Annotated in this window: 46 protein-coding genes and 3 pseudogenes (2 of these 49 cut by a window edge); 9 read left to right on the forward strand and 40 right to left on the reverse strand. The window is 66.3% G+C overall.

Translation table 11 applies throughout. The features are described 5' to 3' along the window. The 4 genes from glyA to HWX25_RS20925 form a co-directional block, all read right to left on the reverse strand. On the reverse strand, positions 1-969 hold the 5' portion of the coding sequence (gene glyA, locus HWX25_RS20910) for a serine hydroxymethyltransferase (RefSeq protein ID WP_175910189.1). It extends 324 nt beyond the left edge of the window; only the first 969 of its 1293 coding nucleotides appear in the window; its start codon is at positions 967-969; its stop codon lies off the left edge, out of view. Between the two features lie 167 nt (positions 970-1136). After that, positions 1137-2018, reverse strand: a complete 882-nt coding sequence (locus tag HWX25_RS20915; protein WP_175910190.1) for a glycine betaine ABC transporter substrate-binding protein — start codon at positions 2016-2018, stop codon at positions 1137-1139. 153 nt (positions 2019-2171) lie between these two features. Next, the gene (locus tag HWX25_RS20920) at positions 2172-3059 is read right to left on the reverse strand and encodes a proline/glycine betaine ABC transporter permease (protein ID WP_175910191.1); all 888 of its coding nucleotides are present in this window, start codon (positions 3057-3059) and stop codon (positions 2172-2174) included. Further along, positions 3056-4345: a glycine betaine/L-proline ABC transporter ATP-binding protein gene (locus HWX25_RS20925; RefSeq protein ID WP_175910306.1), complete on the reverse strand. Its 1290-nt coding sequence runs from the start codon at positions 4343-4345 to the stop codon at positions 3056-3058. Before HWX25_RS20925 ends, HWX25_RS20920 begins: the two co-directional genes overlap by 4 nt. A 544-nt stretch (positions 4346-4889) precedes the next feature. Here HWX25_RS20925 and HWX25_RS20930 point away from each other — a divergent pair. After that, positions 4890-5219: pseudogene (locus HWX25_RS20930) on the forward strand (TetR/AcrR family transcriptional regulator); the annotation flags it as partial. Positions 5220-5283: 64 nt separating this feature from the next. Here HWX25_RS20930 and HWX25_RS20935 read toward each other — a convergent pair. Genes HWX25_RS20935 through HWX25_RS20955 form a run of 5 tightly spaced genes read right to left on the reverse strand, consistent with a single transcriptional unit; the run spans position 5284 to position 11306 of the window. Next, positions 5284-6138 (reverse strand): 3-hydroxybutyryl-CoA dehydrogenase, encoded by an 855-nt coding sequence (locus HWX25_RS20935; protein WP_175910192.1) that lies wholly within the window; start codon positions 6136-6138, stop codon positions 5284-5286. Between the two features lie 38 nt (positions 6139-6176). After that, positions 6177-7370 (reverse strand): beta-ketothiolase BktB, encoded by a 1194-nt coding sequence (gene bktB / locus HWX25_RS20940; RefSeq protein WP_175910195.1) that lies wholly within the window; start codon positions 7368-7370, stop codon positions 6177-6179. Positions 7371-7419: 49 nt separating this feature from the next. Next, on the reverse strand, positions 7420-9093 hold the full coding sequence (locus tag HWX25_RS20945) for an electron transfer flavoprotein-ubiquinone oxidoreductase (RefSeq protein ID WP_175910197.1): 1674 nt from the start codon (positions 9091-9093) through the stop codon (positions 7420-7422). A 34-nt stretch (positions 9094-9127) separates the two neighbouring features. Beyond that, positions 9128-10918, reverse strand: a complete 1791-nt coding sequence (locus HWX25_RS20950; protein ID WP_175910199.1) for an acyl-CoA dehydrogenase — start codon at positions 10916-10918, stop codon at positions 9128-9130. Then, positions 10908-11306, reverse strand: coding sequence for a hypothetical protein (locus HWX25_RS20955; protein ID WP_175910201.1), 399 nt, complete (start codon positions 11304-11306; stop codon positions 10908-10910). Before HWX25_RS20955 ends, HWX25_RS20950 begins: the two co-directional genes overlap by 11 nt. A 54-nt stretch (positions 11307-11360) precedes the next feature. On the opposite strand from HWX25_RS20955, the gene HWX25_RS20960 reads away from it, so the two are divergent. From HWX25_RS20960 to HWX25_RS20980, 5 genes and pseudogenes are all read left to right on the forward strand, one after another. Beyond that, a complete protein-coding gene (locus tag HWX25_RS20960; RefSeq protein ID WP_175910203.1) occupies positions 11361-11951 on the forward strand; it encodes a dimethylsulfonioproprionate lyase family protein in 591 nt (196 codons plus the stop codon). Between the two features lie 359 nt (positions 11952-12310). Further along, positions 12311-13912 (forward strand): Re/Si-specific NAD(P)(+) transhydrogenase subunit alpha, encoded by a 1602-nt coding sequence (locus HWX25_RS20965; RefSeq protein WP_175910205.1) that lies wholly within the window; start codon positions 12311-12313, stop codon positions 13910-13912. A gap of 13 nt (positions 13913-13925) precedes the next feature. Next, positions 13926-15341 (forward strand): Re/Si-specific NAD(P)(+) transhydrogenase subunit beta, encoded by a 1416-nt coding sequence (gene pntB, locus HWX25_RS20970; RefSeq protein ID WP_175910207.1) that lies wholly within the window; start codon positions 13926-13928, stop codon positions 15339-15341. 270 nt (positions 15342-15611) lie between these two features. Then, the gene (locus HWX25_RS20975; RefSeq protein WP_175910209.1) at positions 15612-16673 is read left to right on the forward strand and encodes an NAD-dependent epimerase/dehydratase family protein; all 1062 of its coding nucleotides are present in this window, start codon (positions 15612-15614) and stop codon (positions 16671-16673) included. 145 nt (positions 16674-16818) lie between these two features. Next, positions 16819-17079 (forward strand): annotated as a pseudogene (locus HWX25_RS20980) (helix-turn-helix transcriptional regulator); the annotation flags it as partial. A 157-nt stretch (positions 17080-17236) separates the two neighbouring features. Here the strand turns inward: HWX25_RS20980 and HWX25_RS20985 are convergent. Beyond that, positions 17237-18397: an AraC family transcriptional regulator gene (locus tag HWX25_RS20985; RefSeq protein WP_175910211.1), complete on the reverse strand. Its 1161-nt coding sequence runs from the start codon at positions 18395-18397 to the stop codon at positions 17237-17239. Then, a complete protein-coding gene (locus tag HWX25_RS20990) occupies positions 18397-20031 on the reverse strand; it encodes an AMP-binding protein (protein ID WP_175910213.1) in 1635 nt (544 codons plus the stop codon). The genes HWX25_RS20985 and HWX25_RS20990 overlap by 1 nt, the downstream gene beginning before the upstream one ends. 320 nt (positions 20032-20351) lie before the next feature. On the opposite strand from HWX25_RS20990, the gene HWX25_RS20995 reads away from it, so the two are divergent. Beyond that, entirely contained in the window at positions 20352-21452 is a 1101-nt protein-coding gene (locus HWX25_RS20995; RefSeq protein WP_175910215.1) for an AraC family transcriptional regulator, read from the forward strand. A 197-nt stretch (positions 21453-21649) separates the two neighbouring features. On the opposite strand, the gene HWX25_RS21000 is transcribed toward HWX25_RS20995, so the two are convergent. The 7 genes and pseudogenes from HWX25_RS21000 to HWX25_RS21030 all read right to left on the reverse strand — a co-directional run bounded on the left by HWX25_RS21000 (position 21650) and on the right by HWX25_RS21030 (position 29266). Next, complete coding sequence (locus tag HWX25_RS21000; RefSeq protein ID WP_208456482.1) at positions 21650-23107, reverse strand: aldehyde dehydrogenase family protein; 1458 nt, start codon at positions 23105-23107, stop codon at positions 21650-21652. 19 nt (positions 23108-23126) lie between these two features. Continuing rightward, positions 23127-24788 carry a GMC oxidoreductase gene (locus HWX25_RS21005; protein ID WP_175910217.1) on the reverse strand — a complete coding sequence of 554 codons (1662 nt, stop codon included), beginning with the start codon at positions 24786-24788 and terminating at the stop codon, positions 23127-23129. A gap of 152 nt (positions 24789-24940) precedes the next feature. Next, positions 24941-25882 carry a LysR family transcriptional regulator gene (locus HWX25_RS21010; protein ID WP_175910219.1) on the reverse strand — a complete coding sequence of 314 codons (942 nt, stop codon included), beginning with the start codon at positions 25880-25882 and terminating at the stop codon, positions 24941-24943. 102 nt (positions 25883-25984) lie between these two features. Continuing rightward, entirely contained in the window at positions 25985-26998 is a 1014-nt protein-coding gene (locus tag HWX25_RS21015) for an alpha/beta hydrolase (protein ID WP_244138786.1), read from the reverse strand. Positions 26999-27098: 100 nt separating this feature from the next. Then, positions 27099-27713 (reverse strand): nitroreductase family protein, encoded by a 615-nt coding sequence (locus HWX25_RS21020; protein WP_175910312.1) that lies wholly within the window; start codon positions 27711-27713, stop codon positions 27099-27101. 210 nt (positions 27714-27923) lie between these two features. Further along, a pseudogene (locus tag HWX25_RS33480) lies at positions 27924-28217 on the reverse strand (DoxX family protein); the annotation flags it as partial. A gap of 62 nt (positions 28218-28279) precedes the next feature. Beyond that, positions 28280-29266, reverse strand: coding sequence for a zinc-binding dehydrogenase (locus HWX25_RS21030; RefSeq protein WP_175910221.1), 987 nt, complete (start codon positions 29264-29266; stop codon positions 28280-28282). 127 nt (positions 29267-29393) lie between these two features. Between HWX25_RS21030 and HWX25_RS21035 the strand changes: the two genes are divergently transcribed. Beyond that, positions 29394-30308, forward strand: coding sequence for a LysR family transcriptional regulator (locus HWX25_RS21035; protein ID WP_175910223.1), 915 nt, complete (start codon positions 29394-29396; stop codon positions 30306-30308). 120 nt (positions 30309-30428) lie between these two features. Here HWX25_RS21035 and HWX25_RS21040 read toward each other — a convergent pair whose 3' ends face one another. From HWX25_RS21040 to HWX25_RS21115, 16 genes are all read right to left on the reverse strand, one after another. After that, positions 30429-31922, reverse strand: a complete 1494-nt coding sequence (locus tag HWX25_RS21040) for a HAMP domain-containing sensor histidine kinase (RefSeq protein ID WP_175910225.1) — start codon at positions 31920-31922, stop codon at positions 30429-30431. Then, on the reverse strand, positions 31922-32641 hold the full coding sequence (locus HWX25_RS21045; protein ID WP_059525868.1) for a response regulator transcription factor: 720 nt from the start codon (positions 32639-32641) through the stop codon (positions 31922-31924). Before HWX25_RS21045 ends, HWX25_RS21040 begins: the two co-directional genes overlap by 1 nt. 294 nt (positions 32642-32935) lie before the next feature. After that, a complete protein-coding gene (locus HWX25_RS21050) occupies positions 32936-33556 on the reverse strand; it encodes a hypothetical protein (RefSeq protein ID WP_244135279.1) in 621 nt (206 codons plus the stop codon). A gap of 63 nt (positions 33557-33619) precedes the next feature. Further along, on the reverse strand, positions 33620-34669 hold the full coding sequence (locus tag HWX25_RS21055) for a patatin-like phospholipase family protein (RefSeq protein ID WP_059817219.1): 1050 nt from the start codon (positions 34667-34669) through the stop codon (positions 33620-33622). 92 nt (positions 34670-34761) lie between these two features. Next, the gene (locus HWX25_RS21060; protein WP_175910226.1) at positions 34762-38217 is read right to left on the reverse strand and encodes an adenylate/guanylate cyclase domain-containing protein; all 3456 of its coding nucleotides are present in this window, start codon (positions 38215-38217) and stop codon (positions 34762-34764) included. 128 nt (positions 38218-38345) lie between these two features. Further along, on the reverse strand, positions 38346-39101 hold the full coding sequence (gene hutC / locus HWX25_RS21065) for a histidine utilization repressor (RefSeq protein ID WP_059525795.1): 756 nt from the start codon (positions 39099-39101) through the stop codon (positions 38346-38348). Positions 39102-39151: 50 nt separating this feature from the next. Beyond that, positions 39152-40645, reverse strand: coding sequence for a histidine ammonia-lyase (gene hutH / locus HWX25_RS21070; protein ID WP_175910229.1), 1494 nt, complete (start codon positions 40643-40645; stop codon positions 39152-39154). A 7-nt stretch (positions 40646-40652) separates the two neighbouring features. Then, the gene (locus HWX25_RS21075; RefSeq protein ID WP_175910231.1) at positions 40653-41444 is read right to left on the reverse strand and encodes an ATP-binding cassette domain-containing protein; all 792 of its coding nucleotides are present in this window, start codon (positions 41442-41444) and stop codon (positions 40653-40655) included. A gap of 28 nt (positions 41445-41472) precedes the next feature. Further along, positions 41473-42219 (reverse strand): ABC transporter permease subunit, encoded by a 747-nt coding sequence (locus tag HWX25_RS21080; RefSeq protein WP_175910233.1) that lies wholly within the window; start codon positions 42217-42219, stop codon positions 41473-41475. A gap of 12 nt (positions 42220-42231) precedes the next feature. Further along, positions 42232-42954, reverse strand: coding sequence for an ABC transporter permease subunit (locus tag HWX25_RS21085; RefSeq protein ID WP_175910235.1), 723 nt, complete (start codon positions 42952-42954; stop codon positions 42232-42234). A gap of 92 nt (positions 42955-43046) precedes the next feature. Beyond that, positions 43047-43907, reverse strand: a complete 861-nt coding sequence (locus tag HWX25_RS21090; protein WP_175910316.1) for a transporter substrate-binding domain-containing protein — start codon at positions 43905-43907, stop codon at positions 43047-43049. 295 nt (positions 43908-44202) lie between these two features. Next, on the reverse strand, positions 44203-45744 hold the full coding sequence (locus tag HWX25_RS21095) for an altronate dehydratase family protein (RefSeq protein ID WP_175910237.1): 1542 nt from the start codon (positions 45742-45744) through the stop codon (positions 44203-44205). Positions 45745-45815: 71 nt separating this feature from the next. After that, a complete protein-coding gene (locus HWX25_RS21100; protein ID WP_175910239.1) occupies positions 45816-47153 on the reverse strand; it encodes an MFS transporter in 1338 nt (445 codons plus the stop codon). A 40-nt stretch (positions 47154-47193) separates the two neighbouring features. Then, positions 47194-48501 (reverse strand): enolase C-terminal domain-like protein, encoded by a 1308-nt coding sequence (locus HWX25_RS21105; RefSeq protein ID WP_175910241.1) that lies wholly within the window; start codon positions 48499-48501, stop codon positions 47194-47196. Between the two features lie 64 nt (positions 48502-48565). Continuing rightward, a complete protein-coding gene (locus HWX25_RS21110) occupies positions 48566-49678 on the reverse strand; it encodes a mannitol dehydrogenase family protein (protein WP_175910243.1) in 1113 nt (370 codons plus the stop codon). A gap of 17 nt (positions 49679-49695) precedes the next feature. After that, a complete protein-coding gene (locus HWX25_RS21115; protein WP_175910245.1) occupies positions 49696-50718 on the reverse strand; it encodes a zinc-binding alcohol dehydrogenase family protein in 1023 nt (340 codons plus the stop codon). Between the two features lie 378 nt (positions 50719-51096). Between HWX25_RS21115 and HWX25_RS21120 the strand changes: the two genes are divergently transcribed. Further along, on the forward strand, positions 51097-51798 hold the full coding sequence (locus tag HWX25_RS21120) for a FadR/GntR family transcriptional regulator (protein WP_175910247.1): 702 nt from the start codon (positions 51097-51099) through the stop codon (positions 51796-51798). A 159-nt stretch (positions 51799-51957) separates the two neighbouring features. On the opposite strand, the gene HWX25_RS21125 is transcribed toward HWX25_RS21120, so the two are convergent. From HWX25_RS21125 to uca, 6 genes are all read right to left on the reverse strand, one after another. Continuing rightward, entirely contained in the window at positions 51958-52476 is a 519-nt protein-coding gene (locus tag HWX25_RS21125; protein WP_175910249.1) for an AidA/PixA family protein, read from the reverse strand. A 64-nt stretch (positions 52477-52540) separates the two neighbouring features. Beyond that, positions 52541-53044 (reverse strand): inclusion body family protein, encoded by a 504-nt coding sequence (locus tag HWX25_RS21130; RefSeq protein ID WP_059525772.1) that lies wholly within the window; start codon positions 53042-53044, stop codon positions 52541-52543. Between the two features lie 606 nt (positions 53045-53650). Next, positions 53651-54559, reverse strand: a complete 909-nt coding sequence (locus HWX25_RS21135; protein ID WP_175910251.1) for an ABC transporter ATP-binding protein — start codon at positions 54557-54559, stop codon at positions 53651-53653. Between the two features lie 45 nt (positions 54560-54604). Beyond that, entirely contained in the window at positions 54605-55579 is a 975-nt protein-coding gene (locus HWX25_RS21140) for an ABC transporter permease (RefSeq protein WP_175910253.1), read from the reverse strand. Between the two features lie 64 nt (positions 55580-55643). Continuing rightward, on the reverse strand, positions 55644-57515 hold the full coding sequence (atzF, locus tag HWX25_RS21145) for an allophanate hydrolase (RefSeq protein WP_175910255.1): 1872 nt from the start codon (positions 57513-57515) through the stop codon (positions 55644-55646). Further along, positions 57512-57671: the end of an urea carboxylase gene (uca, locus tag HWX25_RS21150; RefSeq protein ID WP_175910257.1), read on the reverse strand. The gene runs 3437 nt beyond the window's last position; 160 of the gene's 3597 nt are visible here — the last part of the coding sequence; its start codon lies off the right edge, out of view; the stop codon is at positions 57512-57514. Before uca ends, atzF begins: the two co-directional genes overlap by 4 nt.

Raw genomic sequence — 57671 nt, forward strand, 5'->3', positions numbered from 1 at the left:
GACCAGCAGCAGGTGGTTGTCGGTGCCGCCCGTGATGAGCGTCAGACCGCCGGCCGCCAGCACGTGCGCGAGCGCCTGTGCGTTGCGCAGCATCTGGTCGATATAGCGGGTGAACTCTGGACGAAGCGCTTCCGCGAAGGCCACCGCCTTGCCGGCGACGACATGCATCAACGGGCCGCCCTGCAAGCCCGGAAACACCGCCGAATCGATCTGCTTCGCGACCTCGGCGTGGTTCGTCAGGATGAAGCCACCGCGCGGGCCGCGCAGCGTCTTGTGCGTGGTGGACGTCACCACGTCGGCGAACGGCACCGGGTTCTGATGCCGGCCCGCCGCGACAATGCCGGCGATGTGCGCCATGTCGACCATCAGCTTCGCGTCGACGCTGTCGGCGATCTCGCGAAACGCGGCGAAGTCGAGCGCGCGCGGATACGCGGAGTAACCGGCGATGATCAGTTTCGGGCGATTACGCTCGGCGAGCCGCCGCACGTCGTCGTAATCGATGCGCAGCGTGTCGGGGTTCACGCCGTACTGGACCGCGTTGAACCACTTCCCCGACAGCGTGGGCCGCGCGCCGTGCGTAAGGCCGCCCGCATCGAGCGACATGCCCATCACCGTGTCGCCGGGCTTGACGAGCGCGAGCATCACCGCGCCGTTGGCCTGCGCGCCCGAATGCGGCTGGACGTTCGCATGCGTGGCGTCGAACAGCGCGCACGCGCGATCGATCGCAAGCGCCTCGATCCGGTCGACATGGTCGCAACCGCCGGAGTACCGCCGCGACGGATAGCCTTCCGCGTACTTGTTCGTCAGTACGGTGCCCTGTGCTTCCAGCACCGCCGACGACGCGATGTTTTCGGACGCGATCAGTTCGATCTGGCTCTGCTGGCGACGCAGTTCGAGTGCGATTTCCGACGCGATCACCGGATCCCGACTCTGAAGCGTTTCGGAAAAAAAGCGGGCGTTCTCGTTCACTTGCTGACTCCGCGACGCGATTCGTGACGTGCTGCGTGGATTGCGTGTACCGCACACTGCGAGGCCGGCGCCCTCGTCGCGGCCCCGGCCATCGACTTCGGTCGGTAAGACCGGCCGGTTCGCGCGGACGACGCCGATCGCGCCGTCCGCGCCGCTTGGGCGCGGCTTTACTGCTGCAGCCATGCCTTCAGCTTCTCCGGGTGTGCATCGACGAACTTCTTCGCGGCCGTCGCGTAGTCGTTTGTGCTGTTGCCTTCGAACTCGATGGCTTCGACGTCGGCCAGCGTCAGCTTCAGGTGCTTGAAGAACACGTCGGCGCGCGGAAACTTGCCGGCGAACTTCTTCGATGCGAACGCGTGGATCTGCTCTTCACCGCCCAGCGTGCCCTTCGGATCCTTCAGGTAACGCATCTGCCATTTCTGGAACAACCAGTGCGGGCTCCACACTGTCGCGACGATCCACTGCTTCGACTGGTACGCACGTGACACGCTCGCCAGCATGCCGGCTTCGCTCGACGCCTGGAGGTTGTAGCCGTCCAGGTTGTACGCCTTGATGGTCTTCTCGGATGCCTGCATCAGACCGCCGCCCGGCTCGATGCCCTGGACCGTGCCGTTCAGCTTGCTCTTGACTTCCGGCTTGCTCAGGTCGGCGATCGACGACAGCTCCGACTCCGGAACGTAGGTCGGCACCGCCCAGCCGTTCCTGCCGCCGGTATAGATGATGCCGACGTCGTCCAGGTCGTTCTTGTACTTCGCGTAGTACGTCCCGTGCGTGACCGGCAGCCAGCCGCCGACCATGATGTCGAGATCCCCGCGGGCGACGCCCTGGTACTGAATGCCGATGTCGGCCTGGACGAACTGCACCGGTTGCTTGAGTTGCGTTTCCAGCACGTACTTAGCGACGTTGGCCACCGCGAGCACGTCAGCCCAGTTGGTCACCGCGATCTTGACCGGCTCGGCCGCCGACGCCGCTCCTACACCTGCGCCGCAGGCAACCACCGTCGATACCGCAAGTTTCGCCAGAAGCGACTTGAACGTATGGGTATTCATCTAGCACTCCTTGTTAATCACGCGAGTCTTTCAAATGTGAGGAACGCCTTTGGTCGGCGTTTCTGGTCTCCACGCACTGCTACACCGGTTCCGCCGCGGCACCGTGGCCGCGGCGCTTCATCGTCCGTCAACCGCCTTCGACTGCCTGGTTCGTCAGGTACGTGCCGCGCCACGCGGGCCGGCCTTGCCGGCACGCGCGATCGGCTTCTTCACCTTCTTCTTCGCCTTCACGCCGAAGCTCTCCGTCAAGCGATCCAGCACGATCGCGAGCAGCACGACGCCCAGCCCGCCTTCGAAGCCGATTCCGATGTCGAGACGCTGGATGCCGCTCAGCACGTATTCGCCGAGGCCGCCCGCGCCGATCATCGACGCGACCACCACCATCGACAGTGCCATCATGATCGTCTGGTTCACTCCGGCCATGATCGACGGCAGTGCATTCGGCAGCTGGATCTTCCACAGGAGCTGCCAGTCGGTGCTCCCGAACGAGCGGCCTGCTTCGATCAGTTCCTCGCGGACCTGCCGGATCCCAAGAGTCGTCAGCCGCACGACGGGCGGCATCGCGAACACGATCGTGGCGATCACCGCCGGCACGCGTCCGAGCCCGAACAGGATCACGGCCGGAATCAGGTACACGAACGCGGGCATCGTCTGCATGAAGTCGAGCAGCGAGCGCAGAATCATGCCGATCCGGTTGTTGCGCGCACCCCAGATCCCCAGCGGGACGCCGATCACGAGGCTGAAGAAGGTCGCCGCGGTGACGAGCGCGAGCGTCGAGACCGTCTGTGCCCACAAGCCCATGTAATGGATGACGAGCAGCGCGAAGCCGACGAAGATCGAGAACACGATGCCGCGGCGCCACAGCGCGAGCCCCACCATGATCACGACCATCGCGATGAACGGCACGGCGGCGAGACCGTCTTCCAGCAGCTTCACGACCGCGTCGAGCCCCGCCGAGAAGGTGTCGAACCCGACACGGAAATGCAGAAACAGAAAGTTGACGAAGTCTTCCGCGAACTTCCCGATCACCGACGAATTCATGCCGCCCTCCGTTGCATCATCTGCTTGAGTATCGTCCGGCAGGACACGACGCCCGCCAGTTGTCCCGCTGCATCCGTCACCGGCACGTCGTGCTGCTGGGTGAGCGCGATCGACGCGAGCCGATGCAGGTCCGTGTCGATCGACACCGTGTTGAAGTCCGGCAGGAATGCCTCGCGAATCGGCCTGGCACCGGACCGATGCAGCGTGGCGGCCGTCACGCAGCCCAGGTAATGGCCAGCCTCGTCGCACACGTAGCCGCACTCGGCGCCGCTGTCGATCAGCTGGTTCAGGTAGCGGTCGGACGGTGTACCCACGTCGCACCGAAGCAGTCCGCGCTCGACCTTCGTCATCATGCTGGATGCCTTCAGGAAGCGAGACACGTCGACGTTGCGGAAGAAGTCCTGCACGTAGGCGTCAGCCGGCGTCTGGATCAGTTCGGCCGGCGTGCCGACCTGGATCAGGCAGCCGTCCTTCATGATGCCGATTCGGCCGCCGATCTTCACCGCTTCCTCGATATCGTGGGAGATGAACACGATCGTGCGTTGCTCTTCCTTCTGCAGGCGCAGCAGTTCGTTCTGCATTTCGAAGCGAATCAGCGGATCGAGCGCGGAGAATGCCTCGTCCATCAGCAGCACCGAAGGATTCACCGCCAGCGCACGGGCGAGGCCCACGCGCTGCTGCATGCCGCCGGACAACTCGCTCGGCAGCAGCTTTTCGTATGACCCGAGGCCGACGCGCTCCAGTGCGGCGCGCGCGACCTCGTAGCGCTGCGCCTTCTTGATGCCGGCGACTTCGAGCCCATATGCGATGTTGTCGATCACGGTTCGGTTCGGCAGCAGTGCGAAAGACTGGAACACCATCGCCATCTTATGGCGTCGAACGTCGCGCAGTTCCGGTGTCGACATCGGTGCGATGTCTCGGCCTTCGAGCACCACCTGCCCGGACGTCGGCTCGATCAGCCGGTTGAGCAGACGAACCAGCGTCGATTTCCCGGAGCCCGACAGCCCCATGATCACGAAGATCTCGCCGGCCCGCACACTCAGGCTCACGTCGTTGACCGCCACCATGTTGCCGGTTTCGGCGAAGATCTCGTTGCGCCCGACGCCACGCTTCATCAGCTCGATCGCACGCTCGGGCCTCGGACCGAAAATCTTCGACAGGTGCTTGACGGTCAGGATATCGGTACCGGTCGCGACACCCGACCGGGCGATCGACGGCGCACCGTCGGTGGAGATTGCTCCGGGGGGAAGTACGTCGCCCGGTGCAAACGTCAGATTTGGGGCCATTCTGTCATCCCGACTAACTGGTAACGGAAACCGCGAACTTCGCACGTGTCGCCATCGATTGCCCGCTTGCTGCAGAGATTCGATGCCGCTCTCGCGTGGTTGACGGCGCTGATTCAGTGATTGCAGCGTATCAATCCAATTTCGTCGCTCCAGATACATTTTCTGTGCGCTTTTCCATACCTTTGGTAATGCATCGAAGATGGGCAAAATCGCGCGCATGGTGCAGATCTGCGCAAACGACGCGAAAGCCAATGCCGGCGGGGCCGCGCGGGATTCGACGGGAATCGCGGCCATGTGGCGCGCGCAGCACGTGAAACGGCTCGCTAGGGGAAAATCCGGACGGGAAGACTTAAGGGAAACTACCGAGGAGACGGGGATTGGACTGCGCAAATGGCCGTCGAACCGGCTCTCGGACGAAGAGGGCCGGCTTTCGACGAAGGTTGTCACTACCGCACCGCAATCCCCGCGATGAACGGCATTCAAGCCCCCGCCGATGCCACCGTGTGCACGTGATTCCTTTCCGGACAAGGCGTCCGTGATCGGCACGCTCGCGCGCATCACGGACAGCTATTACCGGATGTTCGTCGACGAGCCGCTGATGCGCGACATCTGGCGCGCGACGCAGGCCGACCGTGCGCTGCGGGCGCTCGACCGGGCCGACGGGGCGTTCCTGGCCGGGCTGCTCGCCGATGCGCCGGCCGATGTGACGCCCAGCACCACGCGCATGCAACGTGGCGCGTTCGCGGAGTTGATGATGATCCAGATCGCCGCGGCCGTGCGCCATGCGATCACGTTGCAACCGAAGGCAGCATGGCAGTTGCTCGCGATATTCAAGCGGACGTTGCCGCAGAATCTGGCGGTGCTCGACGCGTAAGCGTGCCGTGCAAAGCAAACGGCCGCCCGAAGGCGGCCGCGTGAAGAGGCTATTGAGACGCCGCTTACTTACTGTAGTCGTACACCCCGCGCCCCGTCTTGCGCCCCAGCCGCCCCGCCGACACCATCTCGCGCAGCAGCGGGCACGCACGGTATTTCGTGTCGCCGAAGTCCTTCAGGAACACGTCCATCACCGCGAGACACACGTCGAGCCCGACGAGGTCCGCCAGCGCGAGCGGCCCGATCGGATGGTTCGCGCCGAGCTTCATCCCCGCGTCGATCTCCTCGGCCGACGCGATGCCTTCGGCCAGCACGAAGAACGCTTCGTTGATCATCGGCACGAGGATCCGGTTCACGACGAAGCCCGGCGCATTGCGCACGCCGATCGGTGACTTGTCGAAACGCTCGGTCAGCGCGCGCACGGCGGACGCGGTCGCGTCGCTCGTCTGCAGCCCTCGGATGATCTCGACGAGCGGCATCAGCGGCACCGGGTTGAAGAAGTGCATGCCGACGAAGCGCGACGGATCGGCGAGCAACGCCGCGAGCGCGGTAATCGAGATCGACGACGTGTTGGTCGCGATGATCGCGTCGGGTCGCGCGACAGACTCGATCTGCTTCAGGATGCGGCTCTTCAGCTCGACGTTTTCGGTCGCGGCTTCGATCACGATGTCGACCGCGGCAAGCTTCGCGTAATCGGTCGACGTCGTGATGCGCGCGAGCGCGGCATCGCGTGCGGCGGCGGCGAGCTTCTCTTTCGACACGAGCCGCTCGAGGCTGCCCTTCAGTGCGGCGACACCCTTGTCGAGTGCCGCATCGCTGACGTCGATCATCACGACGTTCAGTCCTGCAACGGCGGTGGTCTGCGCAATGCCGTTGCCCATGGTTCCGGCGCCCACGACGCCGACGGTTTCGATGGCCATGACGATTCCTGTGTATTCGGATGCTGAGCGGTCGATTATCAGATGTTCTCGAAGATCGCCGCAATCCCCTGGCCGCCGCCGATACACATCGTCACGAGCGCGTAACGCCCGCCGATGCGCTTCAGCTCGTACAGCGCCTTGACCGTGATCAACGCGCCCGTCGCGCCGATCGGGTGACCGAGCGAAATGCCCGAGCCGTTCGGGTTGACCTTGGCCGGATCGAGGCCGAGCTCCTGCGTGACCGCGCATGCCTGCGCGGCGAATGCTTCGTTCGCCTCGATCACGTCGAGATCGGTGATCTTCAGGCCTGCGCGCTCGAGCGCCTTCTGCGTGGCCGGCACCGGGCCGATGCCCATGTACGCCGGATCGACGCCCGCATGCGCGTATGCGACCAAACGCGCGAGCGGCTTCACGCCTTGCGCGCGCGCGGCGTCCGCGCTCATCATCAGCACCGCGGCGGCCGCATCGTTGATCCCCGACGCGTTGCCGGCCGTCACCGTGCCGTCCTCCTTCACGAACACCGGCTTCAGCTTCGTGAAATCGTCCGGGCCGGCGTCGTGACGCACGTGCTCGTCGGTGTCGAACGCGACTTCGCCCTTCTTCGTGCGGATCGAGATCGGCAGGATCTGGTCCTTGAAGCGGCCTTCCGCGATCGCGCGCGCCGCGCGACGATGCGATTCGAGCGCGAGCGCATCCTGCGCGTCACGCGAAATGCCGTACTTGCGTGCGACGTTCTCGGCCGTCACGCCCATGTGGATCGTCTGGAACGGGTCGTGCAGCGCGCCGAGCATCATGTCGACGAGCTTCGCATCGCCCATGCGCTGGCCGAAGCGCGCGGCCGGCACGGTGTACGGCGCGCGGCTCATGTTCTCCGAGCCGCCGCCGATCGCGACGTCGGCATCGCCTAGCATGATCGTTTGCGCGGCCGACACGATCGCCTGCAGGCCCGAGCCGCACAGGCGGTTCACGGTCAGCGCCGGCGTGTGCTGCGCGACACCGCCGTTGATCGCCGCGACGCGCGCGAGATACATGTCCTTCGGCTCGGTGTTCACGACGTGGCCGAACACGACATGTCCGACCGCGTCACCCGAAACGTTCGCACGCGACAGCACTTCGCTCACGACCTTCGCACCGAGATCGGTCGGCGAGAAATCCTTCAGGCTCCCGCCGAAATCGCCGATCGCGGTACGGACACCGCTCACCACCACGACTTCCTTCGCTGCATTGCTCATCGTTTCACTCCGGTTCGTTCGCGCCTGCGGGCGCGGGGATGCGTTTGCGTTACATGTTCGGGTAATTCGGCCCGCCGCCGCCTTCCGGCGTGACCCACACGATGTTCTGCGTCGGGTCCTTGATGTCGCAGGTCTTGCAGTGCACGCAGTTCTGCGCGTTGATCACCAGCCGGTCGCTGCCGTCGTCGTTCTTCACGAACTCGTACACCGCCGCCGGGCAGAAGCGTCCCTCCGGCCCCGCGTACGTGCGCAGGTTCACGTTCACCGGCACGTTCGCATCCTTCAGCGTCAGGTGCGCCGGCTGGTTCTCCTCGTGGTTCGTGTTCGAGATGAACACCGACGACAGCCGGTCGAACGTCAGCTTGCCGTCCGGCTTCGGATACTCGATCGGCGTGCATTGCGACGCCGGCTTCAGCATCTCGTGGTCCGCATGCTTGTGGTGCAGCGTCCACGGCACGTTGCCGCCCATCACCTTCTGCTCGAGCCCGACCATCAGCGTGCCCAGGTACAGCCCCTTGGCCATCCACTGCTTGAAGTTGCGCGCGCGGTACAACTCCGTATGCAGCCACGACTGCTTGAAGGCGTCCGGATACGCGTTGAGCTCGTCGCTCTGGCGGCCGGCCTGCAGCGCGTCGAATGCGGCGTCCGCCGCCAGCATGCCGGTCTTGATCGCCGCGTGGCTGCCCTTGATCCGCGATGCGTTCAGGAAGCCCGCGTCGTCGCCGATCAGCGCGCCGCCCGGGAACACCGTCTTCGGCAGCGACAGCAGGCCGCCGGCCGTGATCGCCCGCGCGCCGTACGACACGCGCTTGCCGCCTTCGAGAAACGCGCGGATCGACGGATGCGTCTTGTAGCGCTGGAATTCTTCGAACGGCGACAGGTACGGGTTCGTGTAGCCCAGGCCCACCACGAAGCCGACCACGACCTGATTGTTGTCCATGTGATACAGGAACGAGCCGCCGTAGGTGTCCGACTTCAGCGGCCAGCCGGCCGTGTGGATCACGAGACCCGGCTTGTGCTTCGCGGGATCGATTTCCCACAGTTCCTTGATCCCGATCCCGTACGCCTGCGGATCGGCGTTCGCGTCGAGCTTGAACTTCGAGATCAGTTGACGGCCGAGGTGGCCGCGGCAGCCTTCGGCGAACAGCGTGTACTTCGCGTGCAGCTCCATGCCGAGCTGGAAGTTCTCGGTCGGCTCGCCGTCCTTGCCCACGCCCATGTTGCCAGTGGCGACGCCCTTCACCGAGCCGTCGTCGTTGTAGAGAATCTCGGCAGCGGGGAAGCCGGGGAAGATCTCGACGCCCAAGGCTTCCGCCTGCGCGCCGAGCCAGCGGGTGACGTTGCCCAGCGAGATCACGTAGTTGCCGTGGTTCTTGAAGTTGTCGGGCAGCGCCCAGTTGGGCGTCGTGACGGCGCTCTTCTCGGACAGGAACAGGAAGCGGTCTTCCGTCACCTCGACGTTCAAGGGCGCGCCCTGTTCCTTCCAGTCGGGGAACAGTTCGGTGATCGCGCGCGGGTCCATCACCGCGCCCGACAGGATGTGCGCGCCGATCTCGGAACCCTTCTCGAGCACGCACACGCCGATCTCGGTGCCTTTCTCGGCGGCCAGCTGCTTGAGCCGGATCGCCGCCGACAGCCCGGCGGGGCCGCCGCCGACGATCACGACGTCGTATTCCATCGATTCGCGCGGGCCGTATTGCGCGAGCAAGTCCTGTGTGGTCAAAATCCTGTCTCCTCCTGCGCCCCGACCGTTACGGTCAGAACTGGTCTTCCGTCAACGCGAGCACGCTCTCGTTGCCCTTCGCGCCGACGATCGACGCTTCGAGCCCGCCTGCCTGCACGAGGACGTGTTCCGCAAAGCATTGTGCGATCGCGATCTTCGCATCGAAGAACGCCGTGTCGCTCGCGCGATTCGCGTGCGCCGCCAGCAGCGCGCGCGCCATCTGCCATCCGCACAGCACCACGCCCGCCAGCTTCAGGTACGGCACGCTGCCCGCGAACACCGCGTTCGGGTCCTGCTTCACGTTCGCGACCACGTAGTCCACCACCGTCGACAGCGAGCGAGCGCCCTTCTCGAGCTGCGCCTTCATCGACGCGGCCGCCGCACCGTCCACCTTGCCGAGCGCCGCGACGGTGTCGCCGATCTCCGCGATCAGCGCCTTCGCCACCGCACCGCCGTCGCGCATCGTCTTGCGGCCGACCAGGTCGTTCGCCTGGATCGCGGTCGTGCCTTCGTAGATCGCGAGAATCCGCGCATCGCGGTAGTACTGCGCGGCGCCGGTTTCCTCGATGAAGCCCATCCCGCCGTGCACCTGCACGCCGAGGCTCGCCACGTCGTTCACCATCTCCGTGCTCCAGCCCTTCACGACCGGCACCAGATATTCGTAGATTGCCTGATGACGCGTGCGTGTCGCCTCGTCCGAATGGCGGTGGGCAATGTCGCTGTGCGCCGCTGCGACATACGCGAGCGTCCGTGCGCCCTCGGTCAGCGCACGCATCGTGCCGAGCATGCGGCGCACGTCCGGATGATGAATGATCGTCACCGACTGCCTGGCCGACCCGTCGACCGGGCGGCTCTGCACACGCTCCTTCGCGAATGCCGCGGCCTTCTGGTATGCGCGGTCGGCCACGCCGATCCCCTGCATCCCGACGCCAAAGCGCGCGGCGTTCATCATGATGAACATGTATTCGAGACCGCGATTCTCCTCGCCGACCAGGTAGCCGATCGCGCCGCCGTGGTCGCCATACTGCAGCACCGCCGTCGGGCTCGCCTTGATCCCGAGCTTGTGCTCGATCGACACGCAGTGCACGTCGTTGCGCGCGCCGAGCGAGCCGTCTTCGTTGACCAGGAACTTCGGCACGATGAACAGCGAAATACCCTTGACGCCTTCCGGCGCGTTCGGCGTGCGCGCCAACACCAGGTGGACGATGTTGTCCGCCATGTCGTGCTCGCCCCACGTGATGAAGATCTTGGTGCCGAATACCTTGTACGTGCCGTCGCCCTGCGGCTCGGCGCGCGAGCGCACCAGCGCCAGGTCGGAGCCGGCCTGCGGTTCGGTCAAGTTCATCGTGCCGGTCCATTCGCCCGAGATCAGCTTCGGTACATAACGCTGCTTCTGTTCGTCGGTGCCGGCCGTCAGCAGCGCCTCGATCGCGCCGTCGGTGAGCAGCGGGCACAGCGCGAACGACAGGTTCGACGCGTTCAGCATCTCGATGCACGGCGTTGCGATCAGCTTCGGCAGCCCCTGGCCGTCGTATTCGGCCGGATGCTGCAAGCCTTGCCAGCCGCCTTCGACGAACTGGCGGAACGCGGCGCCGAAGCCGGGCGTCGCCGTCACGACACCGTCCTTCCAGCTGCTCGGGTTGCGGTCGCCCTCGACGTTCAGCGGCGCCAGCACTTCACCGCAGAATTTCGCGGATTCGTCGAGCACGGCCTGCGCGGTGTCGTAGCCGGCTTCCTCGAAGCCGGGCAACTGCGCGACGGTGTCGATGCCCGCGAGTTCCTTCAGCACGAACAGCATGTCCTTGACAGGGGCGTTATAGCTCATGGTCGATGTTCCAAATCAGGCGGTGAATGAGGCGCGCGGCCCGGGCGGCTGCGGCAAAACCGGCCAGCGCCAGGCGACGTCGTGGCCCATCGTAATGCCGCGCCGGCGGTTTTCCATTGTCATATCCGGCCCACATGGTGACAAAACCGGCCACGCGATGTGCGAGGCGATGGCGGAAACGGGCGTCCGGGCGGCGGGTTCGGATGCCGATTTCGGCACAAGCGACGCGCAATCGGCGTGCCAGCCGGACGGGCTGGCCGGCGAAGCCGAAGACCGTGGGTTGATGACGGAAAGTCGCCGAAGGTGCCTCCGGCCGGACGGAAGTCGCGGCGCGCGCATGGCGGCCGGTGCCAAATCGTCTGTCCTTTTTCGCTGTCCGGGGCGGCATGTTTCTGCGTAGACTTTCTCATCAGGCCAAGCGAGCACGGGAGCAGAGACCAGGATGAGTGAACGCCCGAAAGACATCGCGGATTTCGTCCGGGTCGCCGGCGATCTGTTCGAGTCGGACAAGCTTCCACCCGCCGCGCGCGCATTCGCGCCGCAAGTGTTCGCACGGCTGCAGACCCCGTCGGACAACGGAACGCGGCTCGCGGTGCAATACCCCGCATGCGAATGGCTCGACCCGGCGCTCGAGTCGGTCGCGCGCGTGAGCCCGACGTTCGCCACTGTCGCACGGCTGATCAAGTCGCTCGAACCCGTGATCGGATGGTCGCGTCGCACGTCGGGCAAGGACGGCAGCCCGAACTACGTCGACGGGCACGTGAACGGGATGATCTGCGGGCCCGGCGGCGCGGAAAGCCGCGACGACATCCAGCTCGGCTTCTCGTTGATGATGCCCGACGTCAGATATCCGGATCACGGTCACGCACCGGAGGAAGCGTACGTGCTCATGACCGCCGGTGAATTCCGGCAACAAAACGGCGCGTGGTTCGATCCCGGGATCGGCGGCGGCATCCACAATGCGCCTGGCGCACTGCATGCAATGCGGTCCGGCAACGCGCCGTTCCTCGCGATATGGTGTCTGCTGAATTGATCTGACGGATGCGCCTGCGACACGTAGCGAGCCACTGCCCTACCGGTCGGTCGGAATCGCCAATGGGGAGCCGGCCATGGGAACCCGCGCAGGAAGCCGGTTATGGGAAGTCCATGCGATATCGCCCGCGCGTGGATAAAACGCAACAGAACATCGGAAGACGCGTTCGACGCATTTGTGCCCTCGATAGCCCCGTCGTTATGCGGCATACTCTATCGACATTCAGCGAACGGTCGTTCTATTCTTGACGCAGACCCTCGCACGCGCCACTAAACACGCACATGATTCTGGTACCTTGACGCACCGGCCCGCGCGCTTCGCGATGGCCACCACCGATCTATCACCCATCTTTCAACACTATGACATTACAGATTGGGATTCCTCTGGAGACAGCCACTCAGGAACGGCGCGTTGCGACCGTCCCCGAAGTGGTCGAGAAACTGATCAAGCTGGGTTTTACGGTGGCCGTCCAAAGCGGCGCCGGGGCCGGCGCGAACTTTGACGACGACGCGTACCGCGCGGCAGGTGCGAGCATCGCCGCCAGCGCCGCCGAGCTCTGGTCCGGCAGCGACATCGTGTTCAAGGTCCGCCCGCCGAGCGCCGACGAAGTCGCGCTGATGCGCGAGGGCGGCACGCTGATCGGCTTCGTGTGGCCCGCGCAGAACCCCGAGCTGATGCAGCAACTGGCCGCGAAGCGCGCCACGGTGCTGGCGATCGATTCGCTGCCGCGCACGCTGTCGCGCGCGCAGAAGATGGACGCGCTCACGTCGATGGCCGGCATCAGTGGCTATCGCGCGGTGATCGAGGCCGCGCATGCGTTCGGCCGCTTCCTGAACGGCCAGGTCACGGCAGCCGGCAAGATCCCGCCGGCCAAGGTATTCATCGCCGGCGCCGGTGTCGCCGGTCTGGCCGCGATCGGCACGGCCGCGAGTCTCGGCGCGATCGTGCGCGCGAACGACACGCGCGCCGAGGTGGCCGACCAGGTCAAGTCGCTGGGCGGCGAGTTCGTCAAGGTCGACTACGAAGAGGAAGGCTCGGGCGGCGGCGGCTACGCGAAGGTGATGAGCGAAGGCTTCCAGCAGGCGCAGCGCGCGATGTACGCGCAGCAGGCGAAGGACGCCGACATCATCATCACCACCGCGCTGATCCCCGGCAAGCCGGCGCCGAAGCTCATCACCGCCGAGATGGTGCAGTCGATGAAGCCCGGCAGCGTGATCGTCGACATGGCCGCCGAGCAAGGCGGCAACTGCGAGCTCACGGTGCCCGGCGAGGCGGTCGTGCGCCATGGCGTGACGATCGTCGGCTATACCGATCTCGCATCGCGCCTGTCGCGGCAGTCGTCCACGCTGTATGCAACGAACCTGCTGCGCGTGATCGAGGAGCTGTGCAAGGCCAAGGACGGCACGATCAACGTCGACTTCGACGACGATGCGATCCGCGGCCTCACCGTGATCAAGGAAGGCAACGTCACCTGGCCGCCGCCGCCGATCAAGCAGGCGGCCGTCGCGCCCAAGCCCCCGGCAGCCGCACCCGCGGCGGCCGCGCCGGCGAAGTCGAAAGGCCACGGCCACAGCGGCGAGCCGATGTCGGCCAAGGCGCTCGCGATCGTGTTCGCGATCGGCGCGCTGGGGTTCCTGCTGGTCGGCCAGTTCGCGCCGTCCAGCTTCCTGACGCACTTCACTGTGTTCGTGCTCGCGTGCTTCGTCGGCTACATGGTGATCTGGAACGTCACGCCGTCGCTGCACACGCCGCTGATGAGCGTGACCAACGCGATCTCGTCGATCATCGCGATCGGCGCGCTCGTGCAGGTCGCGCCGCCGCTGGGCGAGCTGGCCAACGCCGGCGACCGTCCGTCCGGGCTGATCCTGGGCCTGGCAGTGGGCGCGCTCACGCTCACGGCCGTCAACATGTTCGGCGGCTTCGCGGTCACGCGGCGCATGCTGGCGATGTTCCGCAAATAAGGGGACGACAACAATGACTGCAAACCTGACTACCGTCTCCTATATCGGCGCCGCGATCCTGTTCATCCTCAGCCTCGGCGGCCTCGCCAACCCTGAAACCGCGCGCCGCGGCAACCTGCTCGGCATGATCGGCATGCTGATCGCCGTGCTGGCCACCGTCGCCGGCCCGCGCGTGTCGGCCGCGGGCATTCCGTACGTGATCGCCGCGCTGGTCGTCGGCGGCGCGATCGGCCTGTACGCCGCGAAGAAAGTGCAGATGACGCAGATGCCGGAACTGGTCGCGCTGATGCACAGCCTGGTCGGCTTCGCGGCCTGCCTGGTCGGTTTCGCGAGCTACATCGACACGTCGCTGCAGTTCACCGGTGCCGAGAAAGCGATCCACGAGGTCGAGATTTATGTCGGCATCCTGATCGGTGCGGTGACCTTCGCGGGCTCGATCATCGCGTTCGGAAAGCTGTCGGGCAAGATCGGCGGCAAGCCGCTGCTGCTGCCGGCACGGCACTGGATGAACCTCGCCGCGCTGCTGATCGTGATCTACTACGGCCGCGCGTTCCTGCACGCGGAAACGATCCAGGACGGCATGCTGCCGCTCGCCGTGATGACGGTGATCTCGCTGCTGTTCGGCGTGCACATGGTGATGGCGATCGGCGGCGCGGACATGCCGGTCGTGGTGTCGATGCTCAACAGCTATTCGGGGTGGGCCGCGGCGGCCACCGGCTTCATGCTCGGCAACGACCTGCTGATCGTGATCGGCGCGCTGGTGGGCTCGTCCGGTGCGATCCTGTCGTACATCATGTGCCGCGCGATGAACCGCAACTTCATCAGCGTGATCGCAGGCGGCTTCGGCAGCGGCGCGGGCGCACCGGCGGCAGCCGGCGGCGGCGCGGCACAGCCGGCCGGCGAGGCGGTCGCGGTGAGCGCGGCGGAGACGGCCGAGCTGCTGCGCGAGGCGAAGCGCGTGATCATCGTACCCGGCTATGGGATGGCCGTCGCACAGGCCCAGCACACGGTGTTCGAACTGACGAAGCTGCTGCGCGAAAAGGGCGTCGACGTGCGTTTCGCGATCCACCCGGTCGCGGGCCGCATGCCGGGGCACATGAACGTGCTGCTGGCCGAAGCGAAGGTGCCGTACGACATCGTGCTGGAAATGGACGAGATCAACGGCGACTTCCCCGAGGCCGACGTGTCGATGGTGATCGGCGCGAACGACATCGTGAACCCGGCGGCGCAGGACGACCCGTCGAGCCCGATCGCCGGCATGCCGGTGCTGGAAGTGTGGAAGGCGAAGACGTCGATCGTGATGAAGCGCAGCATGGCTTCGGGCTATGCGGGCGTCGACAATCCGCTGTTCTACAAGGACAACAACCGCATGTTGTTCGGCGATGCGAAGTCGATGCTCAATGAAATCTTCGGTGCACTGAAAGCCTGAGTACGGCCACGCGCGCGGAGCGGGCAGCACGCCGCTCCGGCGCTGCGTGGCCTTGACCTGCCCTGAGGATGTCGGGACCGAACGCATCGTCCCTGCCCGACATCCCTCCCGCCTCCCTTGGCACCTTCTCCCCCTTCCGTAGTCCGCCGTACCACCCTCGCCCGACGACGCATGCCTGGCGCACATTGCATGGCGATCGGCGCGCATTGCGAGTTACCCGGCGACGAAAAAGCGGCATCATGTTCACCATCTTCCGTAACGGAACCCATGATGATCAATATCGATACCGACCTGCCGGTGATGGTGACCGGTGCGACCGGCTACGTCGCGGGCTGGCTCGTGCAACGGTTGCTCGAAGCCGGCCTGACGGTGCATGCGGCCGTCCGCAATCCCGACGACCCGGGCAAGCTCGAGCATCTGCAGCGGATCGCGGCCGGCAAGCCCGGCACGATCCGCTATTTCCGCGCCGACCTGCTTGAACCGGGATCGTATGCGGAAGCCATGGCCGGGTGCGGGATCGTGTTCCATACCGCGTCACCGTTCACCGTCACCGTTCGTGATCCTCAGAAAGAACTGGTCGATCCGGCGCTGCTCGGCACGCGCAACGTGCTCGAGACGGTGAACCGCACGCCGTCGGTCCGGCGCGTCGTGCTGACCAGCAGCTGCGCCGCGATCTACGGCGACAACGCCGATCTCGACGCGACGCCGAACGGCGTGTTCACCGAGGCGATCTGGAATACCAGTTCGTCGCTCGCGCACCAGCCGTACTCGTATTCGAAGACGGTGGCCGAACGCGAGGCGTGGCAGATCGCCCGCGCGCAGCAGCGCTGGGATCTCGTGACCATCAATCCGTCGCTCGTCATCGGGCCGGGCATCAATCCGTACGCGACCTCGGAAAGCTTCGAGATCGTACGGCAGATGGGCAACGGCACGATGAAAATGGGCGTGCCCGACCTCGGCATGGGCGCGGTCGATGTCCGGGAGGTCGCCGACGCGCACGTGCGGGCCGCATTCCTGCCCGACGCGAACGGCCGCTACATCGTGTCGGGTCACAACACAAGCCTGCCGGCGATGGCTGCGACGCTGCTCGAACGGTACGGTGCCGACTATCCGATTCCGCGGCGCACCCTGCCGAAGTGGCTTGTCTGGCTGGTCGGTCCGCTGGCGAACAAGAGCGTGACGCGCCGCGTCGTCGCGCGCAACGTCGGGCTGCCGTGGCGCGCCGACAATAGTCGCAGCCGCAACGAACTCGGGATACGCTACCGTCCGCTCGCCGAGTCGATGAACGACTTCTTTCAGCAGCTGATCGATACCGGACAACTGAAGCGATGAACCGCTTCGTGATTTCACCGGGCTTGCAGGTCGCGCTGGTCGACCTCGGCGTGCGCTTCGACGCGTTGCTGCGACGCGCACGGTTGCCCGCCGATTTCTTCACGCGTGCGAAGCGCGAGCTGACGACCGCCGAGTATCTCCGCATGTGGGGCTGGTTCCCGGCGGCGTCGGCACGGTCGACGATGTCGCGCGCACGCTCGCGATCAGCACGCGCACGCTGCAGCGGCGACTTGGCGACGAAGGCACCCGCTTCAAGGCGATCCTCGCGGAAGTGCGCGAGCGGCTCGCACGGCATTACCTCGATCACTCCGACCTGCCCTACAACCAGATCGCGTTCCTGCTCGGCTATCAGGATCCGAATTCGTTCTTCCGCGCGTTCAACGAGTGGACCGGCATGACGCCCGATGCCGCGCGTTCGCGGGCCGTGCATCGAGGGTCGTGTCGACACGACGACGACGTGCGCCCGATAGGAAGCGCAGGGCCGCGTGACGACGGGAGCCGTCCATTGGAGCGCACGAAGGATGCCGATTATGGGAACGGGTTCGAATGCACCGCGCGGCGCGCTACGCGCGCCGCCGGTAAGTCCCCGGCGTGCTGCCCGTCCAGTGGCGGAACGCGCGATGGAACGCGCTCGGATCGTCGAAGCCGATATCGGCGCCGATCGCCGCGATCGTGTCGAGCGTATCGGTGAGCCGCTGGATCGCGATGTCGCGCCGCAGTTCATCCTTGAGGGCCTGGAACGTCGTGCCTTCCGAGGCCAGGTGGCGGCTCAGCGTGCGCACCGAACAATGCAGATGCTCCGCCGCCTGGTCGATCACCGGCAGGTCGGGCAGCGCCGCCGACAGGTATTGCCGCACGCGATGGCATACGAGCTGTTCGCTGAACGATTCGAAGATCCAGTCGCCGGGCGCGCGCGCGAGGAACTTGCGCAGGTTGCGCTTGCTTTGCCGGATCGGCGCGTCGAGGTAGTCGGCGCTGAAGCGCATCAACGTGCGTTCGCAGTCGAACTGCACGGAGCCGGTGAAGAAGTACAGATGCTCGACCGCATGGCGCGGACGCGGGCACGCGAACTCGATCTTCAGCAACGGGATCTTCTGCCCGATCAGCCAGGAACACACACCGTGCACGAGCTTGAGCATCAATTCCTGGCCGAGCGCGCCGATCGGGCCGACGACCGGGTTCGGCCGCAGCAGCACCTGCGCGACCAGACCGTCGCGCTTCGATTCGACGAAGAAGTCGTCGAGCAGGATATGGAAGAACTGGCCGAAACGATGCAGCGCCGTTTCGAGGTTGCGCGCATCGAGCAGGCTCAGGCACAGGTACTTCAGCGTGCCGCCGCGCAGCGGGCGCGAGAAGATGCCGGGCATCTCGTCGTCGAGGTCGATCGCGAGCGTGCGGTACAGCGTCGAGAACTGCTCTTCCGTCACGCGCGCATGCGGCTCGCCGAGCAACTCGAGCGGAATGCCGGCCCCGCGCAGGTAGCGCTCGACCACGTCGCGCTGCGCGCCCGCACTCGCCAGGAACCCGTTGACGAGCGAGATCGGCACCGTCGCGCTCGGCGACGGCAGCGCACGCCCGGGCTGGGCGGAAGGTGAATCTGAGCCGGTCATCGCGTCCCCGTCGGTCGAACCGCTCGCATTGTACTTGAGCGGCCCGGACCGGGCTTTCGGGGCTTTCGGCGTGCCGGCCCGCGCGCCGTCGGGCGCGCGGCGCTTCGGCGCCATCAGTCGGCGCGGCTGAGTTCCCGGCGCAGGATCTTGCCGACCGTCGACTTCGGCAGCCGATCGACCAGGCGGATCAGCTTCGGCACCTTGTAGGCCACGAGGTTCGCGCGGCAGTGCGCGACGATCTCCGCTTCGGTGACGGCCGCATCCGGCGCAAGCACCACGAACAGCTTGACCGCCTCGCCCGTGCGCTCGTCCGGCACGCCGATGCACGCGCATTCGGCCACGCCCGCCAGCGACGTGGCGGCGGCTTCCACCTCGTTCGGGTACACGTTGAAGCCGGACACGATGATCATGTCCTTCTTGCGGTCGACGATCTTCAGGAAGCCGGCCGCGTCGAACACGCCGATGTCGCCGGTGCGGAAGTAGCCGTCCGCGGTGAACGCAGCTGCATTCGCGTCCGGCTTGCGCCAGTAGCCACCCATCACCTGCGGGCCTTGCACGCAGATCTCGCCCGCTTCGCCGATCCCGACCTCGCGATCCTGGTCGTCCAGCAGCTTCACGTCGGTCGACGGCAGCGGCAGGCCCGTCGTGCCGGTGAACGCATCGATCGACTGCGGGTTGAACGTGACAACCGGCGACGTTTCCGACAGCCCGTACCCTTCGCGGATGAAGTTGCCCGTCACCGCCTTCCAGCGCGCGGAGATCACCTCGATCACCGCCGCGCCGCCGCCTGCCGACAGCTTCAGCCGCGACCAGTCCACTTCCTTCAGCCGCGGATGGCCCGCGAGTCCCGCATACAGCGTGTTGACGCCGACGAACACGGACGGTCGCGCGGCCTTCAGCACGTCGATGAAGCCGTCCATGTCGCGCGGGTTCGCGACGAGCCAGTTCTCCGCGCCGATCGCGAAGTAGGACAGGAAGTTCACCGTCAGCGCGAAGATGTGATACAGCGGGATCGCCGTGACGACGACCTCCTCGCCCGGCTCACGCGCGGCGGGCACGATCGCCGCGAACTGCTCGATGTTCGCGACGAGGTTGCGGTGCGACAGCGCGGCACCCTTCGACAGCCCGGTCGTGCCTCCCGTGTACTGCAGCAGCAGCAGATCGGCGCCGCCGAGCGCGACCGGCTCGAAGGCGAGCGATTCGCCGGCGGCGATCGCGTCCGCGAGCGGAATCGAGCCGGGCGGCAGCGCGTCGCACGCGCCGGCCGGCGCATCGACGGCGCCAAGATCGCCGCGCCCGACGCTCAGCACGGTTCGCATGCGCGTCTTGCCGACCACGTCGGCGAACGTGCCCATCGATCCGCCGCACACCACCGCCACTTCGACACCCGCGTCGTTGAGCTGATGCTCGAGCTCGTGCGCGGTGTAGAACGGGTTCACGTTGACCTGGATCGCGCCGATCCGCGCGACCGCGACGAACACAACCGGAAACGCGAGCACGTTGGGCAGCATCACGGCCACGCGGTCGCCCTTGCGCACGCCCACGACCTGCTGCAGGTATGCGGCGAGCGCGGCCGACAGGCGGTCGACGTCGGCGTAGGTCAGCGTGCTGCCGAATGCACGGAACGCGGGGCGATCGGCAAAGCGGCGCATCGCTTCGTCCAGCAGCGCGGTTACGGAAGGATGGCGATCGGCATCGATCTCGGCGGGGATCGATGCGTACGACCCGATCCAGTGTCTCTTCGTCATGTCCTGCTCCTCGGGGGACGGCGCCAGGCAGCGCCGTTCGCACGGCGGCCCGCGCACCGGATGCGCATGGGCCGTCGCCTGAGCGGCGAATATCGCCCGCCAACGGTGCTTTGAAAATGATCCGGGCGGTCGAAAAGATGATCGAAACGGACACGCGGGCGCGCGGCGCGCCGCCAGCCGCGGCTTGCGCTCGCGCGTCGGTTTGCCGTTGTCGGGCCGTGCAAGCCCGTGCGAATCAGGGTGAACCCTATGGCGTGCCCGCGCATTCCGGCGCAAAATCGCGAACCCGGAACGATATCGAATCGGACGCAGAACCAGTCATGCCGCGCAGTGCGCTCTTGACCCCAACGGCCGCCGGCGCCGCCCCGCTGCCGGACGCCCCGCTCGCTCACGCGTTGCGCGAGAAGCGCTTCTCGCCCGCCAAGCTGGCCGTGCTCGTCGGCGTCGCCCAGGAACTCGGCCTCGACCCGGCCGCCGTGCTCGACGGCACCGGCCTGTCGCCGGACGCCGTCGCCGACCCGTTTACGCTCACGTCGCAACTGCAGTTCCTGACCGCCGCGCGCAACGCGATCGGCCGCTATGACGGCACCGATCTCGGCGTGCGCGTCGGCCGCCGGCTGCATGCGTCGAGCTACGGAATGTACGGCTACGCGATGCTGTGTTCGGAATCGCTCGCGCATGCGTTCGATTCGGCAGTCAAATATCACCAGCTCGCGAACGGGATGCTCGCGATCCGCTGGGTCGAACAGGGCGACACCGCGTCGTGGCTGTTCCCGGATCCGCACGAAGCCGCGCTGCCCGAGCCGGACCTGCCCCTCTACCGCTTCCTGATCGACATGCAATTCGCGCTGCACGTGACGATCATCAAGGACGTGATGGGCGCGTGGTGCGTGCCGGCCCGCGCGCAGTTCGCGCAGCCACGACCGCCGCATGCGGCGCTGCTGTCCGATGCGCTCGAGTGTCCGATCGCGTTCGACCAGCCGCACCATGTGTTGAGCTACCCGGCCGCGTGGCTCACGCGCGCGCCGCAGCTCGCGAACCCGATCACCGCCGCGCAGGTGTCGTCGCACTGCGCGCGCCTGCTCGACGAATTGCGCAGCCAGGCCGGCGTCACGCGGCGCGTTTACCAGGAACTCACGCGCACGCCCGGACAATTCCCGGACATCGACGCGATCGCCGACATCCTGTGCATGACGTCGCGCACGCTGCGCCGCAAGCTCGACGCCGAAGGCACGTCGTACAGCGAGTTGCTCACGAGCGTGCGCAAGGCGCTCGCGATCGACTACCTGAGCACCACCACGCTCAGCACCGAAGACATCGCGCTGACGCTCGGCTTCAGCGACGCGGTGGGATTCCGCCACGCGTTCAAGCGCTGGACCGGCACGACGCCGAGCGACGTGCGGCGCAAGCGCGGCGGGTAGACGCTACGCACAAGCGAGCGCGTAGCGCCGCTCCAGCGCGACCTCGCCGTGCATAGGCGTGTGCCGCGTCCGCATCGATGATGCGGGGCATCGGCGTCCTTCATATAGGTCTGTCCGTTTCGCGCGGCTTCGTCGGATGCGTTCCACTGCGCGTTGTTGGCTCCGTCGTCAGGTGTTCCTCGAGAACGATCTGCCGTTCATCGCGACACCCCCGTGCTGAGCGTGATGTGCTTGTATTCGATGAAGTCGTCGATGGCCGCGGCACCGTTGAGACGTCCGAGACCGGACTGGCGGTAGCCGCCTTCCTCGAATTCGTCGTAGACCTTCGCCCAGTCGTTGATCCAGACCGTGCCGGCCTGCAGCGCGCGCGCAACGCGCATCGAACGCTGTCCGTCGCGCGTCCACACCGCGGCGGCAAGGCCGTATTCGCTGTCGTTGGCCAGCGCAATCGCTTCGTCTTCCGTATCGAATACCTGCACCGTCATGACCGGACCGAACGTCTCCTGCTGCACGATGTCGAGCTTCGGGTCGTCGACTTCGAGCAGCGTCGGGCGATAGAACGCGCCTCGCGCGAGTTCGCCGTCGGTCGCGGGGCCGCCCCGCAGCAGCACTTTCGCGCCCGCCGCGATCGCCTGCTCGACGGTACGGTCGACGCGCGCGACATTCGCTTGGTCGATAAGCGGCCCCATGTCGCTGCGCGGGTCCGCCGCCGGCCCCACGCGCACCGTCTCCAGACGCGCGATCAGACGCGTGCGCACCGCGTCCGCGACGTTGCGCTGCACGAGCAGGCGCGAACCCGTCATGCAGAACTGCCCGGCGAACACGGTCAGCGATTTTTCAAAGACGGGCAGCGCGGCGTCCAGATCGACATCGTCAAACACGACGTGCGGTGTCTTGCCGCCGAGTTCGAGGCCGAAGCGCTTCAGGCGCGACGCACCGGCGGCCGAGATCGCACGGCCGGTCGCCGTCGAACCCGTGAAGCTGATGACGGGCACGTCCGGAGACGCGACCAGGTATTTCGCGCCGTCCGCACCGGATTCGCTGAACACGTTGACGATCCCGCGCGGCAGCGACGGCGCTTCGGACATCACGCTGGCGACGAGCGCGTTGGTTTGCGCGGTCTGCCCCGGCATCTTGACGACGGCGGTCGCGCCGGCCGCGAGCGCGGGCGCGAGCGAGCGCACCATCAGCACGACCGGCGAATTCCACGGCACGATGATGCCGGCCACGCCCATGGGCTCGCGCAACACGAGCGACACGACGTCCGGGCGCGGCGTGCCGCCGTGCGCACGCTCGGCGCGCGCGAGCGCCGCGTAGTAGCGCAGCTTCGACGGTACCATCTCGACTTCGAAGCGCGCTTCGGGCTTGATCTTGCCGTTTTCGAGCGACAGCTGGTCGATCAGCGCATCGGTGTGCCGTTCGAACGCAAGCGCGAGTTCCTCGAGCACTTTCGCGCGCAGCGCCGCATCGTGTTTCCAGCACGTGCGATCGAACGCGCGCGACGCAGCGGCGACGGCCGCGTGCGCTTCGGCTTCGCCGCCGTCGGCGTAGCGGCCAATCACGGTGCCGGTTGCCGGATCGAACGAATCGCGATGCGCGGGCGAATCGACCCATTCGCCGTCGATCCAATGCAATGCATGAGAAGTGATGGTCATCTGGTGCTCCGGTTCGGGTTCAGGCGTATCGATGCGCGATGTGCTCGGCGGCCGCGATCGTGGTGATGTTGGTGGCGACGGAAATCGCATCCGGGAAAATCGACGCGTCGACGACGCGCAGGTTGCGTACGCCGTGCACGCGGCCATCGAGGTCGACGACTGCGTGCGGATCGCCGGCTGCGCCCATCGGCGCGGTCGACGTCGGGTGGTGGTAGGTGTCGACGGTCGATTTGACGGACGCAAGGATCTGCTCGTCCGTCGCCGCGCCGGGGCCGGGATTCAGCTCGGAATGAACGAGGTCCGACAGCGGCGCGGTGCGGCCGATGCGTCGCGCGAGCCGGATGCCGTCGAGCAGGCGCGTGCGATCCTGCTGTTCGGCGAGAAAATTCAGGTCGATGACGGGCGCGTCGTCGGGCTTGCGGCTCGCGAGCTTCAGGCTGCCGACCGACAACGGTCGCGTCAACGCAACCGCGAGCACGAACCCGACCTTGGTCGGACTCTGGTCGTGCGGAAACAGGTGGGTCGCCGTGACGTGCAGGTCGAGGTCGCCGTTTTGCGCGGACGCGCTGTGCGTCCACAGAAATGCGCCGATCACCGGCGATGGGTCGCCGATCCGGTCGGGGCGCGCCGCATAGGCGTTGTAGTAGAACGGGTGATCCTTCAGGCGCTGCCCGACCGGCAGGTTCGCGATCTCGGGGATCGACAGCGCGCGCAGATCCGCCCCCGGCCCGACGCCGGATCGCAGCAGAATCGCGGCGCTGCCATAGCTGCCCGCGCTCAGGATCACTTCGTTCGCGTGGATTTCCTCGCCGTTCGCGAGCTTGACGCCGATTGCCCGGTCGCGGTCGAAAAGCACACGGTCGACCAGCGCGCCGCCGCGAATCTGCAGGTTCTTGCGCGCACGCACGTCGTTGGTCAGATACGCGATGCCCGTGTTGACGCGCACGCCGTTGACAATATTCATCGCATACGGGCCGACACCGTCCGCGTCCGGGCCGTCGAAATCGTCGATGACACGGTACCCGTTCGCGACCGTCGCGTCGACGAACGCGCGCTGCATCGGCGTGATGTCCTCGCGGGTCAGTTGACGCACGGACAGCGGGCCGGCGTGACCATGCAGTGCCGCGCTGCCGCTATCGCGGCTTTCGAGCCGCCGGAACGACGGCAGCATGTCCGCATACGACCAGCCGGGCAGATTCCAGTTCTTCAGGTCCTGCTCGCGCGCGCGGATCGCCACCGCGCCGTTGATCGCGGAGCTGCCGCCCAGCACCTTGCCGCGCAGCGCCCGGATCGGATGATCGATGTAGCCGGCTTGCGTGCGGTAGCCCCACTCGTGACCGGGGTCGCCGCCGACGATGTCGCTGCTCGCGATCACGTGCGGGTAGTCCCATGCGGCGTAGTTGTGGCCGGCCTCGAGCAGCAGCACGTTGCGGCTCGCCCTTTCGCTCAGGCGCGCGGCCATCACGGCGCCCGCCGAGCCGCCGCCGACGATCAATACGTCGATCGTGCGCTTGCCGTTTCCGGCACGCCGTTGTGGCGACGCGTCGGACTGCGTGTCGGCGGCGGGCGCCGCGATCGCTTCGCCGCCCAGCAGCGAGCCGACGGCGAGCGCCGCCGAGTGAGCGAGGGTCTGCGCGAGCATCGTGCGGCGTGCTGGGTATTGCGGGGTATCGTCGTTCATGATCGCAGGTCACGTGGAGGAAAGTCGCGACCAGATTACGAACGGCGGCGGCGCCCGCATAGCCGGCGGCAGGCGAACCCGGCGTTCGTTTTTTCCGAACGACAGGCCCGGCGGCGATCGTGATCCGCGCCGCAAGCGCGCGCGAGTCGTCGCTACGTGCGCGTGGTGCGCGGCAGGATGCCGTGCTCGATCAGCGCGGCATCCCAGCTCGCCGGCTGTCCGATTTCGTCGGTCAGGAACTGGATCAGCGCCTGGACCTTCGGAGGCGTGCGGATCGTCTTTCTGTAGAGCGCGGAAATCTGCCCGCCCGGCGGCGTGTAGTCGGACAGCACCGGGACGAGTTCGCCGGCGACGAGCGCATCCGCGGCGAGGAAGGTCGGGAGGATCGCGAGGCCGAGGCCGGCCAGCGCGCCCGCCAGCAATTGATGTCCCGAATCGGTCCGCATCCGGATGCGGATCCTGAACGACTGGCGCGCGCCGTCGAGCGGCAGGCTCCACATGCCGTTGGGCTCGCGGTTCAGATAGATCAGTCCATCGTGCTCCAGCAGGTCGCCGGGGTGTGCCGGCACGCCGCGCCGCGCGAGATAGGCGGGGCTGGCGCAGATCAGATGGTGATTCGCGGTGAGCGTGCGCGCGACGAGGTTCGAATCGGCCAGCTTGCCGATGCGTATCGCGACGTCGAAATGACCGTCCTGCAGATTGGACAGCCGGTCCTCCGCCTCGATGTCGACGCAGAGCGCCGGGTATTTCGCCGCGAACCTTGCGAGCAGCGGCGCAAGCCGGTGCGTGACGAATGCGGCCGGCACTGCCATCCTCAACGTTCCGTGCAGGCTCGCACCGGCTTCCTGGACTTCCTCCTCGATTCGTTCGAGATCCTTGATAAGTTGCCTGGACTGCTCGAAGAAGCCGTGGCCGGGCTCGGTCAGCTGAAGCTGGCGCCCACGTTTCAGCAATGCGCAGCCGAGCCGCTTCTCGAGCTGCTGGACACGCTGGCTGACGATGGACTTGGTCGTGCCGAGGCGCCGGGCGGCCTCGGAAAAGCTGCCCGCTTCGACCACGGCCACGAAGGTGCTCATGTCGGAGAATTTGTTCATGTTCCAGAGCAGGCGCGCCGGATCGGCGATCGACCGGCCCGGCCCCGCGCGATCGCTCGCGCGTCGTGCCGGGCCGGGCCGGTCATTGCGCCGACAGGCGGATCATGTGCCACGCACCCCGGTCGCGCCGGCTGCGGTGCGCTCCCGAAGAAACCGAATGCCTTCGTCCAGCGCACGCTCGCCCAGCGCATGGTTCGCCTTGTCCTTGAAGAACTGGACGAAGCCGTGCGCCTGCCCTTCGTAGACGGCGACGGACGCGCTCGTGCCGGCTTCGTTCAGGCGGTTTGCGTAAGCGACGTTTTCGTCGCGCAGCGGATCGAGCTGGCCGACCTGAATCAGCGCGGGCGGCAGGTTCGCATGATTGCCCTCGAGCAGCGACAGCAGCGGCGCATACGGGCTCGTTCCAGGCGGCACGTAGCTGGCGAGCACGTTGCGCATCACTTCCCGGGTAGGGAAGTACGTGGCGCCCAGTTCGGCCCACGACGGCGTGTCCGTCCTCATGCTCACCGACGGATACATCAGCCATTGCGCGATGAGCGCGGGGCCGTTGCGATCGCGAGCGAGCATCGCGGTGGCCGCCGACAGGGTCGCGCCGGCACTGTCGCCGCAAACGACGATTCTCGCCGGATCGCCGCCGAACGCCGCGGCGTGGCCGGCGGCCCATTGCAGCACCGCGTAGACGTCCTCGAGCCCCGCGGGGAACGGGAATTCGGGGGCCAGCCGATAGTCGACGGACATGACGATCGCCTGCGCGCGACCGGCGATCGCACGCACGAGCACGTCGTGCGTGTCGAGGTCGCCGGACACGAAGCCGCCGCCGTGCACGAACAGAACGATCGGGAACGCTTCCTCGCCGCGCGCGCCGGCCGGCTTGTAGATGCGTACCGGAACGTTCCGGGCGGGGTGCTCGGCCGGCACGTCGATGGAGCGTACCTCGCTCACCGCGTCAGGCACCCCGGCCGACGGAATCATCGCGCGATAGGACGTGCGCATCTCCTTCGCGAACGCGGCCATCGCTTCGGTGATCGGACGAGCCGCGAGGGCGCCCGGCTCGACGACATGACGCGTCGGGATCAGGCCGAAACACGGCCGGCTCGACAGCTTCCATGAAAACATACGTTCTCTCCTGGCCCGAGGCCTGTTCCCGCACTTCGTTTCACTACGGACGGATCGCGGTCGCACGAGCGGCGCGCCTTGCGCCGCCCGGGCGCATTCGTCACGCGAACGACAGAACGTCCGATACCGGCTTGCGCGGCTTCTGCGGCCAGTTGCCCGATGCCGGATAGCCGACCGTGACCAACATCACGGGGACATCGCTCTGAGCGAGACCGAACGCGGTCGCGACGCCTTGCGGATCGAAACCGATCATCGGACCGGATGCGAGTCCCAGACCCTCGGCGGCCAGCATCAGCGTCATCGCAGCCAGCGACCCCGAGCGAATGGCTTCGTCGCGCTGGAACACGTAGTTGTCACGATACATGTTTTGCGCGGCACCAATCCAGCCCTTGTACAGCCCCTCGTCGATGATTCCCGCATCCAGCGTCGGCCGGAGCGCATCGGCGAGCGTCAGGTGCGGATCGAGCGTACCGCATACGATGAACGTCACGGCGGCGTCCGCGACCTTCTGCTGCCCGAACGCGAGCGGCAGCAGGCGCGCCTTCGCGTCGTCGCTGCGCACGGCGACGAACTTCCAGTTCTGCAGATTGAATGCGGACGGCGCACGCGTGGCGAGCTCGATCAGATTGCCGATCTGTTCGTCCGACAACTTGCGGCTGGTGTCATACCGGTTCGCCGAGATGCGCGACTTGATCACTTCAGACATGTTTGACACTTGCACACTCCTTTCTTCTTTCGGGGGGATGACAACGGGATGGACGTCATCGCGGACGACGACACGATCGCCCGATCGCGCCCGCCTTGCGTCCAGGCTGAAACGGCCGGCGCCGACGCTCGCCAGCAGCAGGAAGCCGCCGGCCATCGACACGTTCTTGAGGAACATGACCATCTGCGTCTGGTCCGCGAACCGGGTGTGAAACAACGCGCCGGTGACGAAGCAGAAGCCGGCAAGCAGTGCCGCCACGATGCGCACGCGGTAGCCGACGACGATCAGCACGCCAGTGCCGATCTCGAAGAGCACCGTCGGCACGAACAGGATGCCCGGTACGTGATTGGCCTCCATGTAGCCGCGGATCGCGTCGGGCGCGGCGAGCTTCGACAAGCCCGAGAGCAGGAAGATCAGCGCGAGGAGAATCCGCGCGGCCAGCATCGCGGCCGGCTGGAACCGTGCGATGCCTGCCACGGACAGCGGATGATCGGACGGGACTTTCTCATTCATATTGGAATCCTATGTTTTTGGTTCAGGTTGGGGACGGCCACGAGGTCGATGCACGACGACCGTCAAACGGTCACGACGATCTTGCCCAGCGCGCGATTGCTTTCCATCAGGCAGTGAGCGCGACGGATTTCGTCGAAATCGAACGTATGCGCGCGCAACGACGGCATATGCCCTTCGGCCGTCGCGCGAGCGATCTCGGGCAGCGGGACGTCCGTCGCCGGCATCGCCGTCGTGCCGAACACGCCGGACGAGAAGAAGCCAAGCCGCACGCAGTTCGGCAGATCGCGCATCAAGTGGAACGGTTCGAGTTCGGCGCCTCCGTGCACGCCGACGACGCAGGCGGCGCCGAACGGGCGCAACGCGCCGACGGAGTCCCGCAGCGTGTCGGCGCCGACCGCTTCGAACACGGCGTCGACGCCGGACGGCACCGCGGCCTTGACGGCTGCCTCGATATGCCCGTTGTCGACGAGCGCGAGATCGGCGCCGACCTCGCGCATCCGTTGCAGGTGCAGGGCCGCCCGGCTCGTCGCGATCACGGTGACGCCGCGATATTTCGCATACGCGACGGCCGCCAAGCCGACCGAGGACGTGCCGCCGCGGACCAGCAGCGTCTGGCCGCCCCGGATCGCCAGCATCCTGTCGAGCACGCCGACGGCCGTGACATACGCTTGCGGGATGGCGGCCAGCTCCGCCCACGAAAGCCCGGTGCCGTCCATGGCGATCACGTTGCTCCGATTCACGGTCACCTGCTCCGCGTAGCTACCCGGGCGCGTGAACTGCAATCCGCCCATCGCGGTCGCGACGGCCTGCCCGGTGCGGAACTGCCCCGAAGGATCGTCGAGCACTTCGCCGACGGCTTCGATACCTGGCACGCGGCCCGCCTGGTCGTTCGGCCCGAGCGTCCCCGCCCGGAGATACGTCTCCGCACGGTTGAGCCCGAATGCGCGCACGCGAATCCGAACTTCGCCGCCGTCGGGTTCCCGCGGCGGAATGTCCTGCAACTGCAGCACGTCAGGGCTGCCGAAGCGTTCGATCACATAGGCTTTCATGCACTCTCCAGACAGGCGACCGTTTCGGGCGCCTTTGAACCATCAATCCGGCCACATTCTGGGTTATCGATATGCGCATTGGAACTGGGTAAAATGAAATCAACACTTTCATTTTTGGTAGGCTGAATTGGATCTCAACGATGTGCGGATATTTGTGAGCGTCGTGCAGACTGGCAGCCTTTCCGGTGCGGCGACGCGACTGGCGATACCGTTGCCGACGGTCAGCCGCCGCATTCGCGCGCTCGAACAGCAGCTCCGGGTCCAGTTGCTGGAGCGCACCGCGCGCGGCACCAAGCCGACCGAAGCCGGCACCCGGCTTTACGAACATGCGAGCCGAGGCGTCGAGATGCTCGCTGAAGGCGAACAGGCCGTGGTCAGCGATCAGGCCAGGCTGAAGGGACGGCTGCGCATTTCGCTGCCGCCCGGGTTCGACGTGTGGTGGACACTGTTATCGGCTTTCCGGAAGCGCTATCCGGATATCCAGCTGCACGCCTATGCTACCGAACGGCGCGTGGATCTGATAGAAGACGGCATCGATGTCGCGCTGCGCGTCGGCGCGATCGCGCATGAAGCCATGGTCGCGCGCCAGTTGCTGACCTATCGCCACGTCCTGGTGGCCAGTCCGCTCCTGCTCGATACGTTGGGGGTGCCGCAAACGCCTGACGACCTGCACCGGTTCCCGTGCGCGGTATGGAGTCCGGTTGCCGATGCCGGCCGCGGCTGGCGCCTGGGCGAACGGACCTTCGAGCCCAACGCGGTCCTGTCGACCAACGACTACGCGTTCCTGCGCAGCCGCGCAATTGCGGGCGAAGTCGTCACAGAGCTTCCGCCGTTCCTGGCCGCGGAGCCCGTTCGGCAGCGCCGGCTCGCCGTCGTGCTTGCCGCCTGCCCGCTGCCCGAACAACAGGTGAACCTGCTGTATCCGTCGCATCGGCATCCGTCGGCCATCGTTCGCGCCTATCTCGAGTTCTGCCAGTCACAAGTCGCGTGGCTCAAACGCGTCTGTACGATCGGTCAGACCGGCCCGGGCATCGATACGTAGCGCCTCCGGCCACGCCGCACGCGGCGCCAACCGCCGTGGACGGCCGATGGGCCAGCGTCGACCGTCCGCCATTCCAAGCATGCCGATCGGCGGAAATCGCGACGACGGCGCCGGTCGGTTTCAGCGCGCTTCGCCGACCGCCGGCTGCGCGATCGCCAGCGCGAACTCGAACACCGCGCCGCGCCCGTCCCGGTCGACGAGCCGGATCCCACTGCCGTTGAGCGCCAGCATCCGGTGCACGATCAGCAGCCCGAGCCCGCCGCGCGTCGTCGCACCGCCGCTCATCGGCCGCTGCGGCCGCTGGAACAGCCCTTCTCGCCGCGCCGGCGGAATCCCTTCGCCGGTATCCGACACGGTCACCACCACGCGGTCGTCCTGGGGCGTCAGCGCCACTTCGACTTCGCCATGCTGCGGCGTGTGCCGCAATGCGTTGTCGAGCAGGTTGGTCAGCACGCGCTCGATCATCCCGAGATCGGCCGACACGACCGGCACGCGCGGCGGGATGCGCGCATGCAGCGTGACGCCGCGCGACTGCGCGGCGAGTTCGAACTTCTCGAATACGTCCTGCACGAGATCGACGAGCGAGAACGGCTCGCGCTCGGCCTGCACGCCGCCCGATTCGAGCCGCGCGAGTTCGAACAGCGCCTGCGCGAGCCGGCCGACCTTCGTGCTCTGCGCGAGCGCGATCGACAGGTAGCGGCGGCGCTCGGACTCCGCGAGCGCGTCGGACTTCAGCGACAGTGTTTCGAGATAGCCATGCAGCGAGGTCAGCGGCGTGCGCAGGTCGTGCGAGATGTTCGTGATCAATTCGCGCCGCTGCTGGTCCTGACGCGTCAGCGCGCGCCACTGGTCGCCGATCCGGTCGGCCATCTGCGCGAATGCGGATTCGAGCACCGCGATGTCGTCGCCGCGTCGCCCGGGCGGCGAATGCGGCACCGGCGGCTGCGTGTCGGGTGCGGCGTTCGCGTCGAAGCGGCGCATCGCATCGGTCAGCCGGCGCAGCGGGCGCGTGATGAAACTGAACGCCGTCAGGCCGGCGAGCAGGCCGAGCAGCGCGACGACCGCCATCGACCACAGCGTCGTGCGCAGCACGTTGCCGGCGTCGACGCGCGCGGCCAGCCGGTCGTGCGCTTCGCCGAGCAGCACCACGTAGATGTAGCCGGACGGCGGCTGTCCCGCACGCTGCAGCGGCGCGGCGCTGAACACCTTGCGCGCGTCGGGGCTGCGCGGATCGTCGCCGAGGATCGGCAGCGGCTCGCCCGCGATGAAGCGCTGCACCGGCGCGAGATCGACGCGGTCGCGCTTCACGTGGCCCGGCGGCGCGTCGTCGCCCTGGATGCGCCCCGCGTTGTCGAGCAGGTACACCTCGACGCTCGGGTTCACGCCCATCAGTTGGCCGAACAACGTGCGCACGGCGTCCGGACGCAGCCCGTTCGCGTCCATCAGCGGTGTGCTGCCCGCGATATGCGCGGCGAGATCGCGCGACAAGCCCTGCACGACTTCCTTCTCGCGCATGTCGTTCGCGCGGATCTGCAGCCACGCCGACGCGCCCGAGCACGCGAGCAGCAGGATCGAGAACACGAGCGACAGCCGCTGGGTGAGGGTCAGCTTCATCACGCGTCCCGCTGATCCGGCGCGGCGAGCTTGTAGCCGCGTCCCCATACGGTGAGGATGCGCACGGGTTCGGCCGGATCGGCCTCGATCTTCGCGCGCAACCGGTTGATGTGGGTGTTCACCGTATGTTCGTAGCCTTCATGCTGGTAGCCCCACACGGCATTGAGCAGGTCCATCCGCGAGAACACCTTGCCCGGATGCCGCGCGAAGAAATACAGCAGGTCGAACTCGCGCGGCGTGAGGTCGATGCGCGCGCCGTCGACGGCAGCTTCGCGCGCGATCGGGTCAATCGACAGCCCGGCCACGTCGAGCGTGCCCGCGTCGATCCGCGAATCGCGCGCGAGCGCATCGACGCGCCGCAGCAACGCCTTCACCCGCGCGACGAGTTCGAGCACCGAGAACGGCTTCGCGAGGTAGTCGTCGGCGCCGAGCTCGAGGCCCAGAATCCGGTGCACCTCGCTCGAGCGGGCGCTCGTGATGATGATCGGCGTGTAGCGCGCCATCGCGCGCGCGCGCCGGCAGATTTCCAGGCCGTCGACGCCGGGCAGCATCAGGTCGAGAATCAGCGCGTCCCAGTTGCCCTGTTCGAGCAGGCGCAGCCCTTCCGTGCCGTCCGCGCTGTGGACCACTTCGTAGCGCTCGTCGCGCAGGTGGAGGCTCAGCACGTCGGCGATGTCGGCATCGTCCTCGACGATCAGGATGCGTTTGGGGTGGTCCATGGCGGTCGGCGGCGGCACGTCGTTATGGCTCTCGGGTTGGTTTCGCAGGTTCGTTCCGGTCGCCCCCGGGCGGGAGGGCGGGTCCGGGAGCGAATCGCGGCAGCAATGCCGCGCTGCCGCCATTGTGCAAAATTTTGCGTCGGGGAGGGGTCACAAATCGTTTAAGTTTGGCTCGCGAGCGGGCGGAGGGGGTAATACCGGCACGACGTTCCATTCCGTCCCCGAAAATCCAGGCGCCGCTCGCCCAGGCTCGAGCATCGCCTGGATCGATCGTCACGTCGGCTCGGCAGTCCGTCATCCCGATTCCGGAACCGGCAAGCCCAGCCGCCAGTTCAGGTTCCTGCGCGCCTGCCTTTCGCAACGTGTGTAGAAGAAGTCCGTCAGATAGATGCGCGGACGCACGAGCAGCCCGCGCAGAATGGCCCGCTCATGAAGGTCGTAGGCCCTGTCGTCAAGATCGGGACGCTCTGCCCGCAGACGCCGGCCGTCTTCGCGAAACTGGCCGCGGGAAGCGCCGAGCACGGCCAGGTCGATGTCGCAGACGAAACGGGTATCCAGCCCCGCGGCAATACCCGAGTGGGTCGTCGCGAGAATCATCGCGCCAATTTGGTCGCACGCGCGGATTCGCCCCGCCGCCCGGCGCTGGAACCAGTCCGCGCTGTTCTGCTCGTTGTCCTTCGCGCCGGGCACGAAGATCACGTCATGGAACCACAGCGCGAGTTCAACGGCGTCCGGTTCGGGAATCGACTCGCGTGCGAGGTCGAGTTGGCGCAAGCATCGCCGGACATGCACGAGCGTATGGTAATGGCGCGCCGGCTCCGTATAGCATCGCGCGAGCATCCGATAGACATCCTCGGCATGTGCCCCGCCGCTGCACGACCACAACGCGACGAACCGCTCCTGCATCCGGCTCACGTTCGCTCCTTGGGCCGGGGCGGCTGCACGTGATCGCCCCATGCCGACATTACCGCGATGCGTTCAGAGAAATTCCCTGCGGATGTCGATGCTCGACCGCTGCCCGATGTTTCCGTAGTGATGCGCGAGCCATGCATCGGCTTCGCGCCGCCCGTGATCGTGCAGTTCGCTGAGAAATGCCCAATCGGCGTTGTACTTGCTCGATACGCTCAACGCGCACATCGCGTCGTCGGCGCGAATCGAATGGATCAGCATTTCCTTCATCTCGCCGCGATCGATCGTGCCCTGCTGGATCAGGTCGGTGACGAACGCGATCGCTCGCATCTCGCGCATCAGCGACGAGTTGAAACTGATCTCGCTGATGCGGTTGAGGATTTCCGCGGCCGTGATCGGCACGCCGCGTCGCACGAGCGGATTGATGTGCACGATCACGACGTCGCGCGTCGCGCAGTTGTAGATGAGCGGATAGATGGCCGGATTGCCCATGTAGCCGCCGTCCCAGTAATACTCGCCATCGACCGAGACCGCCTGGAACAGTGTCGGCACGCATGCTGATGCCAGCACCGCGTCGGCACTCACATCCTCGCCCGTGAAGAGGCGTATCTTCCCCGTCTCGACGTTGGTCGCGCACAGGAACAACCGGATCGGACAGTGCTTGCGCAGCGCGCCGAAATCGACGTGGCTTTCGAGCACTTCGCGCAGCGGATTCAGGTTGTTCGGATTGAACTGATAGGGCGAAAAGACGCGCAGCATCATGTCGGCGAACGCATAGAGCGGCGAGTGATCGAGCCCGAAGCTGTGCGTGCCCTTGAGCCAAGGCACCCAGCGCAGCGGGTTGTAGTGCTCCGCCGATCGCGCGACCGCCTGCCAGAAGTCGTGCAGCGCCTGACGCGCACCGTCTTCGCCGCCTTGTTGCAGCCCGTACGCGAGTACGGCGGCGTTCATCGCGCCGGCGCTGGTTGCACTGACACCCTCGATTTCGAGCCTGCCGTCCTCGAGAAGCCGGTCAAGCACGCCCCAGGTGAAGGCACCGTGCATCCCGCCCCCCTGCAAGGCCAGCGCGATCTGCTTGCGCGGCAGATCGTTGCGGCGTCGTGTGTGCGTGATCGTCATGCCCGCCTCCTTGGTTCTTCGCTATACGGAACAATGGCAAGTCATGGACGGTGCGTCGTCACGCGATAGGTCGTCGTGCGCCGCCGGTCCGTTCATCCTGTGCGCGCGTCCAGTGCATCCAGCAGCGCTTTCGCCTCTCGCAGGTCGCGCGTGTCGAAGCCTTCCGTGAAACTGGCGTACACGTCGGCCAGCGCCTGCCTTGCCTCCACGGTCTTCCCCTGCCGTTGCAACAACCGCGCCAGATCCGACGCTGCTCGCAATTCCAGTGCTCTGGCACCCTGCCCGCGCGCTCGCGCGATCGCCCGATGAAAACAGTCAACCGCTTCGTCATCGCGTGCGGCGGCAGCCCGCTCCTCGCTCGCCGTGCCGGCCAGATAAATTCCCTTGAGCCGGTACAGCTCCGCCTCGTAGCAATGCTCGCCGGAGTGCTCGACGATCGTCGTTGCCTCTTCCAGCATGTCCAGGGCGGCCCGCTCGTCACCCGCGCGCCAGCAACTGTCGGCGAGCAACGCGAGACAATAAGGCCGCTGATCTTCGCCGCCCGCTGCCCGCTGCGCGTCGAGACCCAGCCGCATCTGCTCGATGCCGTCCTGGATGTCACCTTGCGCGCTCATCGACCAGCCTCGCAAAAGCGTCCCCCACGCGAGCCAGTACGGCAATCCGTGCTCGGTCGATACGGCAATGACCGCTTCCGCGCGCTCGGCGGCAAGCATCGGCTCCCGCCTCAGTTGATGCAAGTGCGCCGTGTAGGTCAGACTGAACGCCAGCGACGGCCCATAAGAAAGGCTCCGTGCGAGCGCAAGTGCTTCGACGCTGCGCTTGAGCGCCTGGTCGGGATACCCCTGAATCCACAAGGTCAGCACAAGGAAACTGAGCGCCCGGATACCGGGATCCACGCCGTGTGCGAACACATGCGCCTGATGCTGCTCCGGATCGTAGATCGCAAGGGCCTGTTCCAAGTGTGCGCGAGCCGTGCCGAAATCACCCTGCAGAAAGAAGCACGAGCCCAGTGCGCTGTGCGCCTCGATGAGGAAGCCTGGATCGTTCGCATCCCTTGCGGTTACGAGCATCTGCTTGCCGAGATCGGTCGCGAGTGCGTACTCTCCGCGCACCACGTGGTACATCCGCAATCCCAGCTGTGTCGCAAAGCGCTGCGATGCCTCGCCCGTGCGATCGCACAACTCGAGCGCGCGCGTATAGGTCGCGCCCACCTCCGTCGCACCATACCCGCGCACGTCCATCAGGACCGGCCCGAGGGAAAGCAGCAAAGTCAGTTCCCAATGCGCACGCATGGGTGTATCCGGCAGACCCTTCAGCAACGCAAGCGCCGCTCCCAGGTGATTCATCGCATCGTGATGGGCGGCATGGCGCAGCGCCTGCTGCGCCGCGCGATGCAGGTATTCGACAGCCTTGGGAATGTTCCCGCTCTGACCGTAGTGGTGCGCAAGCTCGCTGCAGTAATCGGCGATGCGTGTCGGGAACAGCGTCTCGATCGCCTGCGCGGTGCGCTCGTGCAGCGTGGTGCGCCGCTCCGTCAGCAACGAGCGCCCGGCCACCTCCTGGGTCAGCGCGTGTTTGAACGAGTAATTGACTTCGGGAAACGCGGGGCGCTCGTAGATGAACTCCGCTGCCTCCAGGTGGGCGAGCTGACGACGAAGTTCGTCGTCGCGCGCCGGCTCCTCACCGCAGATTCGCCGGATCAGACTGAACGGGAACTCGTGACCAATCACCGCGAGCGCCTGCAGCAGTTCCTTTTCCTCGATGGGGAGGCGATCGATCCGGGCAGCCAGCACGCCCTGCACGGTGGTGGGAATATGCAGCGTCGCCGGGGTCTCGACGATGTGATAACGCCCGGCATCGCCGAGCAGCGATTTCTCTTCCACAAGCGTCTGGACCACTTCCTCCATGAAGAACGGGTTGCCCTCCGTCTTCTCCAGAATGAGCTGCTTGAGCGGCACGAGCGTGCGATCCTCGCCGAGCAGAACCGTCAGCAGTCCTTGCGCATCGGACGGGCCAAGCGGTTCGAGCCGGATCCTGCTGCAATGATCCGCGCCGGCCCATTCGGGCCGATACTCGGGCCGGTAGTTCACGAGAAGCAGGATGCGTGCGTCCGGCACGTGGTCGATCAGGTAGGTGAGGAACGCTTCCGTTTCGCGGTCCAGCCATTGCAGATCCTCGAACAGCAAATGGACCGGCTGATTCTGGCTCTCTCGCACGAGAAGCTGCCTGATCGCGTCGAAGGTGCGGTCGCGCCGGATCTGCGGATCCATGTCGACGAGTACCGACCCGCCCTCGCCGATTCCCAGCAGATAGAGGACGTAGGGCACGAGGTCTTCGAAACTGCGCTCGAGCGCGAGCGCCTTGCCGATGACCTTTTCCCGGCAACGCCGCTCGTCGTCCTGCGTCGTGATCTGGAAATAGTTCTTCAGGAGTTCGATGAGTGGCAGATTGGGAAACGCCTTGCCGTGCGAGACCGAGAATGTCTCCAGCACCAGCGCGCCACGTCGCGAGCGCTCCTTGAACTCGTGGAAAAGACGAGACTTCCCGACACCCGCCTCCCCGACGACGCCGACGACGCGCCCATGCCCGCTCCTCATTGCCTCCAGCGCGCGGTTCAGATGCTCCATTTCCGTCTCGCGACCGACGAACCGTGCGAGACCGCGATGTGCCGCCAGTTGCAGGCGCGTGCGCAACGCACCCAGGCCGAGCACCTCGTAGACGCATAGCGGCGCGGGAATTCCCTTGAGTTGTGTCGCGCCCAGCGCCTTGAACTCGAAATAGCCTTCGGCGAGCTTGTGGGTAGACTCGCTGACGAGAATCGATGTGGGCGCGGCGATGCCCTCGATCCGCGACGCGATGTGGATCGTATGCCCGAGCGGATCGTATTCGGTGTGCAGGTCGACGGTGCGGATGGAACGGACGACGACCTCGCCCGTATGAACGCCGACGCGAATCTGCAGAGGAATGCCTTCCTGCAAACGAATGCGGTCGCCATGCTGCCGCATCGCCTGCTGCATGCGCAATGCGGCGAACAGCGCGCGCTGCGCATGGTCTTCGTGGGCGATCGGTGCGCCGAACAGCGCGAGGATGCCGTCGCCGAGCGATTTCGCGACGTACCCCTCGTAATAGTGGACCGCTTCCATCATCAGCTCGACCACGGGCACGATCAGGCGATGCGCCACTTCGGGATCGAGATCGTGAATCAATGCGGTCGACCCGGCCATGTCGGCGAACAGCGCGGTAACGGTCTTGCGCTCGCCGGCGGGCTCGCCGCGCGCTTCCATGGCGGCGTGTTCGGCCCGGATCCGCTCGGCAAGATGATCGGGCGTGTAATGAATCGGGGTGACCGGCGGTTCCCGGACCGACGGTCGGGCAAACGACGGCGCGGCGGCGGGCGGTGCCAGCGACGCTCCGCAATTGCTGCAGAAGCGGGCCGCCGGCGCTGCCTCATGCCCGCATTGCGGACACGTGCGGGACAGCGCGGCCTGACATTCCTGGCAGAACCTCGCACCGGGAGGATTCTCGGACCCGCAAATGGTGCAGCGCATAAAACCCTCTTCCAGCCAAGGGTCGACCTCAAAACATTATGCGCCACTCTCTGCGGAGAATCAGGGCGGCAAGCGTGTTCGTGCGTGCCGACAGGGGAAGAACGAATGGCCAGACAGCCTTTACATCCCTACATCTTCCCCGCCAGATGAAACCGCGACGCCGGATGCCACAGCCTGACCGACGTGGCGACGTGCTCGCCGACCCACGTGCGGCGCCTCAACACAAGACACGGCTCGCCGATTTCCATCACGAGATGCCGACGCACCTGCGCATTGGGTTTCTCTGCATAGATCCGGAACTCCGCGTGCTGGATCGGCGCCAGTCGCACCATGTAGTGGTTCGGCGTCTCGAGCGTGAAATCCTGCTCCAGATAGGCGGGAAACAAGGCCGGATTGACGTAGCGATCCTCGAACTGGATCGGCTCGTCTTCCTCGAAATGCACGATGCGTGAATGAAACACGGGCCCGGACCGCAGCCCGAGCGCCTCGATCGCGTCCGGGTCGACGCTGCGCTCGATCAGCAGCACGCGCGCGCTGTGCCGATGACCGCGTTCGGCAATCTCGTCCGCGATGTTGCGGATTTCCAGCACCGTCGATTCGTAATGCCGGCGCTCGACGAAGGTGCCCGCACCCTGGATGCGGGTCAGCACGCGTTCGGCCGTCAGTTCCCGCAGCGCGCGCGACACGGTCATCCGGGCCACGCCGAATTCCTTGACCAGTTCAGCCTCGGTCGGGATCGCGCCGCCGGGTTTCCAGTCGCCCTTCGCGATCCGCTCGACGACGTAGCGCTTGATCTGTTGATAGGCCGGCAATGCGCGCGCCGGCACGGCATCGCCCAATGCCCTCGCCGGTCGTGCGGAAGGTTGTCGTTCCGTTTCGTTCATGCGCCCTCGACCGAATGAATGTTGGATGATCCGCCAGTCGCCGCCCGACGCTACCGCAGCGACGGCGGTTCGCCCGCGACGATGCCGGCGGCGATCGCGATGTCGTCCGCCAGCGGCCGGTCGTCGTGGTAGGCCGGCACGCGTTCGCGCACATATCGCCACAGCGCATCGGTCGACGAGGCGGGCGCCGCTCCGTTCGCCTGCAGATCGTATGCCTGCGCGGCGGCAAGCAGCTCGATCGCGAGCACGCGCGTCGCATTCTCGATGATGTCGAGCGCCTTCAGCGCGGCCGGCGTCGCATGACACAGGTGATCCTCCTGCAGCCCGGACGTGATGCCGCCGTCGAGGCTCGCCGGCGCCGCGAGTCGCTGGTTCTGCGCGACCAGCGCGACCGCCGTGTACTGCGCGATCATGAACCCCGAACACGTGCCGCCCGGCGCCGCGAGAAACGCCGGCAGCCCGCTCACGAGCGGATTGACGAGACGATCCAGCCGCCGCTCGGCGATAGCCGCCACTTGCGCCATCGCGGCCGCGAGGCTGTCCATCGCCAGCGCGATACCCGCGCCGACGGCATGCGCCTGCGAATGAACGGCCGGCGCGTCGCGCGTTCCGGCAACGATCGGATTGTCGGTGACGGACGCAAGCTCGCGATCGACGACTTCCGCCGTCACCGCGAACACGTCGCGGGCCGCGCCATGCACGTGCGGAATCGTGCGCAGGCTGAGCGGATCCTGCGTATGCCGGCCGCTCGCCGCTGCAAGCATCGCGCTGTCGGCAAGCATCGTCCGCAAGCGCGCGCCGACGTGCCCGATGCCGGGCGAAATCCGCAGCGCGAGCGAGGTCGGATCGAATGCCGCGAGCTGTCCGCCGAGATTCTCGAAGCTCGTCGCCGCGATCCAGTCGGCCCAGTCGAGCAGCCGTTCCGCGCGGGCGAGCGCGAGCGCGGCGAGCCCCGTCACGCACGGCGTGCCGTTGACCAGGCTCAGCCCCTCCTTCGCGCCGAGCACGAGCGGTTTGCGGCCGACGCGCCGCAGCGCCTCGTCGCCGCGAATGCGCTCGCCGCGATGGCGTGCATGGCCGTGCCCGATGCAGACGAGCGCGACGTGCGCCATGTGGGTCAGATAACCGACCGAGCCGTGCGCCGGCACCTCCGGCAGGCAATCGTGCTCGAGCAGCGCGACGAGCTGTTCGACGACATCGGCATGCACGCCCGAATGCCCGTGCGCGAAGTTGTTGATCGCGGCCGCGATGATCGCGCGCGTTTCGGCCGCGCCGAGCGGCATGCCGACCCCGACCGCATGGCTCATCAGGATGTTGCGCGACAGCGTGCTCTGCTGCGCCGGCGACACGATCACGTCGCACAGCGCGCCCACGCCAGTATTGACGCCGTATGCGCGAATCCCGCGCGCGACGATCTCGTCGACGAGTTCGCGTGCTGCGACGACACGCGCGCGTGCGTCGTCGGTCAGCGCAAGCGGCTCGCCTGCCGCCACTGCCGCAACCTGTCGCCAGTCGAGCGGCCGTGCCGCACGGAATACGGTCATGGCAGCCTCAGTTCGATGTGCGGTCGTGATGGCTCGACACGAATTGCCGGAAACGCTCGGAGCACTGGCCGCCGAACAGATCGTCGGGCGTGCCGTCCGAGTCGACTTCGCCCTGATGCAGGAACATCACGCGATTCGATACGTGACGTGCGAAGCCCATTTCATGCGTGACGACCAGCATGGTTCGCCCTTCCTCCGCGAGCGAACGCATCACACGCAGCACTTCGCCGACCAGCTCCGGATCGAGCGCGGACGTCGGTTCGTCGAACAGCATCACCTTCGGATGCATCGCGAGCGCGCGAGCGATCGCGACGCGCTGCTGCTGACCGCCCGACAGGTGCGCCGGATAGTAGCCGCGCTTGTCGGCGAGGCCGACGCGCGCCAGCAGCGCCTCTGCCTCCTCGACCGCTTCCGCGCGGCTGCGCTTTTGCACGCGCAGCGGCCCTTCGACGAGGTTGTCGAGCACCGTCATGTGCGACCACAGGTTGAAGTTCTGGAAGACCATGCCGAGCTGGGAGCGGATCCGGTCGACCTGTCGCCGGTCGCTCGGATGCAGCTTGCCGTCGCGCGCGCGCTTCATCGCGAGCGTTTCCCCGCCGAGCGCGACGGAGCCGTCGTCAGGTGTCTCGAGCAGGTTCAGGCAGCGCAGGAACGTGCTCTTGCCCGACCCGCTCGCGCCGAGGATCGAGATGACGTCACCCTCGTGCGCGTCGAGCGAAATGCCTTTCAGCACATGATGATCGCCGAACGACTTGTGGATGTTCTTGACCGACAGCGCGACGGGAGCAGCGGTGTTCATCGGATTCTCCTGGAAAGGATGGGGACGCTCAGGATGCGACGCGCCGAGGATTGCGCGTCGCCGCGACGGACGCGCCGGACGGCTTGGGCGCGCGCAGGTGCCCGGAGAGTCGCCATTCGAGCGCGCCGAGCAGGCGTACGACGATGAAGTTCAGGGTCAGATAGATGACGGCAGCGCAGGCGAAGACCTCGGTCGTCCGATAGGTTTGCTGAATGATCTGCTGCGCGACACCCGTCACTTCCCATACCGTGACGAGGCTGGCCAGTGCGGTCGACTTGACGAGCAGCACGGCCTCGGTCGAGTACGCGGGCAGGCACTGGCGCAGCGCGATCGGGCCGATCACGCGCCGCAGCAGCGCGAAGCCCGACAGCCCGATCGAATAACCGGCCTCGATCTGCCCGACCGGCACGGCCATCAAACCGCCGCGCAGGATTTCGGCCGTGTAGCCTGCAGTACACAGCGCGAGCGACAGCACCGCGCACACGTACGGCTCGCGCAGCAGCGGCCACATGAAGCTTTCGCGGATCACGCCGAACTGGCCGAGCCCGTAATACACGAGGAACATCTGGATCAGCAGCGGCGAGCCGCGAAACACGAGGATGTAGCCACGCGCGAAGCGGTTCGGCAGCCAGTGCGGCGACACGCGCATCGTGACGATCACGAGCGACAGCAGGCCGCCGAGCACAAGCGACGCGAAGAACAGGCCGAGCGTGGTCGGCACGGCCGCGAGCAGCTGGCGCAGCGTATCGAAGAGAAAGTCGAAATCGATGGACATGCACGTTCTCCGTCAGTTGCGCGCGAAATTGCGGCGGAACGACCGGCCGACGATCGCTTCCGCCCGGTTGAACACGCGGTTCGACAAGCCCGTCATCAGCAGATACAGCGCACCGCCCGCAACGAAGAACACGAAGTACTGGTGAGTCGAATTGGCGGCGATCTGGCTCGTGCGCAGCAGCTCGGCGAGGCCGGTGACGGAGATCAGCGCCGAATCCTTGAGGCTCAGTTGCCACACGTTGCCGATGCCGGGCAGCGCGAAGCGCAGCACCTGCGGAATCAGGATGCGGCGCAGCACCATGCTGCTCGGCATGCCGATCGCGCGCGCCGCCTCGAGCTCGCCCTTCGACACCGCGAGCACCGCCGCGCGATACACCTCGGCCTGATAGGCGCCCGAGATCATCCCGACCGCGAGCGCGCCGATCACGAACGGCGGCACGCCGATGAAACCTTCCGCGCCGAACCACTGGCCGACGGCCGTGACGAGCGTCGAGCCGCCGAAGTAGAACAGATAGATGACGAGCAGTTCCGGCACGCCGCGAAACACCGTTGTGTACAGGTCGCCGAGCAGGCGAGCGCTGCGGTGGCGGGACAGCTTCGCCGCCGCGATCGCCGCGCCGATCACGGCGCCGACCGCGAGCGCGGCGAGCGTCAGCGCGACCGTCATCAGCGCGGCGAGCAGCAGCACACCGCCCCAGCCTTCGGTTCCGAAGCCGAGCATTTCAAGAATCGCCATGCGTGCCTCCCGGCAAGCGTTGAGTCAATCTGCAGGATGCGTGCCGCCGCGCGTCGTTCGAATCGCTCACGCGGCGGCAGCCGAATGCGCGCTTACGGCGTGACGTCGGTCTTGAACCACTTGTCGGCCAGCTTCTTCACCGTGCCGTCCGCGAGCGCCGCGCCGATCGCCGTGTCGAACTTCGTCTTCAGATCGGCATCCTGCTTGCGGAACGCGAGACCTTCGCCCGGCCCCCAGATCGGCCCGCCGAGCTTCGGCCCCGCGAGCACGATCGACGCGTTGTCCTTCTTCGTGTTGTTCGCCGCGTAGTACGTGACGTCGTCGAACGACGCGTCGATGCGCCCGGCGACGAGGTCGAGATCGCGCTCGGGCGAGGTCTTGTACACGCGAATCGACGCGATGTCCTTGAAGCTGTCGTTGATGAACTTCGTATAGACGGTGCCCGACTGGATACCGATCGTCTTGCCCTTCAGCTGCTTGCGCAGCGCATCGACGGTGGACTTGTCGGCGTTCGCGTCACCCGTCAGCTTCACCATCGGCGCGCCAGGCGCGGCCTTCGGCAGGATCTTGGTATCGGTGACGGCGAACGTCGCGGGCGTCGCCGCGTACGGACGCGAGAACAACAGGATCTTTTCGCGCTCCGGCGTGATGGAAATCGCATCCATCAGGATGTCGAACTTGCCGGCCTGAAGGCCGGGAATCATCCCGTCCCAGTCCTGCGCGACCATGTTGCACTGCACCTTGATCCGCTCGCACACGTTGGCGAGCAGCTCCGGTTCGAAACCGCCCAGCTTGCCGCCCGGCAGCGTGAGGTTCCACGGTGCGTAGCCGCCTTCGAGCGCGACCGTCACCGTCTTCCATTCCTTTGCCTGCACCGGTGCGGCGAGCGTTGCCGCTGCTGCCGCGATGACGCCGATCGTCCTGATTGCCCACTTGATGCGCTTGCCGTTCACGAGAGTTCTCCTTGCGTTGAAGTGCGTCATCCCTTCGGTGCAGCAAGCCGCCTCAGGAATTTGTCTATACAAGCACGCAAGAAGAAAAACAGCGAGACAAGCAGCGATCAAAAAAAACCGTGAAAACGCGGGAAATCCCCTAATTTAGGGGCTCTGGCGTGCCTCGTTGCGGGGAATTCAGGCACGCAGTTGGTGCATGCCGGACGATCCAATCGGCAGGATGACTAGACAAATCCTGAATTCGATCGCACGGCACATGAAGAGGGAACCCCCGCCGCAGCGGGCAAACACGCGGCTAGGTGACCACGCCAACCTGCCAGGGCACGAATTCGTTCTGGCCGTAGCCGTGCAATTCGCTTTTCGAGCGATTACCGGACGCGCAGTCGAGCATGCGCTGGAAGATCGTGGCGCCAAGCTGGTCGACACTCGACGTGCCGTCGATCACGCCGCCGCAATTGATATCGATATCGTCTTCCTGACGCATCCACAGCGCGGTATTCGTCGCAAGTTTCAACGACGGCGCCGGCGCACAGCCGTACGCCGAACCCCGCCCCGTCGTGAAGCAGATCAGGTTCGCGCCCGACGCGACCTGCCCCGTCGCCGACATCGGGTCGTAGCCTGGAGAATCCATGAAAACGAGGCCGCGCGCATCGATACGCTGCGCGTATTCGTATACGTCGACGAGATTCGTGGTGCCGGCCTTCGCGATCGCGCCGAGCGATTTCTCGAGGATCGTCGTGAGCCCGCCCGCCTTGTTGCCGGCCGACGGATTGTTGTCCAGCGCCGCGCCGTGACGTGCGCAATAGGCTTCCCACCACGCGATGCGCGCGAGCAGCTTTTCGCCGACGTCGCGGCTGACGGCACGCCGGGTGAGCAGATGCTCGGCGCCGTAGATTTCGGGCGTCTCGGAAAGGATCGCCGTGCCGCCCTGCCGCACCAGCCGGTCGACGGCCGCCCCCAGCGCGGGATTCGCCGAGATGCCCGAGTAGCCGTCCGAGCCGCCGCACTGCAGCCCCACCACGAGATGCGCCGCCGGCATCGCGACCCGCACCGCGCGGTTCGCGTCCGCGAGCATGTCCGTGACCATCGCGATGCCGCGCTCGATCGTCCTGCGCGTGCCGCCGCTCTCCTGGATCGTGAAGTGGCGCAGGCGCGCGGCATCCGCATGCCCGCCTTCGCGCAGCACGTCGCCGATCTGGTTGGTCTCGCAACCGAGGCCGATGAACAGCACCGAGTGGAAATTCGGATGCGCGGCGTAGCCCGCCAGCGTGCGCCGAAGGATCGCGATTCCGTCTCCCCGCGAATCGATCCCGCAGCCGAGCCCGTGTGTGAGCGCGATCACGCCGTCGATGTCCGGATAGTCGGCCAGCGCGCCCGGGTTCACCTCTCGCCGGAAATGATCGGCGATCGCACGCGCCACCGTGGCGGAGCAATTTACACTCGTCAGTATGCCGATGTAATTGCGCGTCGCGATCCGTCCGTCGTCGCGGCGAATGCCCATGAACGTCGCCGGCGTGTCGTCGAGACGCGTCGGACTCGCGGCGGCGCCGAACGCGTGCTCGCGCGCGAACTCGGCCATGCCGAGGTTGTGCACGTGCACATGCTGACCGCGCGCGATCGTCTCGCGCGCGACGCCGATGATCTGGTTGTAGCGCCTGACCGGCTCGCCCTTCGCGATGTCGCGCACGGCGACCTTGTGACCCGGCGGAATCAGCCCGGACACAGCGAGCGACTCGGACGCGATCAGGTCGCCGGACACGAGCTGCCGCGTCGCGATCACAACGTCGTCGTTCGGATGCAGGCGGATCGCGACCGGCCCGGTGACGGAAAAGGACATGACAGTGATCCTGGATTGAAGATGGGTTGATCGGCGCCGGCAAGCCGCCTTGCGGCGCGCCGGCGAACGCTTCAGCGATGCGAGCCGGCCCGCGCGCCGCCCGGCGCGCTTTCCGCGCCCGCGTGCCCCATGCCGCGCAGCGAGCGCAGTAGCAGCACGCTGACGAAACACAACGCGGCCACCACCACGAAGCCGGTGCGCGAATCGTGCGACGCCGCATCCGCGAACGCCTTGATCTGCGGCGACACGAAGCCGCCGAGATTGCCGATCGACACGATGAACGCAATGCCGCTCGCGGCGCCCGTCCCGCCGAGATAGCGCGTCGGCAGGCACCAGAACACCGGCTGGCACGCGACCAGCCCCGGGATCGCGATGCAGAAGGCGAGCAGCGCCAGCACCGGCGTGTTGATCACGGATATCGATGCGAACGCGAGAATCCCGACCGTCAGCATGCCGGTCGCGACCTGCAGATGGTTGTCGTGACGATCCGCGAAGCGCGTCGCGACGATCATCGCCGCAATCGTGCACAGCCACGGAATCATCAGCAGCAATCCGATTTTTCCATCGATCTGGGTGCACATCGTCGCGGCGAATTTCGACGGCAGGTAGAACGCGAGCGGCGCATTGCCGATCTGGATGCAGAAGTACGCGGCAATGAAGGTCAGCACGCAACGGTCCTTCAGCACGCCGAACACCGTCGCGGACAGGTGTCGCGATTTCGCGCGCTCTTCCGCGTCGAGCGTGTCGCACAATGCGCGCTTCTCGTCGTCGGTCAGCCAGCGCGCGTCTTTCGGCCGGCTCGTCAGGTAGAAGAACGCGATCACGCCGACCACGGTCGCCATCAGCCCCTCGACCAGATACATCCATTGCCAGTTCCGCAGACCGAACATGTCATGCATCTGCAGCAGGAAGCCCGACAGCGGATTGCCGATCAGCATCGCGATGGGCACGCCGAAGTAGAACAATCCGAGCGCGCGGGCGCGCCCCTTCGCGGGAAACCAGTAGGTCAGATACAGGATGATCCCGGGAAAGAATCCGGCCTCCGCCGCGCCGAGCAGGAAGCGGATCGTATAGAACTGCGTCGGCGTATGCGCGAACATCATCGACGCCGAGACGAGCCCCCACGTCACCATGATCCGGCTCATCCACACGCGTGCGCCGATGCGATTCATGATGAGGTTGCTCGGCACTTCGAACAATGCATAACCGATGAAGAAAATGCCGGCGCCGAATGCGAATGCCGCATCGCTCAAGCCCGTGTCGGCCTGATAGGCGAGCTTCGCGAAGCCGACGTTCGCGCGATCGATGAAGGCCAGCGCGTACATCAGCGTGAGGAACGGCAGGAGCCGGATGGCGGCCTTCCTGACCGCCGTGGCAAGGTGCTGCGATTGCTGCGGATCGTGATTCATCGTTGTCTCCGGTTCGGTTCTTATCGTGATGCCTGTTCGATTACGCTCGCCATTCGGGCCCGTCCGGGTACGCGAATGCATCGAGCGAAGCCGGCTTCATCGTGACGCCGTAACCCGGCGCCTCCTGCGGCATGTAGCGCCCGCGGCGAATCACGATCGGCGCCTCGAAATGCTCGTGAAGATGGTCGACGTATTCGAGCACGCGCCGCTCCAGCGAGCCCGACACTGCGATGTAGTCGAACATCACGATGTTCTGCGAGTACTGGCACAGGCCGACACCGCCGCCGTGCGGACACACCGGCACGCCGAACTTCGCGGCCGTCAGCACAACGGCGAGCACTTCGTTGAGCCCGCCGAGCCGCGCGGGATCGAGCTGGCAGAAATCGAGCGCGCCGGCCTGGAAGAACTGCTTGAACATCACGCGGTTGTGCGCATGCTCGCCGGTCGCGACACCGATCGGCCCGATCCGCTGCCGGATCGCCGCATGACCGAGAATGTCGTCCGGGCTGGTGGGCTCCTCGATCCACCACGGATCGAACCGCGCGAGCACCCGCATGTTCGCGACCGCCTCGTCGACGCCCCAGTTCTGGTTCGCGTCCATCATCAGCTTGCGCTCCCAGCCGAGTTCTTCGCGCAGAATGCGTGCACGCCGCACGTCCTGTTCGAGATCCGCGCCGACCTTCTGCTTCAGGTGGGTCCATCCGTCCGCCACCGCGGCGCGTGCGAGCGCGCGCATCTTCTCCTCGGAATAACCCAGCCAGCCGGCCGCGGTCGTGTATCCGGGAAAGCCGTGCTCACGCATCTCCCGCTCGCGCTGCGCCTTGCCCGGCGCGGCCCGGCGCAGCATCGCGACGGCCTCGTCGCGCGTCAGCACGTCGTCGATGTACGTGAAGTCGATGCAGTTCACGAGTTGCTCGGGCGGCATGTCGACCAGGAATTTCCAGACCGGCTTGCGCGCCGTCTTCGCCCAGAGATCCCAGATCGCGTTGATCAGCGCGGCCGTCGCAAGATGCACGACGCCCTTCTCCGGGCCGACCCAGCGCAACTGGCAATCGCCCGCGACCATTTCGTGCCAGTACGCGCCGAAATCGGCCGTGATCTCGTCGAGCGACCGGCCGATCACGAACAGCTTCGCGAGCGCGTGCGCCGCCTCGACGCACAGCTCGTTGCCGCGACCGATCGTAAACGTCAGCCCGTGCCCGCGAAGACCGTCGCCAGCATCGGTGACGAGCGTCACGTAGGTCGCCGAATAGTCGGAGTTGCCGTTCATTGCATCCGAGCCGTCCATGCTCCTGGACGTCGGAAAGCGAATGTCACGTACCTGCACATCGATAATGCGTGTCGTCATCGTTGCGTGTCTCCATTCCATTTCATTTGATTTCACTTCGCCGGGTGCCGGCCCGCACGCCCGCTCACCCGAGCGCCGCGATCAGGTACGGCTGCGCGACCGGCAGCTTCAGCGCGCGCGCCATGTCGACCACCGGGCGCAGACGCCGTGTCTTCTTCATGTCGTGATTGCCCGCGATATCGGCCAGCCGGTGCGCAAGGAACGGGTTCAGGAAGCGGTCGCGCACCTCATCGAGGTAGGCCAGCGCCGCGTCGCGCTCGCCGAGCGCATCGAACACCGGCATCACCTCGTCGCTCCACACCTCCTCGAGCGGCGTGCGGTACGCGGGATCGTCCATCGCCGCGCCAACCGTCATGTCAGGCGCGCCGCCGCGCGTGCGCCATTGCTCCGCGAGCACCGTATGCCCGAGATTGAGCAGCAGCAGCTTCAGGCGCTCGTAGCGTTCGAGATCGTCGGTCACGACGATGTCCGGGTGCTCGCACGGCAGCGTCATCCCCGCCGTGCGCCGCACCGCCCACAACGCATACGGTTCGGCGATCGCGCCGACCGGGTGAATCGGCTCCGACACGATCCGGTCGACGAGCGAGTTGACCCACACGCAGCCGTCGATCAGGTAATCGACGAACGCCGCGTCCGCGCGCCAGCCCCGCGCGACGGCGATGACCAGGTCGCGCAGCGTGTCGCCATTGCGCGCGACGAGTTCGCACGGCAGCAGCGTGACGGCCGCCCCGCCCGCGCGGAACCGCTCGTGCAACAGCACCGCGAGCTTCGCCGCGAAACCGCGCGGCGCGCGGTGGCCGGCCAGAAGCTCGGCCCCGTCGTCGCCGAACAGCGCATAGCCGCTGTCGCCGGTGTTGGACACGATGGTCCGGACCTCGCCTGCGACGCGCTCGCGCAACCTCGTCCAGTCGTCCGCCGCATGCAACGCTTCCGTGATCGCCGTGCACTCGACCTCGCGATCGATCGTCTCGCCGTGCCGCCGGCCGCGAATCCGCACCGGGTAGCGCCCGCTCGCGCGCAACGCATCGATGCGCGCGCGGCTTTCCGCGCTCGACGTCGTCTGCACCACCGTGATCGCGCCGAGCGCGCGGCCGGCGGCCAGCGCTTCCGACACGAACAGGTCGACGTGCGCCTGGAGGAAGCGGCTGGTGCCGAACTGCAGGACCGGATTGCCCATCGGTTCGCGCTCCGCGTTCAGCATTCGACGAGTGCCTTGATCACGCCGGCGTCCGGTTCGAGGAGTTCCGCGAACCGGTCGGGCAGGTCCGCGAGCGTCAGCGCGTGCGTCTTCAGCGCGTCGGTCGGCACCCGCCCCGCACGCATTGCGTCGAGCACCGTTTCGAAATCGGCCGGCGTCGCGTTGCGGCTCGCGAGCAGTGTCGTCTCGCGCTTGTGGAATTCCGGATCGGAGAACGAAATGCGGCCCTTCACGAGCGAAATCAGCACGTACTTGCCGCCGTGCGCGACGAAGTCCAGGCCGCGCTCCATCGCCGCGAGATTGCCGGTGGCATCGAACACGACGTCGAAGAATTCGCCGCCGGTCAGCGCCGCGAGGCGCTCGACGTCGGCGCCCGCCCCGCTCGTGTCAAGCGGCACGGTGGCGTACGCGCCCAGCGCCGTCGCGCAAACCGCCAGCCGGTCCGCGCGGCCGTCGAGCACACTGACCCGCGCGCCGCGCAGCGTGGCGAAGATCAGCGCGGCCATGCCGATCGGCCCCGCGCCGACGACCAGCACGCGTTGCCCGGACCGGACCTCGGCCCGCGCAACCGCGTGCGCGCCGATCGCGAGGAATTCGATCATCGCGGCCTGGTCGAGCGTGACGCCGTCGGCCGCGAACACGAAGGCCTGCGGCACGGCGAGGTATTCGACCATGCCGCCGTCGGCGTGCACGCCCAGCACCTGGATCCGGGTGCAGCAATTGGTCTTGCCCGCACGGCACGCGACACACGTCCCGCACGACAGATACGGCATCACGTAGACCTGATCGCCGGCCTTGACGCGCGCGCCCGCCGGCGCCGTCTCGACGACACCGGCCAGCTCGTGCCCCATCACCCTGGGATAGGCGAGGTATGGCTGGTTGCCGGTGAAGATGTGCATGTCGGTACCGCATACGCCGACCCGCTTCACGCGGATCAGGACATCGTCGGGGCCTGCGGCCGGCACCGGGCGCTCGGCAACGACCAGACGGCCGGGTTCTTCACAAATGACGGTTCTCATCGGTATCTCGGTAATGGATGAAACAGGATGGTACGGCGCATGCCATTGCCAAATTGGCCTGACCACACACAGGCTATTGGTCTGGCCACTATTGGTCAAGCCAATCACCGAGATATTAAGGAAAATCCCTAGAAGGCATGGTGGCACGCGCGTATCGTGTGGTTCGAATACCTCTGCCTTGCCTCTTCGTTATTGAACATCATGCGGAATCGACAGACATCCTGAAGGACTCGACGCTTGGTAAGGCCAATTTACCCGCCCAGCTTCTTACGACGTCGGGCGACGCCATCGACGCCTCACAAATTGGTCAGGCCATTCAAAGTGCAGTAGACTGATCGCTTCGGAACAGACATCCGCGGAACGCGGCAAGGGGGAGCATTGCTGGACCAGTTCAAACAGGTGGATACACGCCGCCTGTATCAGCGCATCGCCGACCAGATTCGTTCGCTCATCGAAGAGGGGCGGTTCGCCGACGGAGAACGCCTGCCGCCCGAACGGGATCTGGCTCAGCAGCTGGGCGTATCACGCCCGTCGGTTCGCGAGGCGCTCATTGCGCTGGAGATCGAGGGCATCGTCGAAGTCCGGATGGGCTCCGGCGTATTCGTTTGCCCTCCCGCGAAGGCGTCGCATACCGCGGTGACACCGCTGGGCGAAAATCCGATCGAACTGACGAGCGCCCGCGCCGCGCTGGAAGGCAGCGTCGTCGAACTCGCATGCGCACATGCGACGCCCGAACGGCTGGCGCCGGTGCGCCGCGCGGTCGAGGCGATGCGGTCCGCCATCGCGGAAGGCCGATCCCCGCTGCAGCACGATCGCGAATTTCACGTCGCGATTGCAGCGATGACCGGCAATTCGGTGCTGGTCAGGCTGGTGGGCGAGCTGTTCGACGGACGCCACAGTCCGATCTCGTCGCGCGTCAGCGCGCGCACCGAAAGCAGGCAGACATGGGCAAAGGCGTTCGACGAACACGAGTCCATTCTTCACGCGCTGGAAAACGGCGAGGTACTGATGGCCCAGGCGGCCATGCGCACGCATCTTTACGCATCGCAACGACGCTGGCTGGAACAGGAGCGAAACTGATTCGGGCGGGCCGTCCATGAAACGCGTGCGGCCCGCGCGCCAAACGGTTCGGTGTCCTGCTTGAACGCGGCATTCGCGCGGAAAATCGCCGGGACGCCGGTATCGGGGTGCCAGGTTGACGTTGCCGTCGCGGCCCGACGACGGCCTGAAATCGGACTGCTACGAATCCGCCCCGCCCTTGTCGATCTCTATCGACGTCTCCCAGCGAAAATAGCCGGACACGGCACCATCGCGGTCCAGCACGGCGAAATCGGCCGTGCACGTGGTGGCGCCCGCGGCCAGCACGTCGCTGCGCCAGTAGTGATCCGGCATCGGCCGACACTGTGGATGGAGCAGGTCGTCGTCGGACGGCACCGGCGTCGCGGCGTCGCGCACCTCCGGTTCGATCGGCGCGACGATGCCCGCGTCCTTCAATGCGAACCGGATGAACAGCACGCTCGCTTCGGCACGCAGCGCCAGCGCCGTTTCGCGCAGGCGGAGCTGGTCGCCAGGCGACAGGCCGGCAAAGAGCCGGCTGTCGTTGCGGCCGAGCGGCCCGGCGTCGCCGGGGCTCACCACGTAGATGTGCCGGCCGTCGATCACCGTCGGCGTATCGGCGTTCCGGCTCGCATCGGGATAGGTCGACAGCAGCGTGACGGCATCGACGATCGCGAGCACATCGCAACGAAGACCAGACATGGCACGTCCTCCGGAACGGGAATATGACGCGGACGACCGCCGTGCGGCCGCCCGCCTGCCGAGATCAGTTGTGGATCGAGATGAACGGATCCCACTGATAGCAACCCAGCGACTGGCAGTTGCGGTCGATGATCTGGAAGTAGAAGTGATAGGTGACGCGGCCTTCCGACAGCGTTTCCGACGACCAGTAGTAGTTGTCCACCTTCTGGCAGGTCGGCGTCGACGGCGAGCTCGGATTCGGAATCGGGACCGATGCGGTGGCCTTGCGCGGCGTCGGCGTCGAAATCAGGTCCTTGCCCTGGTTGGCGATGAAGCCGTAGAAGACCACCTGCTTCTCGAAACCCAGGGACAGGCTCGTTTCGCGCCAACGGATCAGGTCGCCGACCTGGGCTCTCAGGTCGAGTTCGCCGCCCGCCTGCCCGGAGACGACGTTGTCCTGGTTCGTGACCATGTACACGTGCTTCCAGTCAATCAGCGTCGGGTTTTTCGGATCCCGGCTGGGATTCGGATATTTCTGGAGAATCGTTTCGGTATCGATCGAGACGAGCACATCGGTAACGCGTGACATAGGAACTCCCGTTCAGGTAAATGGGGCGGCCGGTGCGCGGACTGTTTCATACGACCTTCAATCACCGATCGGGTGATAGATTCGTCACGAAACCTTGAAACATCAAGTTGTCCCGCGATTTAAATTTACACCGCTCAGTTAATCCAATGAACCTGTAAACGATGACAGTTCTCGATTATTTTTTATAAAATCCCCAGCTTACCAAAACAATACCAATGATTGATCCTGTATTCCGCATCATTCTCACCAAGGATAAATCAACGCACCATGAGCACGCCCCTCAAGGATTCGCGGGAACGTGAAATGTTCGACCATTTTATTAGCATTTTTTATTAACGCCACCGTCTCCGACACGAATCCATTACCTCGATGCGTAATTGTGTAAATTAACCTTTACACCTCATACCAAATCGAAACAAAAAGACTCACGCGACCAGCCCATAATCCCGACATTATTTAAACGCACTTTTAACGGCATTATTTCACCCCGCACGCCACCCGGCTCGATTAATGGAAAATCCGGACCGAGACCGCTGACGCTATAAGTTCGCACTCGATCTCGATCCGTACGTCATCACGGGCACATATGCATGCCCGGCGCTCCCGCTACTCGACATTGTCCGAAACGTCCGTCATCCGGATCATGTGCGGCTTCACGCCTTCGTCGTCCGCCACCTCCTCCTTCGGATGGATCAGCGCTTCGAGCCGCGCCTTCGTCGCGACGAATTCGGGCGTATTGACCTGCGAATAATCCCGCGGCCGCGCCACCGGCACCTCGATCAGTTCCTGCACGCCGCCCGGGTTCGCCTTCAGCACGAGAATCCGGTCCGCCAGGAAGATCGCCTCGTCGAGATCGTGCGTGATGAACAGGATCGTCACGTCGATATTGCGCCAGATGTCGAGCAGGTGTGTCTGCATCCGCGCACGCGTCTGCGCGTCGAGCGCGCCGAACGGCTCGTCCATCAACAGGATGCGCGGACGGTTCGCGAGCGCGCGGGCGATCGCCACGCGCTGCTTCATGCCGCCCGACAACTGATGCGGATACACGTCGGCGAAACGCGTCAGCCCGACCAGATCGAGCCATTGCAGCGCCTCGCGCTCGGCTTCGCTGCCGCTGCTGCCATTCATTCGGAGGCCGAACATCACGTTCTTCTTCACGGTGAGCCACGGAAACAGCGTGTAGCCCTGGAACACCATCCCGCGATCGGCGCCCGGCCCCTGCACGGGCTTGCCGTCCAGCAACACCTCGCCGCTCGTCTGCGCCTCGAGCCCGGCCAGGATGCGAATCAGCGTCGACTTGCCGCAGCCGGACGGGCCGATCACGCACACGAACTCGCGCCGGTGGGTACGGAAACTGATGTCGTCGAGCGCGACGCACTCGCCCTGCGGCGTCGCGAAACGCTTGCCGACATGCCGCACGTCGAGAATCACGTCGCGGTCCTTGAGCCGCGCGAAGCGCTCGCGCACCGCGTCGGATTGAATCAGGTAATCGGGAACGGCTTGCGGATTCTGCATGATGCCCTCTACGGAAATCGGTCGATGGATGCGCGTCAACGGGCGTCACGCCTTCAGCGTGCGATCCCACGGAAACAGCTTGCGGCCGAGCAGTCCGAGCGCGATGTCGGTGCCGAGACCGATGATCCCGATCATCAGGATTGCCGCGTATACGTTGTCGAAATGCTGGTAGCGCGCCTGCTGGCTGATGTACCACGTGATGCCCGAGCTCGTGCCGACGAGTTCGGCGACGATCAGGTAAGTCCACGCCCAGCCGAGCAGGATCCGCTGGTCGCGATACAGGTCCGGCAGCACGCCCGGAATCACGACGTGCGTGAGCAGCTGAAGCTTCCTCGTGCCGAGCGTCATCGCGGCCTCGAACAGCCCGTATTCGAGCTTGCGCGTCGTGTTCGCGACGATCAGCACCTGCTGGAACAGCGTGCCGATCACGATGATCGCGACCTTCGGCGCGTCGTAGATGCCGAGGATCGCGACCATCAGCGCGCCGAACGCCGGCGCCGGCAGGTAGCGGAAGAACTCCAGGAACGGCTCCTGCAGCCGCGCGAGCGCGCTGAAGGTGCCGCAGACGATGCCGAGCGGCACGCCGATCGCGGACGAGATCACGAAGCCCCAGAAGATGATCCGGATGCTGTGCCACAGGCTCTCGTGCAGCCACACGCCGTCGCGCGATGCGGGCGGCGTCGTGAACGCCGTGTAGAACGCGCGCAGCACCGCGTGCGGTGCAGGCAGGTACACCGGGTTCGCGCGCACGCCCTCGGGCACGGCCGCGTGCGTCGCGCGCGCATGCGCAAGCTCGTCGTCGAACACGTCGCGGTCGATCTGCATGCCGGTCTGGAAATAGTCGACGCTTCCCGGATTCGTGATGCGCATTTGCGGATGCCAGACGAACGGCACATAGCTGATCAGGCACCAGACGGCGAACGGCAGCAGGAAGGACGCCAGGCCGAGCGTCCATTTGCCGCGAGCCGTCAGCTCGCGGCGCACGGCGAGCCAGCCGGTCGTGTTGCGGGTCGTTGACATGGGAATCTCCGTATCGTTTCAGGTGCCGGTCGCGCGCATGCCGGAGCAACGCGCGACCGGGCGTTCATTGCAATGCGCCGCTGGCGGCCTGTGCGAGGTAAGCCCGCCAGCCGCCGAAGCGCGTGATGTCCTGCGCATCGACGAGCGCCGCGCTTTCACACAGGAAGCCTTGCACCTGCGAGCCGTCCGCGAGCGTCAGCGTGCCGATGCCGAGCGGCGCCGCAATCCCGGCGATGAAGCTGCCGTACGCGTCGACGGGCATCTCCCAGATCTCGACCGCGATCGGCGCGCCACCGTCCGGCACGCGCACGAGGCCCGGCTTGGCGACGCCGCCGCAGGCGGCCGCGGACAGCGCGTAGAGGCGATAGGCGGCGGCCGTCGTCGTCGCGGCGACGAACCGCGCGCCCCGCTGCGTGAGCTGCCCGTTCAACGGCTCGCCGCGCAGATGCGCGCCGACGACGGCCACGCGCACGACAGCGGACGACACGTCGGGCGCGGGGGCCGCCAGTGCGAGCGACCCGCCATCGCCGGCAGCGACCGTGCCATCGGCCCACGCCTGGGCGAGATCGAGCAGCCGCGCATCGTCGTGCGCACGGCCGACGAACGTGATCCCGAACGGCAACCCCGCGTGACGCCCGCTGTCGCACGTGCCGGCCGGCACGGCGATCGCCGACAGGTCGAGCAGGTTGACAAAATTCGTGTAGTAGCCGAAGCGCGAGTTGACGCCGATCGGATCGGCTTCGAGCGCGTCGACGGTTGCGGTCGTCGCCGAGGTCGGCATCACGATCGCGTCGAGCCCGCCCCACGCGCGCGCCGCCTCGGCGCGCAGCGTCGCGAGCCGATCGAATGCCGCGAACGCATCGGCCGCGCTGAAGCGCGACGCGCCGCCGACGATTTCGCGAATCACCGGATGCAGCGCATCGGGTTCCCGCGCGGCGAATGCGCCGATCGCGGCGAGCCGCTCGGCAACCCACGGGCCGTCGTACAGCAACCGCGCGGCCGCCAGGAACGGGCTGAAATCGATCTCGACGACTGCCGCGCCGGTCGCGCGCAGGCGTTCGAGCGCCGCGCCCCATGCGGCACGGTACGATTCGTCGCCGAAGAATTCGAGCTGATCGGCACGCGGCGCGCCGAAGCGCACCTGCGCGAGCGGCCGCACCGGATGCGCGCGCAGTCCGCCCGCGCCCGCCGGCGGCTGCCATGCGCGCCCGTAAGGATCGCCGTCGGTCACGCCATGCGCGGCGTCGAACACCGCCCGCGCATCGGCCGACGAGTGCGCGAACACCGACACGCAATCGAGCGACCGGCAGGCCGGCACGACGCCGAGCGTACTCACCACACCGCGAGTCGGCTTGAGCCCGACGAGGCCATGGAACGCGGCCGGCACGCGCCCGGAACCGGCCGTGTCGGTCCCGAGCGAGAACGTCGCGACGCCGAGCGCGACCGCCACCGCCGACCCGGAACTCGATCCGCCTGACGCATAGCGCGAATCGAGCGCGTTGCGGCACGCGCCGTAAGGCGAGCGCTGCCCCGACAGCCCGGTCGCGAACTGGTCGAGATTGGTCTTGCCGATCGGAATCGCACCGGCTGCGATCAGCCGCTCGACCACGGGCGCGCTGCGCGCCGGCGTGTATGCATAAGCCGGGCAGGCCGCCGTCGTCGGTATGCCGGCGAGATCGATGTTGTCCTTGATCGCGAACGGCACGCCGTAAAGCGGCAACGACGCGACGTCGCGCCCGGCGAGCGCGTCGGCATACCGCGTCATCTCCGCGCGCGTCAGCGGGCGGATCCACGCACGATGCGGATCGCCGGCGTCGAAATGCGCGGCGATCGCGTCGACGAGCGCATGCGGCGTCAGGTCGCCCGCCGCGTAGCGCGCGCGCAGCGCGGCAATCGAGCGCAGCCCGGGCAGGATGGAACGTTCCGTCGTGCTCATGCGACCTCCTCGGCGGCGCCCGCCTTCATCACCATCAGCCGCTGGCCGGCCACCACCGCCGCGCCCGGCGCGCAATCGATCGTCTCGATCGTGCCGTCTTCCGTTGCCGTCACCGCCACCTCCATCTTCATCGACTCGACGATCGCGACGACCTGC

This window comes from Burkholderia sp. BCC1640 (genome assembly GCF_902833125.1).
Taxonomy (GTDB): domain Bacteria; phylum Pseudomonadota; class Gammaproteobacteria; order Burkholderiales; family Burkholderiaceae; genus Burkholderia; species Burkholderia diffusa.

Excerpts from the sequence above, each read along its gene's own strand:
- HWX25_RS21095 (WP_175910237.1), bottom strand. The coding sequence starts at position 45,744 with ATGTCCTTTTCCGTCACCGGGCCGGTCGCGATCCGCCTGCATCCGAAC.
- HWX25_RS21125 (WP_175910249.1), bottom strand. The coding sequence starts at position 52,476 with ATGTCTGGTCTTCGTTGCGATGTGCTCGCGATCGTCGATGCCGTCACG.
- HWX25_RS21075 (WP_175910231.1), bottom strand. The coding sequence starts at position 41,444 with ATGAACACCGCTGCTCCCGTCGCGCTGTCGGTCAAGAACATCCACAAG.
- HWX25_RS20965 (WP_175910205.1), top strand. The coding sequence starts at position 12,311 with ATGACATTACAGATTGGGATTCCTCTGGAGACAGCCACTCAGGAACGG.
- hutH (WP_175910229.1), bottom strand. The coding sequence starts at position 40,645 with ATGACCGTATTCCGTGCGGCACGGCCGCTCGACTGGCGACAGGTTGCG.
- HWX25_RS20990 (WP_175910213.1), bottom strand. The coding sequence starts at position 20,031 with ATGACGAAGAGACACTGGATCGGGTCGTACGCATCGATCCCCGCCGAG.
- HWX25_RS20915 (WP_175910190.1), bottom strand. The coding sequence starts at position 2,018 with ATGAATACCCATACGTTCAAGTCGCTTCTGGCGAAACTTGCGGTATCG.
- HWX25_RS21005 (WP_175910217.1), bottom strand. The coding sequence starts at position 24,788 with ATGAACGACGATACCCCGCAATACCCAGCACGCCGCACGATGCTCGCG.
- HWX25_RS20975 (WP_175910209.1), top strand. The coding sequence starts at position 15,612 with ATGATCAATATCGATACCGACCTGCCGGTGATGGTGACCGGTGCGACC.
- HWX25_RS21100 (WP_175910239.1), bottom strand. The coding sequence starts at position 47,153 with ATGAATCACGATCCGCAGCAATCGCAGCACCTTGCCACGGCGGTCAGG.
- hutC (WP_059525795.1), bottom strand. The coding sequence starts at position 39,101 with ATGAACGAAACGGAACGACAACCTTCCGCACGACCGGCGAGGGCATTG.
- HWX25_RS20960 (WP_175910203.1), top strand. The coding sequence starts at position 11,361 with ATGAGTGAACGCCCGAAAGACATCGCGGATTTCGTCCGGGTCGCCGGC.
- HWX25_RS20935 (WP_175910192.1), bottom strand. The coding sequence starts at position 6,138 with ATGGCCATCGAAACCGTCGGCGTCGTGGGCGCCGGAACCATGGGCAAC.
- atzF (WP_175910255.1), bottom strand. The coding sequence starts at position 57,515 with ATGAGCACGACGGAACGTTCCATCCTGCCCGGGCTGCGCTCGATTGCC.
- HWX25_RS21140 (WP_175910253.1), bottom strand. The coding sequence starts at position 55,579 with ATGTCAACGACCCGCAACACGACCGGCTGGCTCGCCGTGCGCCGCGAG.
- HWX25_RS20920 (WP_175910191.1), bottom strand. The coding sequence starts at position 3,059 with ATGAATTCGTCGGTGATCGGGAAGTTCGCGGAAGACTTCGTCAACTTT.
- HWX25_RS21060 (WP_175910226.1), bottom strand. The coding sequence starts at position 38,217 with ATGCGCTGCACCATTTGCGGGTCCGAGAATCCTCCCGGTGCGAGGTTC.
- HWX25_RS21015 (WP_244138786.1), bottom strand. The coding sequence starts at position 26,998 with ATGTTTTCATGGAAGCTGTCGAGCCGGCCGTGTTTCGGCCTGATCCCG.
- HWX25_RS20950 (WP_175910199.1), bottom strand. The coding sequence starts at position 10,918 with ATGAGCTATAACGCCCCTGTCAAGGACATGCTGTTCGTGCTGAAGGAA.
- HWX25_RS21130 (WP_059525772.1), bottom strand. The coding sequence starts at position 53,044 with ATGTCACGCGTTACCGATGTGCTCGTCTCGATCGATACCGAAACGATT.
- HWX25_RS21045 (WP_059525868.1), bottom strand. The coding sequence starts at position 32,641 with ATGGACCACCCCAAACGCATCCTGATCGTCGAGGACGATGCCGACATC.
- HWX25_RS20925 (WP_175910306.1), bottom strand. The coding sequence starts at position 4,345 with ATGGCCCCAAATCTGACGTTTGCACCGGGCGACGTACTTCCCCCCGGA.
- HWX25_RS21030 (WP_175910221.1), bottom strand. The coding sequence starts at position 29,266 with ATGAAAGCCTATGTGATCGAACGCTTCGGCAGCCCTGACGTGCTGCAG.
- HWX25_RS21000 (WP_208456482.1), bottom strand. The coding sequence starts at position 23,107 with ATGACCATCACTTCTCATGCATTGCATTGGATCGACGGCGAATGGGTC.
- HWX25_RS21110 (WP_175910243.1), bottom strand. The coding sequence starts at position 49,678 with ATGGGCAATCCGGTCCTGCAGTTCGGCACCAGCCGCTTCCTCCAGGCG.
- HWX25_RS20995 (WP_175910215.1), top strand. The coding sequence starts at position 20,352 with ATGCCGCGCAGTGCGCTCTTGACCCCAACGGCCGCCGGCGCCGCCCCG.
- HWX25_RS21115 (WP_175910245.1), bottom strand. The coding sequence starts at position 50,718 with ATGAGAACCGTCATTTGTGAAGAACCCGGCCGTCTGGTCGTTGCCGAG.
- HWX25_RS20955 (WP_175910201.1), bottom strand. The coding sequence starts at position 11,306 with ATGCCGCCCCGGACAGCGAAAAAGGACAGACGATTTGGCACCGGCCGC.
- HWX25_RS21040 (WP_175910225.1), bottom strand. The coding sequence starts at position 31,922 with ATGAAGCTGACCCTCACCCAGCGGCTGTCGCTCGTGTTCTCGATCCTG.
- HWX25_RS21085 (WP_175910235.1), bottom strand. The coding sequence starts at position 42,954 with ATGGCGATTCTTGAAATGCTCGGCTTCGGAACCGAAGGCTGGGGCGGT.
- pntB (WP_175910207.1), top strand. The coding sequence starts at position 13,926 with ATGACTGCAAACCTGACTACCGTCTCCTATATCGGCGCCGCGATCCTG.
- HWX25_RS21010 (WP_175910219.1), bottom strand. The coding sequence starts at position 25,882 with ATGAACAAATTCTCCGACATGAGCACCTTCGTGGCCGTGGTCGAAGCG.
- HWX25_RS21055 (WP_059817219.1), bottom strand. The coding sequence starts at position 34,669 with ATGACGATCACGCACACACGACGCCGCAACGATCTGCCGCGCAAGCAG.
- HWX25_RS21135 (WP_175910251.1), bottom strand. The coding sequence starts at position 54,559 with ATGCAGAATCCGCAAGCCGTTCCCGATTACCTGATTCAATCCGACGCG.
- bktB (WP_175910195.1), bottom strand. The coding sequence starts at position 7,370 with ATGAGCAATGCAGCGAAGGAAGTCGTGGTGGTGAGCGGTGTCCGTACC.
- HWX25_RS21080 (WP_175910233.1), bottom strand. The coding sequence starts at position 42,219 with ATGTCCATCGATTTCGACTTTCTCTTCGATACGCTGCGCCAGCTGCTC.
- HWX25_RS21105 (WP_175910241.1), bottom strand. The coding sequence starts at position 48,501 with ATGACGACACGCATTATCGATGTGCAGGTACGTGACATTCGCTTTCCG.
- HWX25_RS20985 (WP_175910211.1), bottom strand. The coding sequence starts at position 18,397 with ATGGCGCCGAAGCGCCGCGCGCCCGACGGCGCGCGGGCCGGCACGCCG.